The sequence below is a fragment of the Pilosibacter fragilis genome (genome assembly GCF_032490495.1).
Lineage (GTDB): Bacteria > Bacillota > Clostridia > Lachnospirales > Lachnospiraceae > Pilosibacter > Pilosibacter fragilis.
Map to the genome: position 1 here is coordinate 1 of NZ_JAVYJB010000010.1, position 57,671 is coordinate 57,671.

Sequence of the window (57,671 nt, forward strand, 5' to 3'; positions counted from 1 at the left end):
ATCATCTTCTATGTATTCCAGCCAATCTAATAATTCCTGCATATACCAACGCCCCTTTTCTTTTAATTTTACCAGAAAAGGGGCATGTTCACAATTTATTTACTCATGCGTTTTTCGTGAGCTTACAACTTCTATCTGAAACTCTTATCGAATTCCACGATCAGCTTCTACCCGGCGCACATTCTGCAAAAGAACCATATCCCCGGCATTACACTCTCTTATAATCCGGTGCCACCGCGCACCCGATTCCCATTCCGCCCGGTCCGATATGGCAGGATACGCCGAGGGACAGATTATCGTAGAGAAGCGGAACGCCCGGGAATGCCTCCTTGATCTCCTCGACCCATGCCGCATTCTCCTCGTCTGTTCCGCTGGAGGACGCCAGAAGGTGGAGGGCACCGTCATTTAACGCATCCTGAAAATTATCCCGGATCTCCGCCTGCATGGCCTCGATGGCCGCCTTCTTTGCTTTTACGATCCCGTGACATTTCTTAAAGGAGTCCAGCTTTCCTGTCTGCAACTTCAGGATCGGCTTGATATTAAACACAGATCCCAACGCCGCTGCCGCCGGTGTCACTCTTCCGCCTTTCTTTAAGCACTCCAGCGTCTGGAGCGCGATATAGATCATCATCCGGTCTCCCGCCCTTTCGAGGAGATCACGGATCTGTTCCGCCTCATATCCTTTTTCGATCATATCCAGCGTATCCAATACCATCTGATGGAGCGGAGCCGCAACCTGCCCGTCATCTACAACGAGGACACGCCCCTCATACGCTTCATCCTTCGCCAACATCATCGCCGTCTCGTAGGAACCGCTGAGACCGCTGCTGATCGGCATATAAAGGATCTTTTCAAACTGCTCCAGCGCCTTGTCCCAGATTTCCATCACTGCAGTCGGTGATGGCTGGGACGTCGTAATATCCGCTCCGGCCGCCAGCTTCTCAAAAAACAGTTCGCGGGACAGGGTCACGCTCTCGTAAAAACACTCCCCATCGATGTAAAACGGCATCGGCAGGACAAAAATTCCAAGTTTTTCCGCCTCTTCCTGGCTGATACTGCTGTGACTGTCTGTTACGATTCCAATCTTCTTCATATAGGTATTTCCTCTTTCATTCTCTGATCCGACGCAGCCGGATTCCTGTAAAATCAAATCATTTTTGTCTAAAATATTTTGAACATCTAAATATCGTAACATTTCCATTCTTTCCAGTCAATAGGGTGGACGCAAAAAATGACAGATTGTCACTATTGTAAATCGTAAACAAGTGAAAACACGCTTCGCGAGTTTCTCCTTGTTATCGCGACAGTCGCCAAGGTCTCGCGCAAGCGCGGACTTTGGCTCGTTGTTCGCGTAAATAAAAGGCGCTGTGTCACATCCTATTTTCCATGACACAGCGCTCAAAATTTTTCCTGTTATTTCCCTTGCAATTTTATTTAAACTGCATATTCATACAGCCGGGAATCTCTTCCTGCATATATGATACTTATTTGGTAACTGTTCAGTAGGTCTACGCACTTGCTGCGCTGACCGTAAGAAAACATAGGCTGGAAGGCAAAAATCCCATCAGCGAAGCTGATCTGGAATGGATTTTTGCACGTAACTATGAAGGTACTGAATAGTTACCTTATTTGTAATTTACGATCTTTCCGAAATCAGCCTTTAAGGACGCGCCGCCGACAAGTCCTCCGTCGATATCCGCCTGCGCAAAGAGCTCTGCAGCATTTCCAGCGTTTACAGATCCACCGTACTGGATGCGGATCGCTTCCTTTGTTGCCTCGTCGTAGATCTCGCCGATGCACGCACGGATCGCTCCGCAGACTTCCTCAGCCTGCTCTGTGGTAGCTGTCTTTCCGGTTCCGATCGCCCAGATCGGCTCGTAAGCGATCACAGCAGTCTTTGCCTGATCTGCTGTCACGTTCTGGAACGCGATCTTCACCTGTTTGCGGATCCAATCCAGAGTGATTCCCTGTTCTCTCTGAGTAAGAGTCTCACCGCAGCAGATGATCGGGGTCAGTCCATGCTCGAATGCCTTTAAGACTTTCTTATTGACAGTCTCATCTGTCTCAGCAAAGTACTCTCTTCTCTCGGAATGTCCGATGATCACATATTTTACGCCGGCATCTGTCAGCATGTTCGGGGAGATCTCGCCTGTGTATGCGCCCTTCTCCTCGAAATACATATTCTCAGCACCAACCTCAATGTTTGTTCCCTCGCATGCCTTTACGACAGGAATGATGTCGATAGCCGGTACGCAGAATACAACGTCCGCTTCCTCCGTCTTAACAAGCGGCTTTAATGTCTCAACGAGTGCCACTGCCTCGGACGGAGTCATGTTCATTTTCCAGTTTCCAGCGATAATTTTCTTTCTTGCCATGGTTCTCTACCCCCATATATACCAATTTTATATCACAAAATCCGGGACGGGATCGCCGTCCCGGATCTGGAATCTCGGACACTATAATATTTACAGCCAGGAAAGTAAATGCGTACATTTGCTCCCCACCGTGCATCTTCTTGTTTTTATTTCATAAAAACAAGAAGCCGGGGGCGTGCCCCCTATACCGGAACAGACCTGAAAGGGCTTGTGCAAGCGAGCTTGCAGCGCCCTTCCACGCCTGTTCCGGAGCACGGTGTACTGGTTTCATTCATTATTTGTCATCCGCTGCGGCAACGCCCGGAAGCTCTTTTCCTTCCAGGAACTCTAAGGATGCGCCGCCGCCTGTGGAGATATGGCTCATCTTGTCACCGAAGCCGAGCTGGTTGACTGCTGCCGCGGAATCACCGCCGCCGATGATCGTTGTAGCATCTGTCTCAGCAAGTGCTTTCGCAACCGCGATCGTACCTGCAGCGAGAGTCGGGTTCTCGAATACACCCATCGGTCCGTTCCATACAACCGTCTTTGCGTTCTTTACAGCTTCTGTGTAGAGCTTGCAGGTCTCCGGTCCGATATCAACGCCCTCTTTGTCTGCCGGGATCGCATCCACGGAAACGTACTCAACCTCAACCGGTGCATCGATCGGGTTCGGGAACTCAGCAACAACAGTTGTATCAACCGGAAGGAGAAGCTTCTTTCCAAGCTTTTCTGCCTTCTCCATCATCTCCTTGCAATAGTCGATCTTTGTATCGTCAACTAAGGACTTACCGATCTCCTTGCCCTGTGCCTTTAAGAAGGTATAAGCCATACCGCCGCCGATGATGAGGGTATCACACTTCTCAAGCAGGTTGGAGATCACATTTAACTTATCAGCAACCTTTGCGCCGCCGAGGATTGCTACGAACGGACGAACCGGATTCTCAACCGCGTTTCCAAGGAACGCGATCTCTTTCTCCATCAGGTATCCGACTACGTTGGAGCCGCCCTTTGCGGAGATGAATTTTGTAACACCTGCTACGGAAGCGTGTGCTCTGTGGGAGGAACCGAACGCGTCGCATACATAATCGTCTGCGAGATCCGCGAGCTCTTTGCTGAACTTCTCGCCGTTCTTTGTCTCCTCAGCGCCGCGGAAACGTGTATTCTGAATAAGGACTACGTCCCCTTCTTTCATAGCATCCACTGCCTTTGTTGCAGCTTCGCCGGTTACATTGTAATCAGAAACGAATACAACTTCCTTGCCAAGCTTTGCGGAAAGGCTCTTTGCAACCGGTGCAAGGGATTCTCCCTCGTTCGGTCCGTTTTTAACTTTTCCGAGGTGGGAGCAAAGAATTACCTTGCCGCCATCGTTGATCAGCTTCTGGATCGTCGGGAGAGCCGCGTTGATACGTGTCTCATCTGTGATCTCGCCGTTCTTAAGCGGTACATTGAAATCGCAGCGGACTAAAACTCTTTTACCTTTTACGTTGATATCATCAACTGTTTTCTTATTTAAAGACATGTCGGAATTCCTCCTTGATATTTTCTGACAGACATCTGCCTGTCTTCCGCCCCACGGCAGCCGCCGGAGTCTTTCGCGGGAGGCGGGCTTTCGCGCGAGTGCGCATCTTTGGCACGTCAGTGCCTTTTTATGCAACAGGGAATTCCTCGTAATTTCCTGTTACATAAAAAAGGGATCCGGTCCTCAACAGACCGGACCCCTCAGTGAGTCTAATTTGTCACAATTTCTGTGGACCGATTAAGCATTTAACAGTTTTCCGAAGTGCTTAATTGTACGAACCATCTGGCTTGTGTAGGAGTTCTCGTTGTCGTACCAGGATACAACCTGAACCTCAGATGTGTTCTCGTCGATCGGGAGAACCATTGTCTGTGTTGCATCGAAGAGAGAACCGTATCTCATACCAACGATATCGCTGGAAACGATCTCATCTGTGTTGTAGCCGAAGGACTCGTTGGAAGCTGCTTTCATTGCTGCGTTGATGGATTCCTTTGTCGGCTGGCCCTTAACAACAGCTGTTAAGATCGTTGTGGAACCTGTCGGTGTAGGAACACGCTGAGCAGAACCGATGAGCTTGCCGTTTAATTCCGGAATTACAAGGCCGATTGCCTTTGCAGCGCCTGTGCTGTTCGGAACAATGTTGATCGCTGCTGCACGGCTTCTTCTCTTATCGCCCTTTCTCTGCGGTCCGTCAAGTGTCATCTGGTCGCCTGTGTAAGCGTGGATCGTGCACATGATACCGGACTGGATCGGGTAAGAGTCGTTTAATGCCTTTGCCATCGGAGCGAGGCAGTTTGTTGTACAGGAAGCAGCGGAGATGATGTGGTCATCTTTGCTTAATGTCTCGTGGTTTACGTTGTAAACGATCGTCGGAAGATCGTTTCCTGCCGGAGCGGAAATGATAACGTGCTTAGCGCCTGCATCGATATGAGCCTGTGCTTTTGCTTTGGATGTGTAGAAGCCTGTGCACTCAAGAACAACGTCTACACCGATCTCGCCCCACGGAAGCTCAGCTGCGTTTGCTTTCGCGTAGATCTTGATCTCTTTGCCATCAACAGTGATAGAATCCTCACCGTAGGATACTGTATCCGCAAGAGCATATCTGCCCTGTGTGGAATCATATTTTAAAAGGTGTGCGAGCATCTCCGGAGAAGTTAAGTCGTTGATCGCAACGATCTCGAATCCTTCTGCGCCAAACATCTGTCTGAATGCAAGACGGCCAATACGGCCAAAACCATTAATCGCAACTTTAACTGCCATTTTTCTTTTCCTCCTAGAAAATGATGTGTGGTCGTTTCATAACCATTCAGCATGTCCGCACGTTTCACGGAACATAAAGGATACTCTGAAACGCCAAACAGTTATGATTGTTAAATATTAATCAACCTTGGTTTTATTGTACATAATTCTGCCAGAAATAGCAAGTCCTTTTTACAAACTTTTCCCAATATGAATCGAAGATTTTCTCCTTTTTTCGGCAAAAGCCGGGAATCCCTCTTTTTTTCGTCATCTTTCCTCTTGAAACTCCTTCTTTTTTTTTTTATACTAAGGCATAAATATCAATACCCTGTATTCCACTATGGAGGACACGTTTCATGATGCAGAAATTTCGAAAACTATCCCTGGAGAGCCAGTTGTTTTTCAGCTTTATGGCAGTGTCCGTCTGCCTGCTGCTCCTCTCCTTAAGTATAACCCTTTTTTCGACGATTACACGTCAGCGTCAGGAGATCGATAAAAACATCAGCGCCCTCGCCGCCTATGTCGCCTCCATGGACAATGTTGTCTCCATGCTGGAAAACGGTTATCCGGACGGATCCGCCAATGAAGCTCTGGATTCCCTGTCTGAAAATTTTCCCGATCTCAATGTTATAGCCATTTATAATACGACCGGGCTGCGGTTCTACCACACAAACCGGAAGGAGACGGGGGAAACCTTCGTCGGCGGCGAGGAGGAGGCAATATTAAAAGGAAGCCAGCCCTATATCACCATCGGCTACGGTACAAACGGTTCCCAGCGGCGGGCTTTCCATTCGATCCGGAACAGCGACGGAGCGATCATCGGATTCGTTATAGCGTCGGTCTTCAACACCTATATCTCAGAGCAGATCCACGAAGTCTTTCCTACCTATTTATTAGCAGCAATGATCATGCTGCTCGTCAGCATTCTTCTGGCTCACGGACTCGTCTCCCTTCTCCGGGATTCCCTGATGGGACATCATCCGACGGAGCTTCTCGACCTGTATCTGCGTCAGGATACCGTGCTGAATGCACTGGAGGAGGGGCTTGTCGCCACGGATTCCACCGGTTCCGTGGTCTACGCAAATCAGGCGGCAGAAAATCTCTTTCATGTCCTGCCTGAAAAACCGGAGGATCCGCCTTCTGTCTCCCCGGACGATGGGACTTCCGGACAGGAACGGACTGAACCTCTTATGGAAGGACGCACTTTCAGGGATTTCTTCCCGGAATCCCAGGCAGACCGGGTCCTCGCGTCCGGCACACCGTCCTACCACCGTGCCTGCACCTGTGAGAACCGAAGACTTCTGGTCAGTGAGATTCCGGCAGACACCCAGACGGAGCATCCGGTGATCCTCACGATCATCAATGACCAGACGGAGATGGAGACGGTCATGGACGAGCTCACCGGAGCAAAGGCGATGCTTGACACACTGCGCGCCTTCAACCACGAATTTTTAAATAAGCTCCACGTGATCCTGGGCTACCTCCAGACCGGTCAGACGGAGGAGGCCATCAACTTCATTATCAACAGCAACCTTGTCTCCAGCCAGTCGATCCGCCAGACTGCGGACTGTCTGCGCGTATCAAAGATCTGCGCCCTTGTGATCGGAAAAATGATGCATGCCGCGGAGCTCGGCATCCTGCTCACCGTCTCCCCGGACAGCCGCTGTCTGGAAAAGGATCTCCTTCTTCCGGTCGAAAACTATATCACGATCGTCGGAAATCTTCTCGAAAATGCCATCGAGGAGCTTTCCGCAGGCAGTCCTGAGATCCGGGAGATCACACTCGGGATCTACTGTGACCCGGGCTGCAATATCATCACCTGTGAGGACACCGGGCGCGGGATCCATCCGGATCTGATCGACAGGATCTATGAAAAGGGCGTCTCGTCCAAGGGCACAAACCGCGGGACCGGACTTTTCCTGATCAAACAGCTTGTAGACAGCGGGAACGGCGAGATCTCCATCGAGACAGAACCGGGAGAGGGCACCTGCTTTACCATCACATTTACGGAAAGGAAGCATACACCATGTATCATGTAATCATCATCGAGGACGATCCGATGGTCGCCTCCATCAATAAACAGTATGTCGAGGTCACTCCGGAATTCCGGGTGGACCGGATCTTTAAAAACGGGTCGGAGGCGCTCCCCTACCTGAAGACGAATCCCACTGACCTGATCATTCTCGATTACTATACTCCTGTCATGAACGGCGGTGAATTTCTCGATGCCCTCCACAATGCCGGCCTCACACCATCCGTCATTATGGTCACCTCCGCGAACGATACGGATATCGTCCGCTCCCTGTTAAATCGCGGGATCACCGACTATCTCGTGAAACCCTTCGAATATACGCGTTTTAAGACAGCTCTTGACCGTTTTACCGAGACAAAGAAGTATCTGGAGCACAGCCACGGGGGACTCGGCCAGCACGATATCGACCGTCTCTTTTCCGTGAATGACCAGAGGGCAGACGCAAAGCCGTCACTCGCAAAGGGATTGAACGAGACAACCCTTGCCATGATCCGGGAATATCTGCAGAACAACCGGAATGGCTTCTTTACCAGCGAGCAGATCGCCGAGCAGATCCACCTCTCCCGCATCACGATCCGCAGATACATGAACTATATGGTAGACACAGGCGAGATCATCAGCACGATCGATTACAAGACCGGCGGCCGCCCTTCGATCAAATATGGATTCGGGCAAAAATGATTTGCCCTCCGGCGGCAGTTACGATATTTACAAAACCTGTTACTTACTTACTTAAATTGACACCATGCACAAAATCTTTTATTCTTTTTATAAAGTTTTTACACATTTTCATCAATGTAAACGGGGTATAAACAGATGGAGCGCTTTTCTTTTCATCTGTGAGCTGTTTCCGGATTCCCGGGACAGGAAAAGAAGAGCGGAATGTGTAAGGCAAAAAAAGGATAGGAGGATATTTTATGGAAAATATCATCAGCTATTTCGGCACCTACACACCAGCTGCCGATGGCGCAATCGCAAATTTTAAATTTGAGTATTTATGTACTCTCGGCTTTGCAGCAATCGTAATCTTCCTCGGACGCGCAATCGTCGCACATTCCGCGGCATTAAGAAAATATGCGATTCCTGCTCCGGTTGTTTCCGGTATCATCTTTTCACTCCTGATTTCCGCGATCAAGATGACCGGCACAGTCAGTATCAGTTTTGACGCAAAGGTCATGAAAGACCTCTGTCAGAACCTCTTCTTCCTCTGCGTAGGCTTCGGCTTCAGCGCAAAGATGTTAAGACATGCAGGCGGAAAGCTCTGCGTCATGATCGCATTTGCTGCCTGCCTCCTGATCACCTGTCAGGATGTTCTCGGTGTTGCGATCGCTCACCTGATCAACTTAAATCCGCTCCTCGCTCTTCAGTGTTCTTCCTCAGCGATGTCCGGTGGTGTTGGTACCGCATCTGCCTTTGGTCCGATCTTCGAGGGCTGGGGTGCACAGGATGCTACAACGATCGGTGTTGCGGCAGGTACTCTTGGTAACGTTATGGGCTCCCTCATCGGTGGTCCGGTTGCGGCTTTCCTGATCGCAAAGCACGGTTTAAAGGCTGACCCGAACGATAAGCCGGAAGCAAAGGCAACCGGCAAGGCACCGGAGCTTGACAACACAAAGATGATCATGATGTTCGCAATGTGCTTACTTCTCGCAGCTCTCGGCATGCCGATTTACTGCTTACTCGACAATATCCCGATGATTGAGATGCCGAAATTCATCGGCTGCCTCTTCGCAGGTGCCATCGCAAGAAACGTCATGGAAGCTGCAAACATCAAGTTCTATGTTCCGGAGGTTGACGCCATCGAGCATATGTTCCTGGAGCTTTACCTTGCACTTGTTCTTATGACAACAGACTTCACAAAGCTTGCCCCGGTTGCAGGCCAGATGGGTATCATCCTCGTAGCACAGGCGATCCTCATGGCTCTGTTCGGTATCTTCGTTTCCTTCAACCTCTTTGGCCGTGACTACGGCGCAGCCGTTATGACAGCCGGCAACATCGGTTGGGGCTGCGGTTCCGGTCCGAACGCAGTAGCGAACGAAAAGGCTGTTATGGATCAGTACGGATGGCATAACATCGCATGGGTTCTTTACCCGTCCTTCGCTGTTATCATCGATGATATCTATAACCCGATCTTCCTTTCCATCTTTGGTGGCTTATTCAAAGGCTGATCGCAAGTCGTATCCCATATACAGTTTTTGATCTTGAAACATACCCCTCTTATATCCGCCCGGAGAGATTCCCACTCTTCCGGGCGGATTTTTTGCGCAAAGATACCGGCTGCGCGGGACGCTCAAAGATGTCAAGTCCTTTCCCGCTAATTTTCCGTATAGCTTTATATTCTCTCTGTATCCGTTTTTGTAAGTTTTTTACTGTATTTTTGTTACTTAAGTTACAATTATTGGTTAATACTTATTAAAATTGCATTTTATTTGAAAATATTTTATTCTTTTTTCATAAAGATTTTACCTTCCCAAACACCTCCGGCAGATTCCTCTGTGGGGAAATAAAACAGTTCCATTCACTGTTTTATTTTCGGGAGTCTATCGGAACACACCTACTAAAAAAGGATTGGAGGAACTCTTATGGAAAGTATCATCAGTTATTTCGGCACCTACAAACCGGCAGCCGACGGAGCAGTCGCCTCTTTCAAGTTTGAGTACCTGTGTACTCTCGGTTTCGCGGCCATCGTGATCTTCCTTGGCAGGGCCATCGTTGCCCGTTCTGAGGCGCTCAGAAAATACGCGATCCCGGCGCCTGTTATTTCCGGTCTGATCTTCTCGATCATCGTATCCTGCATCAAGGGTGCCGGAATCGTCGGAATCTCCTTCGACGCGACGATCATGAAGGATCTCTGCCAGAACTTATTCTTCCTCTGCGTAGGCTTCGGCTTCAGCGCGAAGATGTTAAAGCACGCAGGCGGAAAGCTCTGTATCCTCATCGCATTTGCAGCATGTCTTCTGATCACCTGTCAGGACCTCTTAGGATACGCACTGAGCCAGCTCATCGGAATGCACCCGCTCTTAGCGCTCCAGTGTTCTTCCGCGGCGATGTCCGGCGGTGTCGGCACCGCGTCTGCGTTCGGCCCGATCTTTGAGGAATGGGGCGCGCCGGATGCCACCGTTGTTGGTGTCGCGGCAGGTACCATGGGAAATATCATGGGTTCCCTGATCGGCGGTCCGGTTGCAGCCTTCCTGATCGCAAAGCACGGCTTAAAGTCTGATCCGAACGACAAACCGGAAGCACATGCAACCGGAAGAGTTCCGGAGCTTAACAACACGAAAATGATCATGATGTTCGCGATGTGTCTTCTTCTCGCAGCACTCGGAATGCCGATCTACTGCCTGCTCGATAACATCCCGATGATCGAGATGCCGAAATTCATCGGCTGCCTCTTCGCCGGTGCCATTGCGAGAAACGTCATGGAAGCAACCGGAATCAAGTTCTATGTACCGGAGGTTGACGCTATTGAACACATGTTCTTAGAGCTCTACCTTGCCCTCGTACTTATGACCACCGACTTCACGAAGCTTGCTCCCCTTGCAGGACAGATGGGCATCATCCTCGTAGCACAGGGCATCTTCATGGCACTCTTTGGAATCTTTGTATCCTTCAACCTCTTTGGACGCGATTACGGTGCAGCTGTCATGACAGCCGGAAACATCGGCTGGGGCTGCGGTTCCGGTTCCAACGCCGTCGCAAACGAGAAAGCGATCATGGACCAGTACGGCTGGCACACTATCGCCTGGGTTTTATATCCATCCTTTGCCGTTATCATCGACGATATCTACAACCCGATCTTCCTCTCCATCTTCGGAAGTCTGTTCCGGAGTTGACAGAGCCTTACAATATTTATTGGTTTCTCATTTGTATAACCCTCTTTTCCGGTCGGAGATCCCCCCTCTCCGACCGGTTTTTGTTTGTTTTTCTAAAATACATTGTATCTGCCACAGATTTTATGTTATACTCTAAAGATGTAAAGTTACAAAAGCTGTCCGGAGCTTTTTCCGGTTTTACAGCCTGAACACACAAGGAATAGGATATCTTCATGCATAAATTTTCACACATAATTTCTTTGTTCCTCCTCTGCACCGGTCTCGCGCTTGGCGGATGCGGAAAGGCTTCCGCGCCCCCGCAGGGCCAGACAGGGGCAGCATCAGATTCATTAAAAATCCTGACGATCGGAACTGCCGACAGCGGCGGGACCATGTACCCGGTCGGAAAAGCGATCTCCGGGGTCGTTGAGGATTCTGACTCCACCCTCAAACTGAATGTCAGCGCTTCCACGGGCTCCGCCGGGAATGTCCGTTCCCTCGAACAGGGAAGCATCGATCTCGGACTCGTCAGCGGTGATGTGGCCTTTGCCGCAGTAAACGGAAGCGGGGAATTCAAAGATGCCCCGTTTAAAGGACTCAAGGTCATCGCAGCCCTCTATCCAAGCATCTCGAACTGGATGGCCCGGGATGATTCCGGTATTTTTTACGTGCATGATCTGAAGGGGAATAAACTTGGGGTCGGTCCTCATGATTCCACCACGGAGCTCGCCGCAAAGGTTTCCCTGAGTGTTCTCGGTGTCACAGAACAGAATTCTACCCTTGTCAACTGCGGCCTCGGCTCGGGCGCTGAGGAGGTTAAAAACAGGACCCTCGACGCAATTCACGGGTTTACCGGTGTGCCAATTTCCGGACTCGCAAAGCTGGCGGACGCGGTTCCGTGCCATCTTTTAAAATACACGGATTCTGAGCTCCGCTCCATCATCCGCTCCAATCCATTCTATTATATGGAGGAGATCCCCGCCGGTACCTACAACGGTCAGGACGAGAATGTTGCGACCTTTGGGATCAAATGTCTCCTCTGCGTCAGCGAGAACATGAGCGACGATCTCGTCTATGAGATCACCTCGATCCTCTACGAGAACCGTGACCGCTTAAAGGATCTCCATCCCGCCCTCTCCTATGCCTCACAGACGGGATTCATGTACGAGGATCTTCCGATCGAGCTTCATCCGGGAGCTGAACGGTATTATGCGGAACAGGGACTGCTGCAGGAGCATAGCAGATAACTCTTTTCAGTATAAAAGTATAAACAGTCGAAAGCGCACCATCCGGGATATCGTCCCCGGATGATGCGCTTTTTGTTTAAAATCATCTTTGCCCCTTGTCATATAGTTTTTAATACTATATAATAGATGGATGAAAGGAGTTTCACCATGAGAACGAATGAAGAACGACTGAATGAGCTGCTTGCCCACCTGGACAGCCTCGACCACATTCATGTGGATGAGATCCCGCAGATCGACCTCTATATGGATCAGGTGACGACCTTTATGGAGAAGCACCTCGGTGAGTTAAAGCGCTACCCGGAAGACAAGGTTCTGACAAAGACTATGATCAACAACTATGCGAAAAACAACCTGCTTCCATCCCCGGTACGGAAAAAATATACCCAGGAACATATCCTGCTTCTGGTATTTATCTATTATTTTAAAAATCTGCTGAGCTTCACGGATATCGAGACGGTTCTTTCCTATATTACGGAGAACCATTTCGGCACATCGGAATCCTCCCTGGCAGAGATCTACACAAAGATCTTCTCCATGGAACATGATCAGATGGATCGGCTGAAGGATGATGTGAAAGAGAAATTTGAGAAGGCGAAAGAGACGTTTCCCCCTGCTGCGGAAGGTGCCGCGGACCCGGAGAACGAGGAATCGCTGCAGCTCTTCGCGTTTATCTGTGAGCTGGCGTTTGATGTGTTCCTGAAGAAGCAGATGATCGAACGGCTGGCGGATGAGCTTCGGGCCGAGAATCCGCCGAAGAAAAAGAAATAATTCAAAAAGACCTTCCTTCAGAAGCAATCCCCATTTTGCTTCTGTCAGAAGGCCTTTTTTTACATATTAAAAATACTTTCTCTTATTTCTCCGCGCCGTTCTCATCATCGAGTTTCTCGAATCCAAGGCGCTTGAATACCATATCGTATCCGTCACTTCCGTAATTTAAAGACCGGTTTACACGGCTGATCGTTGCGGTGGAAGCACCTGTGCTCTCCGCGATATCGAGATATGTCCGTTTTTCCCTCAGCATCTTCGCAACCTCATAACGCTGAGATAAGGACAATAGTTCATTCACCGTGCAGACGTCCTCGAAAAAGGCATAGCACTCTTCCGGCGTCTTCAATGTCAGAATCGCCTCAAAAAGGTGATCAACTGCGTCTGTCTTGATTTTCTTATTCATGTTTACTGTTACCCCTTCTGCTTCATATTTGCAGCAAGCTCAGAACAATATTTTTGCTGCATCTTTATGGATCATTTCGTTCAACGCACTAATCACAGTTTAGCACGTTAGATTCAAAAAGTCCAGTATTTCTGTGCAAAAAAGCAAAAAGAGTTATGGCTGCCATATCCCGTTGGAATATAAGCAGCCATTTTCTATGCCAACATAAATTTCTCCACAACCAGCCCAACACCGTCATCATTGTTGGACGCCGTGATATAATCCGCCGCACTCCGCACCGGCAGGACCGCATTTTCCATGGCAACACCGAGGCCCGCATACTTGATCATCGTGAGGTCATTGTAACCGTCCCCGCAGGCGATCATCTGCTCTTTCGTGAGTCCCAGGACTTCCAGCAGGCGCTCCAGACTCTGAGCCTTATCGATTCCCTTCGGCAGGACCTCAAGAAAGAACGGATCTGAGCGGTAAACGCTGAAATTTTTTCCCATGGCCGCCTTCACCTTCGGCTCCACCATCGCAAGGTAATCGCCGTCCTCCATCATAAGAAATTTCGGGACCTCAAAGTTTACATATTCCTTCATGTCCTCCGGCTTCCAGAGCTCCATCCCGTTGATCCGGCTCTCCAGCTTTCCGTACGGGGACTCCGGATTTGAGGAAATGATCCTGCTGCCCTCATATGTGACGATGTCCACCTGATGTTCCTCTGCAAGCCCGATGATCTTCTTATTGGCAGAAACCGGCAGAGATCTCGCAAACACGGTCTCCCCGGTCTTGCAGTTGATGATCCGTCCGCCGTTGAAGGAGAGAATATACCCGCTGTACTCGTCCAGGCGCAGCTCTTTCGCAAGCGGCATCACGCCCTGGGTCGGGCGTCCCGACGCGAGAACCACCTTTTTTCCGCGCTCCTGCGCCTTCATAAGTGCCGCCTTCGTCCGCGGTGTGACCACCTTGTCCCGGTTTGTCAGCGTGCCGTCCAGGTCCAGTACGATGATCTCGTATGGACCTGCCATATTTTTTTCTGTCTGCATTTATGACTCCTCTATGCGCAGGATGCGCTCGATTTTATTTTGTAAGATCCGTCTGTCTGATCTTCTCCCGCACTTTTAACAGGAAGGACGGGGACACCGACAGTTCATCGATTCCCATCTTCAAAAAATCTTCCGTGAGATCCGTCTCCGCGCCAAGTTCACCGCAGATTCCAACCATACAGCCGTACTTATGGCCACTCTCCGCCACAAAGCGGATCAGCCGCAGCACCGCCGGATGTTTCGGATCGTAGAATTCATCCAATTTCTCGTTTTGTCTGTCGATGGCTAACGTGTACTGGACAAGGTCATTGGTTCCGATACTGAAGAAATCCACCTCTTTTGCCAGATCCTCGCTGATGATCGCCGCCGCCGGGGTCTCGATCATGATGCCGATGGCCACATTGCCGAATGGAACGCCCTGTTCCTTTAGTTCATCACGGACAGAGGCCGCGATCTCCTTCGCCTTCTGGACTTCCCAAAGGGATGCGATCATTGGGAACATGATGGAAATCTTTCCGAATGCGCTGGCGCGATAGATCGCCCGAAGCTGGGTGCGGAAGATTTCTGGTCTTGTGAGGCAGATCCGGATCGCGCGGTAGCCCATCGCCGGGTTTTCTTCCTTCTTCAATTTAAAGTAGTCCGCCTGCTTGTCGGCGCCGATGTCCAGAGTGCGGATAATGACCTCTTTTCCCGCCATCATCTCCGCCACCTGACGGTATGCTGCAAACTGCTCTTCCTCCGTCGGGTATGTCTTCTTCTCAAGATATAAAAACTCACTCCGGAACAGGCCGATGCCCGCCGCGTTGCTCTTTAAGACCTCCGCAACATCGGAAACATCCCCGATATTGGCGTAGAGCTTCACCTTCGTTCCGTCCAGGGTGACATCCTCTTTGTCCTTTAATTCCTGCAGCAGGCGCTCTTTTTCTTCCTCCGCCTGCTTCTTCTTCTCCATGGCAGCCAGCATCTCCTCGTCCGGATCCACATAGAGCATTCCCGTCTCGCCGTCGATGACCGCCATCTTTCCGTCCCAAGCTTCCTTGACATCCACGGACACAAGAGCCGGGATGTTCATGCTGCGGGCCAGGATCGCCGTGTGGGAGTTCGGGGAACCCTGCTCGGTGATAAATCCAAGCAGCATGTTCTTTTCCAACTGTACTGTCTCACTGGGGGCCAGGTCCTCCGCCATCAGGATCACTGGCTGGGTTAGGAAGCCCGACTCCACCGCGTCACCGGAGAGTATCTTTACAAGGCGGTTCGTGATATCCTTCACATCCGCCGCCCGTGCGCGGAAATATTCATCCGACATATCCGCGAAGAGACGATAAAAGTTGTCACCGGTCACCGCCGCCGCGTACTCCGCATTCGTCTTCTGGTTTCTTATAATGTTCAGCACAGAATCACGGTAGTCCGCGTCCTCCAGCATCATCATATGGACCTCAAACACCGCCGCCCCCGTCTCTCCTACCTGTTCGCAGGCTTTCTCATGGAGTGTCTTTAATTCGTCCTCCGCGCACGCCACAGCCATCTCGTACCGTTTTACCTCCGCCTCGGTATCCTCCACCGTCCGGCGCTTTACCTGGCTTTCCGTCTTTCTGTGGTAGAGGATCGGCCCGATCGCTACCTTATTTAAGATTGATTTTCCTTTTATGATCTCCATACTCATATATCCGCCTTACAGTTTTGCCTGAAAAAAGTCCTGTACCGCCTCTGCCGCCTCTTTTTCGTCCGGACCGACGGTCTCCACGGTGATCGTCTGACCGTGACGGATCCCGAGGGCCATCACCGCCATGAGCCTTTCGGCATCTGCCTGTTTTGTCTCTGTCTTTATCGTGATCTTCGACTGGAATTCCTTTGCAAGCTTCGCAAGCTCTCCCGCCGGTCTCGCGTGAATTCCGATCTCGTCTGTAATTGTATACTGAAATGTCTCCATAATCAACCCACTTCCTATTTTTCTTTATTATGCAGCTCTAAAAAAGGTTCCCCGCTCCGGATCTTTCCGCGCTTTAAAATATGAACTTCCAGGCAGTCCGGAAGATCTGTGAAAAGAACCGGGGATGCCAAAGATGGAACTTTATCTTTAATTTCCTGAATATCTGCCTTCAAAAGCTTATCCCCGGTCCGTACATGATCCCCATCGTGCACAAAAGCCTCAAAGCTATCTCCTGATAACGATACTATATCGATTCCAACATGGATCAACATCTCATGTCCACCATCAGTCTGGAATCCGATTGCATGCTTTGTCGGGAATACAAATGTTACTGTCCCATCCGCCGGTGCGTACACATATTCATCATCCGGAATTACCGCCGCACCGTCTCCCATCATTTTTCCGGCAAATGCTTCATCCGGGACTTCCGAAAGCGGGATTACGGTTCCTGTCATGGGACTTTTTATAAGTTCATGACTATCACCTTCCTCACTTTCATCCCCGTACTTTTCCAGATACTCTTCCAGATCCGATTTGATGACCGACACCTGCGGACCATAGATGATCTGAACACCTTTTCCTTTTCTAATGACACCTGACGCCCCGGTCGCTTTTAATACGGACTCGTCTACTTTTTTCTCATCCTTTACGGTGCACCGAAGTCTCGTCGCACAGCAGTCCACATCCGTGATATTGTCCGGCCCGCCAAGCCCCTTAAGGATCTCCCCGGAACGTGTTCCCGTCTTCCCCGCAGATTTTTCCCTGCCGGCCTGTCCGGGACCAGTTCCTTTTCTCTCTTCCTTCCTCTGCTCCACATCGCTTCTCGTATAGAGCTTCGCCGCAGCCCCCACTTCCCGCCCCGGCGTCTTATAGTCAAGTTTCCGGATCAGAACCAGGAACACCGCACAGTACATGAGAAAATAGAAGACTCCGACCACAACGATCCAGAGCCACCCGGTCTTTTTGTTTCCTTGAAGGATTCCAAACAGAAACAGATCGATGAGCCCACCGGAGAATGTCATTCCGACTCCAACGTCGAGCATGTGCATCAGCATGTACGCCAGTCCTGCGAACACGCAGTGGATCCCGTAGAGAAGCGGCGCGGTAAAGAGGAATGTAAACTCCAGCGGCTCTGTGATCCCCGTGAGCATGGAGGTCAGTGCTGCAGAGAGGAGAAGTCCCGAGACCTCCTTTTTCTTTTCCGGCAGCGCCGCCTGGTACATGGCCAGGGCCGCTCCCGGAAGTCCGAAGATCATAAGCGGGAACTTTCCTGCCATAAATCTTGTGGCTTCCACGGAAAATCTTGTCGTTTTGGGATCCGCAAGCTCCGCAAAGAAAATGTTCTGAGCACCTTCCACGATTTTTCCGCCGATCTCCATGGTGCCGCCCACTGCGGTCTGCCAGAACGGGATATAAAACACATGGTGCAGGCCGAAGGGGATCAGGGCACGCTCCATAAAGCCGTAAAACCATGTTCCAGGATACCCGGAGCGGAGCACGAAGCCGCCGACTCCTGAGATCGCCGCCTGGACCGGCGGCCAGATAAAGTACATGAGAATGCCCACGAGGACATAGAACAGAGCGCTCACGATGGGGACGAATCTTGTCCCGCCGAAGAAGGACAGCACCTGTGGGAGCTCGATCCTGTAATACCGGTTGTGGAGCCATGCGGTCCCAAGTCCCACCAGGATTCCGCCGAACACCCCCATCTGCAGGGACTGGATCCCCGCCACCATGGCACCGGCCCCCTCTTTTAAGGCATCCGTCCCACCGTTTACCGCGATCATCGCACCGATGGCCGCATGCATGACGAGAAAGGAGATGACCGCCGCCAGCGCAGCCACTTCCTTCTCCTTTTTTGCCATGCCGATGGCGATGCCCATGGCAAACAGGATCGGAAGGTTCGCGAACACGATATCCCCCGCCTGACTCATCACCGTGAACAATGCGTTCCAGAAGGTTCCCGGTCCCATGATCCGCGTGAGCCCGTACGTTTCAAGCATCGTGGTATTCGAGAAGGAACCGCCGATGCCAAGCAATAGTCCCGCCACGGGCAGCAGTGCGATCGGCAGCATAAACGACCTCCCGATCCTCTGCAGGACGCCAAAGACCTGATCTTTCATGAATCTCACCCTTTCGTTTCTTTATTAAGAAAAAAGTTCCGGAAAGTGGTACCGGAACTTTCTTACCTGGGTTATTATGGGGAGATTTCTGAAATTCTATCCATGTTTCCCGCCTTTAGTCAGTCGTTGGAGCTTCACTCTCCTCCGGCTGTTCTAAATTTTCTGTTCGTTCTGAGCTCTCTGGAATTCCGGGGTCCTTCATATTATAGACTCTCGTCCACTCTTTCGTCCCTTCCACCTTCACCGTCTCACTCTGGTTCATCCGCAGGAATTTCACAATCTCGTAGCAGTTGATCCAGATCTCGTTATTTCCTTCTTTCTGTGACTCATCAAAAATGAGCTGGATCCCGAAGTGAAGGTGCGGTGTCGTGATATTGTTTGTATTCTCCGTGGTGCTGTACCCGGTCCTGCCGAGATATCCGATCACATCGCCCGCCGTCACGATACTGCCCTCTTTTAAATTCGACTGATACGGGTAGTTCTGGCGCAGATGGGCGTAATAGTAATACCTCTTTTTATCAAAACTCCGTATTCCGATCCGCCAGCCGCCGTACTGGTTCCAGCCCAGAGCCTCCACATACCCGGATTCCACCGCGATCACCGGCGTCCCCACCTGTCCCATCATGTCATGGCCCAGGTGCTTCCTCTTAAATCCGTAGGACCGGGACGCGCCGAAATCGTCAAAATCGCTGTAGGGAAAGTTTTTCGCGATCGGTGAGAACACCTTCAGACCATATTTTCTGAGCCAGACCTTATTATTGCCGCTCTCCTGCTCAAAATACCCCACCATGCCATCCAGGACCGCCCCATATGCCTCCCGGTAATAAGCATAATACTTCATGTCCTTTGTGATTTCCTCCATTGCCGCCCCGGACTTCAGTTTCTCCACCACCGCGTCCAGATCCGCCTGCCGGAACCGCTCAAAATCTCCGCCATATTTCGCCCCGAGATATGCCAGCAGCTCCACCCAATTAAAATGCACCTCTTCCTGCACCGTCCCCATGTCCAGCCGGAACGCCTTCTCCATCACGTCCGCCGGAACATTAAATTCCACCCAGTGGATATATTTTTTCTTTTGGCTGTCCCCCGCTTCCCCGGCTTTTTCAGGCTCCCCAGCCCGACTGCCTTCACCGCTCTTCTCCATCACCGCATATGTATTCTCCGCCGCCGCTTTTCTGCTCTGAACGCACAGGGAAACCGTCAAAATAAAAAGGATCACCAGCTGTGCCCCGATCACTGCTGCCGATCCCGAATGCTCTTTTTTCCTCATGGCACACTCTCCTTCCCACATACATCCCAGTGTATGCGGACAGGCAGAGAATTATGCCATGAAACCTATATCTCCCCACGGCGGATCTTCAAAACTTCCTCCACCGCAAGCTTCACATACTCCCCCATAGAAATATCCCTGCAGCCCACGACAAAGTGCTGGCAGCGGTTTACGGGGATCAGAACTTTTTTGGCTGGGCTCTGACCGATAGCGACGGCCATTTTGGGCGTAACCTCACCCATGAGGGAATCGGCAATGACGATTCCCATGGGGCCGACGATAATGTCGGCGGTGCGGCTTGTGACTACCGCCGGGTTTTCCCCTGTGGCGCCGGCATCCGCCCCCGCCTTCAGCATTGCTGCTGTGGCAATGCTGTTCGTTCCGATCGCCAGGATCTCATCTTCCGGGCAAAGCTTCTTTAACTGTTCCACCAGGCCTTTGCCCATCTTTCCGCCCTGACCGTCTATTACCATGATCGTCATGTGTTTCTTGTTCTCCTTTGTCTGAATGATAGCATTGACTCACCGCGCTCAATCCGGAGCGCCTTCTAATTCCTTCAGCTTCTCATATAAAAACGTATTCACAGGAAGAGAAAATCCCTCTTTCTTTGCGATCTTAAGCATCGTTCCCGCGAACAGGTCCACCTCTGTCGGGCGTCCTGCCAGAACATCCTGGCACATGGAGGTATGTCCCTCCGGGTTTAAGGTCGCAAGAAGCTCCAGCCAGTAATCGATGTCCGCCTCCGTAAGATCAATGTCCTGGGTGTCCGCCACACGGAGAACCTCCCGCATGGCCTCGATCATCATGGTACGCGCCTCTCCCTCTTTCTGGATCAGGCTGTATGGCGCACCGTAGACCGCTGTCACCTGATTCACACCGGTGTTTAACATGAGCTTGTTCCACTGTTCCCGAAGAATATCATCCGGAACCTTGTAGGCCAGCACCGTCCGGTCAAAAAGCTCCGTCACCGCCTTCAGCTTCTCATCATGGCTCCTGTCCTTATTTCCGATGGTGATATAACCCATATTTTTGTAGGTGACCTCATTTCCGTCCTTTCCTGCGTCCATGCCCTGCACGCAGGCGTAGAGCACATGATCCGCGCCGTAGGCTTTCTCGATCATCTCCTCGCTGGAAATTCCATTGAGTACCGACAAGAACAGGGTATGCTCCCCGACAAACGGCTTCACGGTCTCAAGCGCGCTCTCCATTCCCATGAACTTCACCGCAAAGATAATGAGATCCGCCGTCACCGCCTCCGCCGGAGACCGGTAGGAAAATCCACAGGCTTCCCCGTTGCAGACCATATCCGCGCTCCGGTAGCGGTTTACGCGCCCCTCATCCGCGATAAAAAAGACATTCTCATTTCCCATCCGTTTTTTCAGATAATTTCCGTACATGACGCCGAGAGCGCCCTGTCCGACAATTCCGATCTTTTTGATCTCCATAACTTAAAACTTCCTTCCTCCGCCGCCATGGCTGCTTCCTCCATAGCTGTGGGTGGATGATCTTCCGCCGCCGGAAAAGCTTCCTCCGCCTGACCCCGGTCTGTTATTCTTTTGTGTCTGGATCACCTGCTGGGTGATATAGGATGTCAGCAATGCATCTGCCAGGACATTCCCCATGGTGAACCGGCTGTCTCTCCGGTAAGAGAGTTTAAAGTTTGCGGCCATCCGCTTATCTTCCCCGTGAAGACCGTAGCTTCGAAGTACCGATGCCACCGCAGTACCCCCGCAGACCGCCGCCACGCCGAGGGCGATCAGGATCTCATACCATTCGATATGGTGATAACGGCTGATCTTTCCCGTCTCCGTGTCATAGTTGTACTGATCTCTTGAAATCCCGTTGGAATAGCACTTTTCCGTATCCGTCAGAAACGCCGCCGCTGCCCCGTAGTAATCGGCATCTGCCGCGTAATTATAAACATCGTCCAGAACATCATTGATGCGGCTGTCCGTCATGTAACGGATCATCTGTCCGTTTGTAGATATGTAGAGTTCCCTGTTATCCATATCGATGAGAAACAGGATTCCCGAGTGGTCGGAACCGGTTCCGAAACCGCCTTCCATGTAAAATCCGTCCGCGAACACCTGGGCGGAGTCGGAATTCTCCTCGGTGGTGACGATGACTGCTTCCATCTTCATCGTATCTGAAAGGACCTGTGCCTGCCCGGAAAGCTGTTTCTCTTCCTCATCTGTAAACAGATCTGCCATGTCATAGACATCCGCGTAGCTCTCCGTTCCCTCTGCTATCTGATAAGCGTCCTCACCGGATGCAGCAAGGGCTGTTCCCGTCAAAAAAACTCCAAGAGCACCTGCTGCTAAGGCTGTTTTCACTAACGTCTTTGCCGCATGAGAAACTTTTTCCACTATGCCTGACTTTCTTCTGCTCTCCAGGCTGTTTCCCGTTATTTTTCCATTTATCTGCTTTGTTTTCATTACAGGAACCACCCCCCGATCATCAGAATCGCCGCAACCGGCACAAAAATCTCCAGGAACAGTTTCACAAGTTTTCCCTTCGCCACCGGGAGCTTTCCGCAGATCTTCCCTGTCTGCCCGTTCATGGCAAAGTAGTAGAGCTCGTCTTTTCCCGCCTTATCCCGGTAGGTCAGGATCCACACCGGAAGCAGGGCGTAGTGCCATCTCGCGTCCCGGATATTTGTGTCGCTCTGGTCCACCCGCACTGCGGAATACTGCCCCATAACATCAGCTTTCAGCTGCTCCACCGTGTACTGTTTTACCTCGCTCTCCACCTCCGGGGTCAGGGACTCTTTCTCCATGTCCCGCTTCTCCGCCTGAAAACCGGAGAGGTATCCCATATCAAAGGGCTGGAGTTTTTCCATGTCAAAAGGCAGGACGCCTTCCACGAGAGCGCTGTTATTCTTCTTAAGCGCGTTTCTCGTGACATTCTTTACATCAAGCTGTCCCGCGCGCTCCATCCGGTATTTTTTATGCTCCGTGTAGCGGATATTTCCCGTCACCCAGGTCCGGTTCTTCTCGCCTTCCGCCTGGATCCTTCCGTCGACCCTGCAGCTGTACATCAGGTACGGGAAGTACACACCAGAAAACTTCTCGATCTGGTCCTTCGAGAAGAAGTCGTCCGGGATATATTTTTTCTTCTTGATCCAGTCAAGGAATATCCCCGTTGCTTTCTTCTTGTCCATGGCAAAGGGGATCACATAGTCCGGCAGGAATTCGCCGGAAAGCTTTCCTGAAAGCACTACCGGGTTGTGACAGTAGTAACAGAATGTTGCCGCCGTCGTTGCGTCCGTCACGACCTCCGCGCCGCAGCTCGGGCAGATATAGACCAGGGCATCCTCGTTCTGATTCGTGCTGCCCGCGTTATTATTCTGTGCTGTATCTGCCGCACTGCTTTCCTCCTGCGTGCCGCTGGTCTCCGTAGATTTTAACGCCGCGGCTTCCATCTCTTCTTTCGTAAATTCCGACATGCAGAACTCACAGCAGAACTTCTGCTTCTTCGGATCAAAGACCACCGAGCCGCCGCAGTTGGGGCATTTATAACTTACAAGTGCCATTTTCTTTCCCCCTGTATCTGGCTTAAGCTTCCCATCTGCCCTAAAAGGCAGCCAGGAAGCTTACATTTTTTACTGTCTCGGTTTTCCGCAGTTCGCACAGAAGTTTCCTTTATTTTCCTGTCCGCAGGAGCAGGTCCAAACGGCATCCGGGCGTTTCTTTCCGCAGTTGGAGCAGAAATTGCCTGTATTCTCCTGTCCGCAGCTGCAGGTCCAGGATCCGCTCTCCTCCGGTTTCTTCTTTCCGCAGTTGGAGCAGAAGTTTCCGGTATTTCCTTCCTGTCCGCAGGAACAGGTCCATCCGGATAACGGTGCCATCTTCGCCGGACCGCCGGATGCCTGCTGTGCCTGGTCTGCCATAGCAGGATTTCCCTGCTGTCCCTGTCCGGCTGCCATGTTAAACAACCCCTGGGTGTTGAATCCGCCGTTCTGGGCTGCCATATTCATTCCCGCAAATGCCATCATCGGTCCTGTGGAGGTATTCTTTGCCGCGCTCTGCATCGACTCAGCCTGTGCGCTGACTAAATGCGCCGCCGCCATTCCCGGGTTTCTGAATGTGGCATTTCTCTGGAGTTCCTTGATCATCGCCTCATCTTCCTCAGAGGCCTTCACGGAGCTCACACCGATCTTGCTCACAGTAATTCCGTATACATCGTCCCAGCTGTCGGAGAGGATCTCGCGGAGCGCGTTCGCAAGCTCCACCGTATGACCCGGAAGCGCACTGTAGCGGACTCCCATCCCGGAGATTTTCGCGAAGGCCGGCTGCAGAGCTGTCAGAAGCTCGCTGCGGAGCTGGGAATCGATCTTATCTCTCGTGTAATCTTCCTCGATATTTCCACAGATGTTCTTATAGAAGAGGATCGGATCCACCATTCTGTAGGAATATTCGCCGTGGCAGCGGATCGCGATGTCCACGTCGAGGCCGATATTCTGGTCTACAACACGGAACGGGACTGCGTTCGCTGTGCCGTACTTGTTTCCGACGATCTCCTTCGTGTTGAAGAAGTAGACTCTCTGGTCCCTCGCCGTGTCGCCGCCCATGGTGAAACGCTTTCCAAACTGCTTAAAGCTGTCCCCGATGCTCTTTCCAAGGTTTCCGTAGAAAATACTCGGCTCTGCGGAGGTATCATAAACGAACTCACCGGCCTCCGCACATACCTCGACGATAGCGCCCTGGTCAACGATCATCATGCACTGTCCCTCGTTGACTGCGATGATGGAGCCGTTGGAGATCAGGTTGTCGCTGCCCTTTGTGTTATAGCTTCTCTTTGATTTCCGGTTCTCACCTTTCTTTACAAGAACGTCCGCCTCCATGGACGGGCAGTAAAAATACTCGCGCCACTGGTCTTCCAGCACACTCTTTAACGCGCCGGCACCAACTTTTAAAATACCCATATCCCGTTTCCTCCTTTTATCACTCACCGGTCGGATTCCTGGACAGCGGTTTTCGCCGCCTATACCCGCCGGTCCGGATTTTTCTGAAAATTATCCGATCCTATGATCTTTCAAGAACCTGATCTCCGCTGCATACCCCGGAAACTCATTCGGCGTCTCCAGGCAGAACGGCAGATTCCTCAGCGCCGGATGGTTGATCACCCGCACAATTGCCTCCGCGCCAATTTCACCTTCCCCGATCCGGGCGTGGCGGTCCTTCCCGGCTCCCCGGACATTCATGCTGTCATTTAAATGGACCGCTTTCAGGCGTTCAAGCCCCACAACACGGTCAAATTCCGCCAGCACTCCGTCGAGATCATTCACGATGTCATATCCGGCATCCCATACATGACAGGTATCCATACATACACCCATCTTATCAGAAAGTTCAACTCTGTCAAGAATTTCCCGAAGTTCCTCAAAACTTCTTCCGACCTCGCTGCCCTTTCCCGCCATGGTCTCCAGGAGCACCGTGGTGTGAAGCTCCGGCTTCAGGATCTCATTCAACATCTCCGCGATATAGGTGATTCCAACCTCCACACCCTGCTTCACATGGCTTCCCGGATGGAAATTGTAGAGGTTTCCGGGAACCGCCTCCATGCGCTCCAAGTCATCCGCCATGGTCCGCTTCGCGAAATCCCGGATCTTTTCATCCGCTGAGCAGCCGTTCAGTGTGTATGGCGCATGGGCCACCAGAGTCCCCAGCCCCAGCTCCTCTTTTAGTTTCAGGAACGCTGCGATGTCCTCATGGTCTAACGGCTTCGCGCTTCCGCCCCTGGGATTTCTTGTAAAAAACTGAAACGTCGTCGCGCCGATCTTTTCCGCGTCCTTTCCCATGGCAAGGAATCCCTTCGCCGAGGAAAGATGGCATCCGATATAAAACATTGTCTATGACCTCCGTCCTGTTCCTGTGGGCTTTCCAAAGGAACCTGTTTTTTTCGATCTCTCCGGCTTTAAGAAAAATACCGCTCCCCAGGTAAAAAGCACAGAGAGCACCGCCTGGATCACCAGACTGCAGAATACCCAGTGGTTTGTGATAAAATTTCCGCCGTTGTCACCGAGGAGATGTGTGATCGTAAAGTTTCCGCCGCCACCTGCCACCTGATTCTCCAAAAGCTCCGCGAACATGATTGCCGGATTCAGGAGAAGAAGGTATACCGACGCTCCGGAGCTCGCCTTCGGGATCGTCTCCCCGGAATTGAGCGCCATCGTGCTGATCTCTGTCTCGGAGATATTGAGGAGGAACACATTCAGCATGTATGTTCCAACGACAACAACTAACATGATCCCGTAAGTGATCACATTGGAGAATGTGGACCGCTTCATGAGGGAGGACGCGAAGATTCCGAGGCTTCCACAGTACAGCGCCCCCACCACATAGCTCACAAGAAGGATCATGAGATCCCCTGAGCTGATACTTCCATAGATAAAGGTCAGCATCAGGATCGGCAGACTCGATACCACTAAGATCATAAGCTGGGAGAATGCGGACATGAGCTTCCCGACAACGATCTCCACAGGACGGATCTTCGTGGTAAACATGAGTTCCAATGTGTGCCGCTCCCGCTCCCCGCTGATGCTGGCGGAGGTCAGAGCAGGCATGATAAACATCAGAAGCATAAATTCCAGCGCTGCCACAAAGGCGTAGAGCTGGAGAAAATTTTCATAGCGCACCGAGCCGCTGACCTTCACCTGGGCGATGCTCTGGTACATGTTTAAGAGTGCCACCACAGCCAGGATCCCGTTGAAGATCATGATGATGAGCGGAATCCGGAAGCTTCTCGAACGTACCAGCATTTCCCTCTTATAGACCGGATTATTCTTCACTCGTCATCACCACCTTTTCCATATCATGATCCGTGATCTGCATGAAGATGCTCTCAAGGTCACCAGGCTCTCTCCAGAATCCGCAGATTCCAATATTGTGGGCCACAAGTTTTGCAAGCAGCATCGCCTCAGCGTCTTTTCCGCCGTGGAATCCCACGACGATATCGTTTCCCTCCACCGTGATGGTCTGGACCTCCGGCTCCGTTCGGAGAAACTTCACCGCTTCCCAGACATTCTCCACAACCTGGATCCGGATCGGGTTAGAGTCATTCACCTTCTTTAAGATCTCCCCCATGTTTCCCGATAGGACGACCTTTCCGGCATCGATGATCCCGATATCCGTACACATCTGGGCCAGCTCTGAGAGGATGTGGGAGCTGACCACGATGGTTTTTCCCTCAGCGCAGAGTTCCTTTAAAAGCTCCTTAAACTCGATCCTGGCTCTCGGATCCATGCCGGACGTGGGCTCGTCTAAAACAAGGAGCTTCGGATCGTGGATCATGGCCCGCGCCAGGCAGAGTCTCTGTTTCATTCCCCTGGACAGGCTGTCCACAAAGAATTCCTCTTTTCCCGCGAGTTTTACCTGTTCCAGAAGCTTTGTGCACCGCTCTCTCGCCACAAGGCCGGAGAGTCCGTAGCAGGAGGCGAAAAAGTCCATGTATTCCCAGACTTTTAAGTTGTCGTAAAGTCCGAATTCATCCGGCACATAGCCGAACTCATTTTTCACCTGCCCGCTGTAGAGGAACGCGTCCTTTCCGCCGATCATGACGGTTCCCTCATCTGCTTTCAGGAGTCCCGTGATAATGCGGATCGCCGTGGTCTTTCCGGCTCCGTTCGGTCCGACAAAGCCATAGAGCGCCCCCTCCTCCACTTCCATATCAAGCCCGGAGAGAGCCTCAAAATTTCCGAATTTTTTTTTCAGTCCCTGTATCTTCAACATCAGCTTTCCCTCCCCGTCACCATCAGGAGTGGAAGTGTCTGGCTCACTCCGATTTCCGCATTGCTTCCGGCTGTGTAGCGGACCGTGATCTTTCCGTCGGCAGCGATATAATCTGCCAGCTCTTCCCTTGAGAAATCCTGTTTCCGGATATCCACCGGGTCATAGCTTCCTGTCTTTTCGTTGTAAAAACTCGTCTCCCCGGAGAATGGGCGGATATAGGAATACTGGTTGCCCTGGAAAAAGTCGTCGGACACCGGAAGAAATGAGAATTTCTCGATCACAATGTCCGTTCCCGGGTCATATTCCACCACCACCGGGTCTGTCCCGTAGAGGATCATGGAATTTCCATAATTTGCCCCTATACCGGAGGTCACGGATGGTTCCCGGATCTGACCGCAGCGGTAGACCTCGCCATCTGTTCCCATGGCGCAGTCGATCTTCTGGGTGTAGAAGGTCCTTCCGTCCCAGTTTTTTCCGAAGAGATCGTCGTTTCCCTCATAACCTTCCGGGAGGAACGCGCCGAAGCGCACCTCGCCATTGTAGGACGAGTAGTAACGATCCGTAAAGTATCCGCTGAGGTTGGATTTCTGGACATTTTTAATGTACTCCTCATCGGAGTCTTCCTGACGGTCCGGCGTTCCGGTCAGGGTGTCCGAAAGCATCCATGTCATGCCCAACGGCCATACCTTTAACGGCTCCCGGTTGAATTCCAGATACTGTCCCGGTTCCATGTTTCCAATGATCAGCACCTGGCCATAGAGATAGACTGCCGCGTTCTCAAGCGTCACAGGGAGCTTGTTCTCCACATGCCCCGTGATTGTCCCGTCCGACACAGCAAAGTCCGCCTCCACATTTCCAGCCCCCAGGTCTTTCTGCCGCTCCAGAAGGAAAAATCTGGAATCGAAGGCCTTGGACTTCCGACTCCAAAGCACGGTCTGGTCTGCCTCTTTCCGGATCCCGATGGATGCCTGGCGCTTTTTCGGGTAGTCTTCCAGCTGGTTCATGTCGTAGCGGGCGCTCCTCGTAAGGGGTGTGACCCTGTAATCCGTCGGAAGATCCACGGTAAATCCGCTGCTGTCCGGAGTCCGGACGTTTAAGAAGGTCATCTCCTCCGCGCTGTCCCCGGATGCGTCCAGGATCGTCGCTGTCGTGCAGAATTCACTGGTGAATCTCGTCTTAAAACCCATTCCCCAGATCACGACACAGGAGGCTGCGGAAAAAACAAGCACTGCAGTCCCGTAGTACCGGTTGATCCCACGCTTCTTTAAAAGAATATACAGCCCGGGTCCCACGATCACCAGATATCCCACAACGATGATCCCGTAGACCGCAAGATTGGGGATCCGTTCCCCGTTTCCCCCGCTGACAAGATTGTAGGCGTTCCAGTAATCAGCATCGCCGCCCTGGGAATAATAATAGATCGTATTCAGTTCATCCTCGTTAAAGATCTCACTGAGAAAATACGACGCGAAGGACGGGTTCTTTTTCGCAAAGCCGGAGAGATCCGACAGGCTTACCCCGTAGACACCGATGGTCCCCTTTCCGTACTTCATGGTCTTAAGAAGCGGCGTTCCATCCGTCACCATCCGCTCTTTGGCCCCGGAGATCACAGGTTCCGTGTAGGTCACGCGGACTTCCGAGTCCTCAGGACTGTTTTTCGTGTATTCCGTTCCCATGCCGACCAAGAGAACCTCCGGATCCCTTAAGCTGACCTTCGGCTCTGCCTCTCCCAGGATATCCAGGGTCTTATCCCTGTCTCTTCCCGTTCCGATAAGCAGTGTTCCGCCATTTTCCACCCATGTGAGGACGGCTTCTTTCTGGACATCATTCAGTGTCCGGCAGTCATATCCGTTTATGAGGAGCACATTAAACATGGAAAATCCCCGGGAATCTTCCGGGAAGTCTTCCCCTGGGATCTCAACGACCCGTGTGGTGAGCATTCCATAATTCAGCCCAATCCCGTCAATCCATGAGAGACTTCCTGACTTGTTCTCCAGGACACCTGCAAACAGACGGTTTTCGTCCTTAGAAACGTCAAATTCCATGGAGGTCTCCCCCATGGTCTTCTTCTTCCCGTCTTTTAATGTCAGGTGGATCGTCCCGCTCTTCTGTCCTAAGGGGACATAGAACTCCATCGTCTTCGTCTCCGCCGGTCCCACCTCTACTTGGTACGAATACTCGTATTCCTCCGTGCCTTCATCGTTATCACTCTCCAAAGTAGAGACAGTAAGTGTGCCGGAAAACGGTGCCTCCGTCTGGCCGTAGATGCTGACCTTTATGGGCACAAAGCTTCCGGGCTTCGCATTTCTTCCGTAAACTGCCGTGATGTCCACCGCCACCGGCACAGAATTCTGCGAGCTGGACTCCATGTTTGTGCTGAAGCTGTCCTGGTCCTGGGCAAAGGCCGGGAATGCCCCCGCGGACAGGACCAGGGCCGCAAGACAGCCAAACAGCAGCTGTTTCTTTTTATTTCTCATACATTCTTCCTATCATTGATCAACGGGTATCCCTGTTCAGTATTTTCGTTACAGTTCAGCCATGCGCTGATTTGAATGAGAAAGTGTGTTGCAAGCTTGCTTGCATAAGCACTTTTTCATCCAAATCAGCATATGGTGGAACCACCAGGCTTCTTGTTTTCATGAATATGAAAACAAGAAGATGTAATGGCTGAACTGTAACGTATTTTCAGCTGTTTTTCTGCCGTCAGAGCAGGAACTATGCGTTTTTGCTGAACAGCTGTTATCTCTCTTTACTGGATCATACCAAAATTTTCTTTATTCACATCAAAATCCACCTTCAGCTTCACCGTGAACACCGTTCCGTTCAGGTCGCTGGCCACGGAGATCGTTCCGCCGTGCATGTCCACGATATTCTTTGCGATGGCAAGACCAAGCCCCGTTCCGCCTGTCTTTGAGGACCTCGACTGCTCTACCCGGTAGAACTTGTTGAAGATCAACGGCAGTTCCTCCGCCGGGATCACATAGCCATAGTTCGTGACAGACACCGTGACGATATCGTCCTTCGCGAATACCTGGATCAGGACCTTCTTTCCCTCGGCACCGTACTTGATGGCGTTGTTGATCAGATTATCAAAAAGTCTCGCCAGAAGGTTTCCGTCCGCCGTGATGATCTGGGACGGGACATTGCTCTTGAGCTCATAAGTCAGGTCCTTGTCCGCGAAGCTCGGATAAAATTCCTCCAAAAGCTGCCCTAAGAGCTTTACGATATCCACCTTTCCAACATTCATGGATATCTTTCCGTAATTCATCTTCGTGAATCCGAACAGGTCCTCAATGAGTTTTTCCAGACGCTTTGCCTTCACATAGGCGATATCGATATACTTTTTCTGCATATCCAGGCTGATGGCCGGTCCGGAAGACAGGAGTTCCAGATAACCGATAATGGAAGTCAACGGTGTCCTTAAGTCGTGGGCCACGTTCGTGATCAGCTCATTCTTCGTCCGCTCCGACTCTCGTTCCTTATCCATGAGCTTCCGGATATCCGCTTCCATCCGGTTCAGGTTCGATGCCATGGCGGAGAACTCGTTGTCCCCCACCACCTCGATCTGGGTGTTTAAGTCACCCTCGGAGATATTCTGGATCGCCACCGCGATCTTCCCTATATACTTCATATTTTTCTTCTCGATCATGAGAAACGCCAGCGCAAAGATCCCGATTCCAACGATCACATAGAGGATCGTGGTGATCGTACCCATCTTAAAGATCTGCAGGATCAACAGATTCGCGTATCTGGTCTGGTCCAGGTACGCCAGAAGGAAGTTCATATTCATGATGAGGAACGCGTCCACCAGACATGCGATCAGGGCACTGTAACAGATGTTCACCGCGATCTGCCTGTAAAAGCTTCTGCTCCAATCATTTTTCAATTTTGTATCCTACCCCCCAGACCGTTGTGATGATCTTATCCTGTCTCGTGTCCTCTTTCATTTTTCCGCGGAGTCTCCGGATATGTACCATGACGGTGTTGTTTGCCTCGTATACTTTCTCGTTCCATACCTTCTCAAAGATCTCGTCGGTGCTGAACACCCGGCCGGGATTCGATGCCAGAAGGTACAGGATATCGAACTCGATGGGCGTCAGCTTGATCTCCTCTCCGTAGACAACGACCTTGTGGTTATCTTTATTGATGGAGAGGCCACGGATCGAGATCTCGTTCTTTGCCGCTTTTCCGGTGCTGCTGTTAGGGTTTAACTGGGTGTAGCGGCGGAGCTGGGATTTCACGCGGGCCGTGAGCTCCAGCGGGTTGAACGGCTTTACCACATAATCGTCCGCGCCGGTTCCCAGACCCAGGATCTTGTCGAGATCCGTGGATTTTGCGCTCAGCATGATGATCGGAATGTTGTTGGTCTCGCGGATCTTCCTGCACATCTCAAGACCGTCCATTCCCGGCATCATAATGTCTAAGAGTACCAGATGGATCTCCTCCTGATCCAGGATCTCCAGCCCCTCTTTCGCGTTATTTGCCTTAAATACTTTATATCCATCGCTGACCAGATAGATCTCTACAAGGTCCGCGATCTCTTTTTCATCATCCACTACCAGGATATTGATCTGCTCCATGATTTTTCCTCCTTTTAGACTTATTCCTAATACCCCTATCGTATCATATTTCGACCTTTTTTTCCTTACTTTTTTCTGAAAACTAATGAGTAATTGTTACAATTTTTTCCGTTCTCTGGAAGGTTTCCGAAAAACAGCGAACTTTGCTCAATAAATGCCATGTCTCATGTATACGCGCATTTAGGCTCATTATCTGTGTATAAAAGAGGCAGCAGAACTACTCTAAAAAGAATATGTCCCACTGCCTCATTTTAGATTTCATGTAACTGTTCAGTAGGTCTGCGCACTTGCTGCGCTGACCGTAAGAAAACAATTCTGTTTTCTCCCAACAGTACTCTTACAGCCCTAACTCCTCAAACACGCCCTTCAGGATGATCTTCACAGAACCATCCTCCAGCACCTTGTGAAGTCCGCTGTATTTCAGAAGGTCGAAGTATCCCATGGATCCGCCCGCTGCGCAGAGCTTATAATAATCTGCCCAGGCTGCCTTCCGGTCTTCCTTCATCTTTGTGTAGAACTCAAAGGCGCCCATCTGTGCCATCGCGTAATCTACATAGTAGAACGGATACAGGAAGATATGCTGCTGTTTGATCCAGAATGCTCCACTCTCGAGGAACTCATTTCCTGCATAATTTCTCCAGGGCATGTAGATCTTCTCCAGACCGCTCCAGACTGCTCTCCGCTCCATTGTGGTCATTTCCGGATTTTCAAATACCTTATGCTGATATTCGTCTACGCAGAGCATATACGGGATCTTCATAAGAGCGTCTGCCAGATGCTCTTTGCGGTATTCCTCCGCCTTATCTCCAAAGAAATTCTCCATCCACGGATAAGTCCAGAGTTCCATGCTCATGGAATGGATCTCATTGATCTCACTGGTGGAATGACATAATTCCGGGGTCTTCTGGTATTTTGCCGCTGTAAATCCTGCAAACGCGTGACCGGCCTCATGGGTCAGAACATTGACATCTGCGTCGGTTCCGTTAAAGTTTGAAAAAATAAACGGTGCATGATACTGCGGAAGTATCGTACAGTATCCGCCGGCGCGTTTTCCGTGCTTGGAGTCCAGATCGAAAAGCTCGTACTCCATCATGAAATCAAAGAACTCTCCGCTCTCCTTGGAAAGCTCACGGTACATCTTCTGGGCTTCGCCGACAAGATATTCCTTATCTCCGATCGGAACCGGATTTCCGGACGGAGAAGCGATGGATTCGTCATAATAATAGAGTGTATCGATCCCAAGAGCTTCCTTCTGACGCTCGTACAGCTTTGCCGCTGCCGGAACCACGACCTCGCGGACCTGTTTCCGGAATACCTCCAGCTCCTTTTCCGTATAGTCAAAACGACGGCGGCGCAGATATCCCATCGGAATAAAGCTCTTAAATCCAAGCTTCTTTGCCATACCGGCACGGACCTTTACAAGACCGTCATAAACCTCCTCTAACGTCGGTGCAATTCCCTCATAGAGCTTTGCCCATGCCTCAAACGCCTCTTTTCTCTCCGCACGGTCTGTGCTCTGCATGATCTTTAAGAGTCCGTAGTTTCCGATCTGCTCTCCCTTAAATTCCACGGTAGCAGCTGCCTGCGTTTTCATAAAGCGGCTGACAAGCTCCGCCTCTTTCACCTGATCATCCACAATGGATTCGTCAGAAAGCTGTTTCTGGGCCTCCATGTTCTGGATCAGGATCGCGCCGAATTCTTTTTCCATCTCAGCCTTAAACGGAGATGCCACGATCACCTCGCCCATCTCTTTTTTCAGGATTTCATATTTCGGCATCTGGCTGTTGAAATATACCATCTCCGCCTCATAGAATTCATCTAAAAGATTGATCGTATTCCGAATATGGGCGACAGTCTTTGATGTCTCAAGCTCCGTGTCGGCTTCCACATAATCCATATAGGCATTCCGAAATTCCTCGTAGTTCTTTGCTTCCTTCAACACTGCGATATCCCCCGATACGCGCGCGAAGATTTTTTCCATGTCCGGACGGACATACTGAAGCTCTGCAAATTTTTTCATGATAAGTAACCCCTTTCCCCAAGTTTCTCATCCCGTTCCCTGCTGCCCGCAGGGGCGGGTGCCTAACTAAAGACTACCCCGTTCTTTTTTAAGAACTTCTTTACATTCTCATCCCACTCGTTCTCTAACGTCCTGTCCAAGGTAAACTGCTTCATGGACGTCCCCGTAACGCAGATCATCTCGTGGTTCTCATACTGGATATTGATGTAAAGCCCGCCGACCTGATCCGGATAGATTCCCGGGACTTTCCCGGCCACGAACCGGTCCCTGGCGGATGGAGGCATTTGAAATACAATGCGGAAGCTCTCCGGAAGCCGTTTTCCCTTGATTAAGGAGTAGCAGACCGGCTTTAAGGTCTTCCACGAAGAGTACTCTTCGATCCTGTTTTCTTCCAGTTCCTCTTCGGAAAAATAGCCCTGACGGACCTTTCCGTCGATCGTGAACTGGTTGTAGGTCACGATCTCCGCTTCCCGCACCAGAAATTTATCAAAGATCTCCCCGATGAAAAGCCCTGCCGTAAACGCTTTCTGCTCTTCGATCTTTAATGCAACCATTATTTACCTCCGCATGTTATTTCCCTGATTATGTCTGGAACTTTTCACCTGTTCCATATCTGTCCTGCTTAAAATAGTTACTGTTCACGCTTTGCGCAAACAGTAACTGATTTTGCCGATGCTTCGCATTCCGAATCGGCAAAATCCACTACCACCACTGTATTGTACGGAATTTTCAGTTCAGAAAATTCCTACCCGTGTACAGTAACTTAAAATATACTCTTATGTCATTACAGCTGTGCGGACCTGGTGAATATTTTTAAGCTGTTAACTGTCTGTACCTTTACATATTGTTTCAAATATCTCGAAAAAGTCCGCCGATGTCCTCTCTCCATCTGTTATCGAGAGATTCTTCCACAGGCTGTCATCCTTCGCGAGATGGACCTTCGCCGCGTACTCCGAGTAGGTCTCGTAAAACACCTCATTCCTCTTCTCCCGGACCATCTCTTCCTTCCGGACCTTTGTGGCAGCTTCATCGTAGTCGTTGACGCAGCGCAGGATATAATATTTTCCATCCGCCTCGATCACATCGCTGATCTCCCCTGTGGCCAGGGCGTAAGCAGCCTTTTCGTAAGCCTCCGGTCTCAAGCCTCTGGAGATTTTCTTCTCGATCTCCTGATCCTCGGAGACCTCCTTTGCAACGGTCATAAAGTCGGTTCCTTCCATCTGGACTTTCTTTAACGCCTCATCCGCCTTGTCCTTATCGGAGAGCACGATCTCATCCACGGTGATGACCTTCGCCTCGCTGTCGCTGACTTCCAGGTTGACGCTGCCCGTCAGCGTCTCCACCAGTTTTTCGGTCTTCCAGTAGTCTTCATATAAAGATTCTACCACATCTTTGTCGATTTCGGAACTCTCCCCGGCGTTTTTCAGTTCTTTCATGTACTGAGCCGCTGCCTGTTTTGCCAGTTCCCGCTCTTTTCCGGAGAGCGTGACTTTTTCCTCGTCCGCCATGCGGCTCATGGTCTTTAATTCCTTTAAGAAATCATGGATCTGGGACAGCAATGTCTCCTCGAAGGTAGTTCCAGACTCGTCCACCACCGTATCCCAGATCTTGTCTGTATATAATTCTTCATAACGGAGCCGCTCCGTGGTGACGATCACCATGGTCTCGGCTTTCCCGTACTCTCTTTCACTTTTTCTGCCAGAAAGCAGCGTTTCCTTCACGCCGCATCCGCAGACGACTGCTGCCGCGAGGACGACCGCCGCAAGCGTCCGTCCCCATCGGTTCCATTTTCCCATATTTCTGTCTCCACTTCTACACAGCGCCAAGTTCTTTCAATTTCTGGTACACTAAATGCACCGGAAGTCCCATCACATTCGCGTAGGATCCCTTTAATCCCTCAATATATCTCGCAAAAAATCCCTGGACCGCATAAGATCCCGCCTTGTCCATGGGCTCCTCGGAATCCGCGTACTCACGGATCTCCGCCTCTGTCATCGTGGACACGTTCACGTCCGTCTCATCGTAGAAAGAAACAACGGTATCTTCCTCTCCCGCAGTTCCTTTTTTCACGATGCACACGCCCGTATAGACCTGATGGCTGCGTCCCGCGAGTCTTTTTATCATCTCATATGCCTCTTCATGGCTCTTCGGTTTTCCGAGGATCTTTCCATCTGCCGCAACGACCGTATCAGATCCTAAGACTACCGCGCCTTCCGGCATATCTTCCGCAACATCAACGGCTTTCTGCTCCGCAAGGCTCATAACTACCACCGAGGGCTCATCCGATGTGATCTTCTCCTCCACGTGGCTCACGATGATCTCCGGGACGATTCCGATCTGCAGAAGCAGTTCTTTCCGTCTTGGGGAACCGGATGCCAGGATGATTCTCTTCTTTTCCATCTTGTTTTTCTTTCCTTTATGTCTTTCCTGCACGGACAGTTTTATACTCAAACTATCGCATTTTTCTATTTTATAGAAGAAAGAGGCGGTCTGACATAAGATCCAGCCGCCTCATCCTGTCCTAATCACTGATTTTTCCAGTAATTAGAAGCTTAATTTTTCCTCAAAATAGCTCTTTAACTCTGCGATCGGGATACGAACCTGCTCCATGGTATCTCTGTCACGAACGGTTACAGCTCCGTCTGTCTCAGAATCAAAGTCATAGGTTACGCAGAATGGCGTACCGATCTCATCCTGTCTTCTATAACGTTTACCGATATTTCCTCTGTCATCGAACTCACAGTTATAGTACTTGGAAAGCTCTGCATATACCTTCTCTGCACCCTCGTTTAACTTCTTGGATAACGGAAGGATACCAACCTTCACCGGTGCAATCGCCGGATGGAAGTGCATAACGGTACGCACATCTCCGCCCTCTAATTCTTCTTCGTCGTATGCGGAGCAGAGGAATGCAAGTGTCACACGGTCTGCACCAAGAGACGGCTCGATTACATACGGAATGTATTTCTCATTTACTTCATCATCAAAGTAAGACATATCCTGACCGGATACATTCTGATGCTGCGTCAGGTCATAATCGGTTCTGTCTGCGATTCCCCAAAGCTCTCCCCAGCCGAACGGGAATAAGAACTCAAGGTCTGTGGTTGCCTTACTGTAGAAGCAAAGCTCTTCCGGAGAATGGTCGCGGGCGCGCATCTCGTCCGGCTTGATGCCGAGATCCTGCAGCCACTTGATACAGTACTGTTTCCAGTATGCGAACCAGTCAAGGTCTGTACCCGGTTTGCAGAAGAACTCTAACTCCATCTGCTCGAACTCTCTGGTACGGAATGTGAAGTTACCCGGTGTAATCTCGTTACGGAAGGACTTACCGATCTGTCCGATACCGAACGGAACTTTCTTTCTGGATGTTCTCTGTACGTTCTTGAAGTTTACGAAGATACCCTGTGCTGTCTCCGGTCTCAAGTAAACCGTGTTCTTTGCATCCTCGGTAACGCCCTGGAATGTCTTGAACATTAAGTTGAACTGACGGATATCAGTAAAGTCATGCTTTCCGCAGCTTGGACACGGGATCTGGTTATCATCGATATACTTCTTCATCTGCTCCTGGCTCCAGCCGTCGATCGGAGTCTCCGGCTCAACGCCTTTCTCTGCCATGTAGTCCTCGATGAGCTTGTCGGCACGGAAACGCTCTTTACATGCCTTACAGTCCATTAACGGATCGGAGAAACCGCCGATATGTCCGGATGCTACCCATGTCTGGGAGTTCATTAAGATCGCGCAGTCAACACCTACGTTGTACGGATTCTCCTGAACGAATTTCTTCCACCATGCGCGCTTTACGTTATTCTTAAGCTCTACGCCCAGATTGCCGTAATCCCATGTGTTTGCAAGACCTCCGTAAATCTCGGAACCCGGATATACAAAGCCTCTGGATTTCGCAAGTGCTACAATTTTTTCCATTGTCTTTTCCATTGTGACTCTCCTCTTGATCTCTTTCTGTCCGTGCTGGTCTGCGCGGCAGAGTAATTCTTCTATTGTAACTGTCCAGCCCTTCAAACAGTGTTTTCTTACGGCCGGCGCAGGAAAACGCGCAGACCAGCTGAACAGTTTTTCACTATTTAAATATAATATAGGACGTCTCACCTTCCGGTGTCTCGGCCATACTTCCGTTAAGGGTCACACCCTCAGACACATACCGGACCTGTCCGTCTGTCTGGATCTTTGCGCTGCCCTTCACACATACCACATAGAGCTTTTTCTGTTTTGTTATATCCACAGCGGAGACCTCGGTATTCTCGTCTCCCGCCTTGTAGAACGTGGATCCGACGATATAGCCCTTTTCCACCCCATCCGGAACGGAAACGACATCCAGGCTCTCAATCCGGATCCCACTCTCAGTATCCGGATATTCCTCCGCGAAGCGAAGATATTCCTCCGCATCCGGAAATGTGATGAGAAGCTTTGCGGTTCCGTCTTTCACGGTGCATTCCGCGATCTCAGCCTTTTTTTCGCTGCTTCCGGACTGATTTCCACTCTCAAACACGCCCAGCATTTCTTCTGCGTAAGCTTTTAATTCATCAGCACTGTAGTAATCATTCTCGTAGGACTCCACATCCGCGCTTGTGACGGTGCCTTCCTTTGTGACATAAAGGCTGGACTCCGTCGGGGCAAATGCGGTCGTTCCGTTTCCTCCGCCGCAGCCATTTAAGGCAAGCGAAAGAAGGAGAATGGCTGCTGCCGTCTGTCCTTTTTTCATGAATTCCTCCTTATCCCTAAAAATCCGTAACGCTCCAGTACCTTCATCGTTACGCACGGATATTCCGGTATCTCCGACTGTACGAATAAGCCGCACAGATGTCCGCTATTTTTAAGGATTACCCTATTTATATACAAGAACATCCAAAATGTCAAGTGAATGGAAGGTTTTATCTACGAATCGCCGCTTATTTTCCGCTACGCACTTCGTAAATTCTTCCAGAACTTTCTCTGTAACCGTAAAGGTATAGAGCTTTTCCACCGGCGACGCAAGGACGTACTCCCATGTATAGATCGTGGAATCTTCCAGTCTTCCCAGAGGCTTTTCCATATACTCACCGTTGATCTCCATGAGTTTCAGTTCGAAGACTGCCCGCACAAGGCGATTGGGGATCGCGCTTTTCAAGAGCGCCCTGAGGGACTGATAGAGAAGCTTTAAGGTCTCCACTGCCTCCAGATTTTCTCTCCCGTAGTAGTCCGCAAACTCCAGAAAATAGGAGCCGTAACACGCCGCCTCCATATCCTCCGTGATCTCCCGGAAGTAGTTCTGTACATCCACAGAGACGAGAGAGTAGGCATCCCGGCCCTCATAGAGGGCAAACGTGCCGAATACAAAAGGCGCGGATGCCGCCATCAGCGTGCTTCCCGGTCTTCTTGCGCCTCTGGCGAAAGCCGTGATCTTTCCCCGTTCACAGGTCAGGATCACAAGTCTTCTGTCGTATTCGCCCGCCGGGGCGGATTTGATGACCATCCCGGTCAGAATCACCTGTTCTCTCATATCTTAAATGTCTTTCGAATTATAACCGTAGTTCTTCATGTAGAGCTCGGAATCTCTCCATTCCTTGCGGACCTTGACCCAGAGCTTTAAGTTGACCTTCGTGTCCATAAGGTTTTCGATCTCGATCCTGGCGGAGGTACCGATGCGTTTTAACATCTGGCCGCCTTTTCCGATGACGATTCCCTTATGGGACTCACGTTCGCAGATGATCGTCGCGTCGATATCAAACATGCCGTTATCGCGCTCTGTCATGCGCTCGATGGTGACTGCGATTCCGTGGGGGATCTCGTCAGACATCATGCGGAGTGCCTTCTCGCGGATCAGCTCCGCGGCGATCTGGCGCATCGGCTGGTCTGTGACAGTGTCCTCATCGTAATACTGCGGTCCTTCCGGCAGATACTGGAAGATCGTGTGAATCAGGGTATCCGTGTTTGTCTTCTTCATCGCGGATACCGGGATCACCTCTTTAAAGTGATACGCGTCCTTATAGGTCTCGATAGTCTTTAAGATGTCCTCTTTCTTCACCGTATCGATTTTGTTGATGACGAGGATCACCGGCGTCTTTACCGTCTGCAGCACCTTTAAGATATGCTGCTCGCCGGAACCGATGTAGGTTCCCGGCTCCACGAGCCATAAGATCACATCCACTTCGCGCAGCGTGTGCTCCGCTACATTCACCATGTACTCACCAAGCTTGTTTTTTGCCTTGTGGATACCAGGTGTGTCCAGGAAGATGATCTGACCGTGCTCATCTGTATACACGGTCTGGATCCTGTTTCTCGTGGTCTGCGGTTTTTCCGATGTGATCGCGATCTTCTGTCCGATCAGGTGGTTCATCAGCGTGGACTTACCAACGTTCGGGCGTCCGATCAATGTCACAAAACCAGATTTATATCCCTTTTTCATGAAATCTCCTTAATTCTTTTATATGTATCTCTCCCATACCGAATTGCTCCCGCATCTACGCTTCGCTCCGGTCGGTGCTGGACATGTGCCACCGGCACATAGCACCTTCAAAAGCATTCGTAATCCGCTCATTTTTCTTCGAAAAATGGCTACTTACTCATGCTTTTGGCGGGCCAAAAGGTCAAAACTTCTCCTGCAGGCAAGCCTGCGTCGAAGTTCCGGCCTTTTTTCCCTTGGTATTATGCAAACAGCGGCTTGATCTCCTTAAATATCTCGCTGTCTGCCTTGATCTTATCCTCATTTCCGACCACGCATACCGCGCCAGTCTCAAGGATCGCCTTCGTGATCGGTGCAAGGGCGCGGATGTCTTCCACAGTCGCGTTTAAGATCTCCTCGCGCTCCTTCTTCAGCATCTCGTCCGTCACTCCGGAATACCATGCGGAGAGTCCGCGGCTTCCCTGTAAGGACGGAGTCAGCGGTGTGTCGATATCGCTGATGGTTCCGATGACATATTTTGTCATGGTGCGCTCATCCGCCTCGAAGTTCTCCAGATAAGCCGGAATGCCGAGATAGATATCATCGCTCTTCTTCACTTCCGGATCGCGATAAGAGACAAAATATCCCTCGCCGGAACGTCCAATGCCGCTCATACAGCCGTAAGCGCCGCCCTTCACGCGGATGTTGATCCAGAGGTAATCGTAGCTCAGCATCACCTTCAGGATCCGAAGCGCGCCTGTGTAGGAATATCCGCTTCCCGTGAAGGTTCCACAGTGTGCCACATAGTTGACCTTTGAGGAGGAAGTGAATCCCTCGTTTAAATTCTCCTTCGGTGCCGTAAACGGATAGATTTTTCCGCTGCCCGCCGGAAGCTTCTCAGAGAGCTTCTTCATAGCATTCCCGAGGTAAGAGAATCCCTCGTCGTCCGCCGTGTAGCTGACGGTCATGTTCTCCCTTGTAAAAAGAGCTTCCATCACACGCTTCAGACCTGCGATGATCTCGCTCTTCTTCTCGTCAAAGTTCTTCGCACAGTCCTCCAGGAACTTAAAGTATCCAATCCCGCCTGTCATATCGTTATAGTAGGAGGTGTCAGAGAAGTAGGATGTGGCTCTCGCGACTGCCGCCGTGTGGCCAGATCCCATGAGTTTCATCTGGGACTTTGATTTTCCCTCGCTTAGGATCTCGTTTAACCGCTTCTCATCATCGAGAACAGAGCGGTTAAGGATCTCCTCCAGGATCTCGAAGCCGAAGTCAAGCTTCTCGTAGAGCACTCTCGCGCTGCAGACAAAGACACCTGTGAAGCTTCCTGCCTTTGTGAGATCCGGGTAAGATGTCACGGAGAAGGAAATTCCACCGCTGTTTAAAAAGATCTCGCTGCTTAAATCGCTGTAGCTGTAATTTTTCGTATCCACATATCCAAGGACAGATTTTAAGAGTCCGAGATACGGCAGATCCTCCATCGGAATCCGGTCCGTGTTGAAGAGGACCTTCAGATAACCGATCCCTGATGTGAACATGTTGTGGCGGACCACTGTGATGCCGTCCAGCTTCGTCTCCTCGAAGATCAGTTTCGCCGGTTCCCTTCCGATCCCCTCTCTCGTGAGCATCGGGATCTTCTCGAGATCTTCCTTCGGTGACGGGGTATCCTGGTATTCCTTTAATTCCTTCGTCTGGCGTACCAGAGTCTCGATCTCCTCTTTGGAGAGACTGTCCTTATATTCTTTTAACTTTTTCGCCGTCTGCTCCTCGATCCGTGCGGCGAGGTTCTTCTTCGGGCTCGCGATCACAACAGCCTCGTACGGGTTGTCAAGAAGGTATGTCCTGATCAGTCCCTCAAAATATCCGCTGTCCGCGCCTTTCTTCAACGCCGCGAAGGTGTCCTCATACTCTAAGTGCATCATCGGATCGCCGCCGTAGAGCCAGCTGTCCAGGCACTGGAGACCGTACATGAGTCCCTTCGGCGTGGAGCCATAATCCGCCTCGCGGTACTGGAATTCATAGTTGTTGATTCCGGCTTTCAGGCACTTTTTGTCGATGCCGCCGTCCGCGAGCTTCTTTAACTCCGCCTTTACGATCTTTACGAACTCGTCCTTCTGCTCTCTCTCCGCGTTCTTCGCGATCACGGAGAAATACGGCTGTAAGATCCCATACTCGTAGCCGCCCATGATGTCATCGCCAATCCCGGCATCCAGAAGCGCTTTCTTAAGCGGCGCGCCCGGGGCATCTAAGAGCACATACTCCAGGATCTGGAATGCCACGTACTCCTTCGGGGAGAGTTCATTTCCCGCCTGGGTATTGATGGAAAGGTAGGTCGCGTGGTCAAGGCTCTCGGACTCGGATACGGAGTAGAAGATCTCCCTCTCGATGGGTTCCTTGAATTTCTTCTGGATCTGGATCTCAGAATCGATCTCTTTTCTGTCGTACTTTCCGAGGTACTCCTCATCCAGCCATCTTAATTTCTCCGTCATGTCCATATCGCCGTAGAGGTAGATATAGCTGTTGGACGGATGATAATATTTATGATAGAACGCGAGGTAATCCTCGTAGTTCAGCTTTACAATGTCTTCCGGATCTCCGCCGGACTCCACGCCGTAGCAGGTATCCGGGAACATTGCCGTATGGATATAGCTGTCCAGGACACTCTCCGGGGAGGAGAACACGCCCTTCATCTCGTTGTATACAACGCCGTTGTAGGTGAGCTCGCCTTCCGGATCTTCCAGCTCGTAGTGCCAGCCTTCCTGCATGAAGATTTTCTTCTCTTTTCCGATATTCGGGTGGAAGACCGCGTCCATGTAAACGTCCATGAGGTTCTGGAAATCAGTGTCGTTACAGCTTGCGATCGGATAAACGGTCTTATCCGGGTAAGTCATGGCGTTTAAAAAGGTGTTTAAGGATCCCTTGACGAGCTCCACAAATGGATCCTTCACCGGGAATTTATCAGATCCGCAGAGCACGGTATGCTCGATGATATGCGGAACGCCGGTGCTGTCTGACGGCGGCGTCCGGAAACCGATGCAGAATACTTTATTATTGTCCTCGTTGCTCATGAGGAAAATATTTGCGCCTGTTTTTTTATGCTCTAAGATCATACCGTCGGAATTCAGTTCCGGGATATGTTTTACCTGCCGAAGCCGGTACGCGTCAAGGGCTTTGACTGATTCAATCTGGCTCTCCATATCTGAATGTCCTTTCTGTTGTGCTTTAGGCTATAGTTGTAACCGGATCGCTCCGCACTTCGTGCTTCCACGTCTGCGCTCCGCTCCGGTCGGTGCTGATCATGTGCCACCGGCACATAGCACCCTCAAAAACATTCGTAATCCGCTCATTTTTTCTGCGAAAAAATGGCTGCTTACTCATGTTTTTGGCGGGTCTCAAGGTCATGCCCTCTCCTGCAGGCAAGCTTGCGTCGGATTCCTGACCTTGATGCCCTTATTTACATATTTCCCACAAATTTATCTTTTAATATCGCAAAACACTCTCTGACACAAAAATGTGCAAAAAGCACCGGATCCGACTTCGCGGAAATTCCGCTGACATTCGGGATTCCGACGTGTCTTGCGATTCCTTTTGCCCGGAGTTCGTGGAAATTGCTGGTGAGGATGCCCACGCGGATCGTGATTTCCTCATCCGGCGGAAGAAGGTAACCGTATTCCGCCATGGCCGCGCGCAGCGTTGCCCGGCGGAGACGTTCTCTTTCCGTAATCAGAATCTTACTGTATACCATATTTTCGTAAGTGCTGCGGGACGATTCCTCTAAGAGGAGCTGGTAATCCGGCACCCCACGGCTCTTCATATATCGGTACATAGCGGATGCCTCTGTCACATCCTCATCATCGCCCTGTCCGCCGGAAAGAACGAACACCGTGTTCGGATGATAGGCCGCGTACTCCACCGCCTTATCCAGGCGCCGCTCCAGGGTGCGGCTGATCTTGTTTCCGCGCACCTGGGCGCCGAGGACGATCACGTAGTTCACACTCTCCTTCTGGAAGGAGATAGCGCTGAAACCCATCATGAGTTCCACCACGACAAAAATAAAGGCGATGGCTGAAAAAAACGTGATCACCGCCACTTCCAGCTGCACCGGAATCTTGTCGCGGAATCTCGGGTAAAACTTCATCACCGCGGCCGCGGCAAAAAATCCCAGCGCCAGTATGATCCAGATCGCCGAGAACGAAGTTCCCGCGCCGGAGTAGATCACGATCACGCCGTAATAAATGAGGCATAATATTCCAATGATGCAAAAAACTACTGCCACAATTATGCCTCCTTTCCAGTCTTTCACATTATTATCTGCAATTCTGTCAACTCTGAAAATGTTTCCCTCCACCCCCGCAGGATCCCAGCCAGTTCTGCGTGCTAGTTCTGCGTGCTGTGAACATTTTTGCTCGGGAAATCGCCATCTGGTAATCTCTTACTCTGCCTCTTTCTTACGCAGAATATCGTACTGCTCCACTTCCCCCTCCAGGTCGATATAGAGGACCTGTTTCGGATGCGGTGCACTCTCCTGGCTCTCGCCCTCCTCGGTGTAGATGCCGCGGACAAGGGCGGAAATATTTCTTCCGTCCGGTTTCATGATCTCGATGGTCTCACCGACGGAGAACTTATTCTTCTGCTCGATCTTCGCGAATCCTCTCGCATCGCGCTCTTCCGCAGTTCCGAGATAGATATAGTTCTTTACATACGTGTTGCTGTCGTAGATCTGGGTCTCGGACGTCGGTTTTCCAAAGTAAAAACCTGTGGTAAACTCACGGTAAGTGCACTTTCCGATCTCTTCCTTGTACCACTCCATGTTCGCTTTATATTTCTCCGGATTCTCCAGATAGTCATCGATGGCTTTGCGGTAGGTCCTGGCAACTGTTGCCACATAAAGCGCCGTCTTCATGCGGCCTTCGATCTTAAAACTGTCGATTCCGGCGTCGATCATCTCCGGCACATGCTCGATCATGCAGAGATCCTTGGAGTTGAAAATATAGGTTCCTCGCTCATTCTCGTATACCGGCATATACTCGCCCGGTCTCGTCTCCTCCACAACGGAGTATTTCCAGCGGCACGGATGGGTACAGGCACCCTGGTTCGCGTCGCGGCCCGTAAAGAAGTTGCTGAGCAGGCATCTTCCGGAGTAGGAAATGCACATCGCGCCGTGGATGAAGCTCTCGATCTCCATGTCTTCCGGGATATGCTCCCGGATCTCCTTGATCTCCTTTAAAGATAACTCTCTGGCGGAAACCACACGCTTTGCGCCGAGCTCATGCCAGAAGAGATATGTTCCATAGTTTGTATTGTTCGCCTGGGTGCTGATATGGATCTCCATATCCGGGAGTACCCGCTTTGCGATGGTGAAAACACCCGGGTCTGAGATAATGAGAGCGTCCGGACGGATCGTCTTTAACTCCTCAAAATACTCCTCAACACCTGCAAGGTCGTCGTTGTGCGCGAGAATATTCGCTGTGATATACACCTTTACGCCGTGGTCATGGGCAAATTTGATGCCCTCCATGATCTCTTCGTTCGTAAAGTTTTTCGCCTTGGCGCGGAGGCCGAATGCCTCACCGCCGAGATATACAGCATCAGCGCCGTAGATAACGGCTGTCTTTAAGACATCAAGGCTTCCTGCCGGAATCAGAAGTTCTGTTTTTCTCATAATTCATCCTTTCCAAATGTTCAACCGGTCTGCACACCCGCTGCGCTGACCGCATGAAACAAGTCCGCCTCTATTTTGCCGGACCGCTTCCTTTTTTCACACTGAGCGCGACCCCGTCGCCCACCGGCAGGATCGAAGTCTCGAATTCATCCATATGTTTTAACGTATATAAATACTCCCGCATCCGCTCGTGGATCGTCCGGTCACGGCGCTCCACCGCGTAACGCGATTCCATGATCGTTCCGTCCTGGAGGACATTGTCAGACATTAAAAGTCCGCCATCCCGCAGAAGGCGCAGGATATCCGGCAGCCAGTTGATGTACTGGCCCTTTGCCGCGTCCATGAAGATAAAATCAAAGGAGCCGGAAAGACCCGCAAGGATTTCCCCGGCATCGCCCTCCAGCAGCGTGATTTTTTCTTCCATCCCAGCAAGGCGGAAGTTTTCCTTCGCCTCCGGGATCCTCTTTTCATATTTTTCAATGGTCGTGATCCGGCACTCTTTTGGCATCACCGATGCCATCAAAAGTGCCGAGTATCCGACCGCAGTTCCAACTTCAAGGATCCTGTTCGGAGCCACCAGCGTCACCATCGTCTTTAAGAGCGATGCTGTCTCCCTGCGGATGATCGGAACCCTGTTCTTCACAGCATTCTCAGCGATCGTCTCAATAAGCGGTCCGTCTCCCTGGGCCAGGGAATTTATATAAGTCGTAAGTCTGTTCTCCGTGATCATGATTTTGTGTCTTCCTTCGCGGTATCGTCCGGATTTTCCTTTAAAATATTGATCAGCTCCTTGGAATCCTTCGAGGTGTTTAACTCGTAGGTTCCCGCGTTCACTTCATATCCATAGCATTTTGCCTGGATCGTAAATGTGCGGGCATCGCGGATCAGACCGGCTTTCTTTAAGATCTTTCCGACCTCTTCCACCGACTCATCCCCGTCCAGTTTGATACTCTTTTCTGTTCCAGGCTCTGCTTCCATTGCCGGCGCGTAGAAGATCCCATGTCCGAAGGAGTAGGCGCTTCTCGCCCCCGTAACAATGAGTACCGCAGCGAGACCGTACAGGATGATCCTTCCGGATGTGCTGATGACAAACAGGCTGATTTTGTTGATTTCTCTCGTTATCTTGCTCATATCATTTCCCTTGCAGGTAGCTCCGCCGTGTATCTTCTTGTTTTCATGTGCATGAAAACAAGAAGTCGGGGGCGTTCCCCCCTATACTGAGCTGTGCCAAAAATTGCTTATGCAAGCAAGCTTGCAACACAATTTTCAGCCCAGCTCGGTGCACGGCTAACTGGGTTCATTTAAACTTCCATGATGATCGGAAGGATCATCGGGTTTCTCTTGATTCGTTTCCATAAGAAGTCGCTTAAGCTGTCACGGATGATGTTCTTGATCTTGCCCCAATCAGACACGTGACGCTCTAAGCAGTCTGCCACAGCCTGATCCACGATTGCCTGAGCCTCTTCCATCAGATCCTCGGATTCACGCACATAGACAAATCCTCGGGATACGATATCCGGTCCGGAGAGCAGCATATTGGAATGCTTCTCCAGCGTCAGGACAACGATGATGATGCCGTTCTGGGCAAGATTCTGACGATCGCGGAGTACAATGTTTCCGACATCTCCGACGCCGAGTCCGTCAACGAGAACACCGCCGGACTGTACATGATCGATAACGTCCGCTCCGCTCTCACCGATCTCAAGCACGTCTCCTGTGTGGAGCATCACAACATTCTCCTTCGGGATTCCAAGAGAGATCGCAAGCTCCTTCTGTGCCATTCTGTGGCGGTATTCGCCGTGGATCGGGATCGCAAATTTCGGGCGTACTAACGCGTAGATCAGCTTGATCTCCTCCTGGCAGGCGTGTCCGGATACATGGGTATCCTGAGAGATGACCTTCGCGCCCTTCATAGAGAGCTCGTTGATCACTCTGGAAACAGCCTTCTCATTTCCCGGAATCGGTGTGGAGCTTAAAACGACCACATCGCGCGGAGTGATGGAGACCTTTCGGTGCATGGAGGATGCCATTCTGGAAAGGGCTGCCATGGACTCACCCTGGCTTCCTGTTGTAATGAGGACGGTATCCTCCTCCTTATAATTCTTTAACTGTTCAATATCCACGAGCGTTCCATCCGGGATATTGATATATCCGAGCTCCTGGGCAGTTCCGATGACGTTGACCATGCTGCGGCCTTCCACAACGACTTTTCTGCCGTACTTGCATGCGGAGTTGATGACCTGCTGGACACGGTCCACGTTGGAAGCGAATGTCGCAACAATGATACGGTTCTGCTGATGCTCCGCAAAGATCGCATCAAAGGTCTTTCCGACGGTTCTCTCGGACATGGTAAATCCAGGACGAATCGCGTTTGTGGAGTCGCAGAGAAGGGCAAGAACACCTTTCTTTCCGAGCTCTGCCAATCTCTGGAGGTCTGTCACATCGCCGAATACCGGAGTGTAGTCGATCTTGAAATCACCGGTATTTAAGATGATTCCCGCAGGTGTGAATACCGCAAGGGCAGCCGCGTCCTCAATGGAGTGGTTCATCTTGATAAATTCTACGCGGAAACAGCCGAGATTGATGGACTGTCCGTGCTTTACGACCTTGCGCTTTACGCTGCGCAGCATGTTGTTCTCTTCGAGTTTATGGTCAATTAAGCCCATGGTCAGCTTTGTCGCATAGACCGGCGCGTTCACCATTTTTAACACGTACGGAAGCGCTCCGATATGGTCCTCATGACCGTGGGTAATAACGAATCCTTTTACTTTCTCATAATTATCTTTTAGATAGGTCACATCCGGAATGACAAGATCGATTCCAAGCATGTCATCACTGGGGAATGCAAGTCCGCAGTCCATAATGATGATGCTGTCGCCGTACTCGATGGCTGTCATGTTCATTCCGATCTGTTCCAGTCCCCCGAGAGGGATAATTTTGACTTTGCAGTCTGCTGTATCATTCTTCACGTTCTTCACGATTCATAACCTCTTTCTTATTTTCATTCTTCGTCCTGCATTCACTGCAAAGTCCATAGAGCTTTACCTCGTGGTTTGTCACGAGAAAGCCCAGTTTCTCCATAACCTCCTCTTCCAGACTGTCCAAAAGGTCTGATTCCAGGGAATACACCTTTCCGCAGCCGGTACAGATGGCATGGTGGTGGCGGTGTCCCGACGCGCTTTCTTCACCGTTCAGCTCATACCGGGTAAAACCGTCATCAAATGTGACTTTGTCGATTACATGCAGGTCTAAAAGGACCTGTACGGTCCTGTATATCGTAGCCAGTCCGATCTCCGGGCTGTTTACTTTCGCTAAATCATAAATTTCTTCCGCAGTCAGATGTTCCGCTGGATGGGACGCAATAATATCAAGTACCATCATACGCTGATTTGTTACTTTGAGTCCTGCCTTGCGCAGCAGTCCTTTTACCGTTTCGTCGTTCATTTTCATTGTCCCCCAACATCTGTCCTCCGAAAACCTTCCTGCTGCCAGCGTTCTGCGCAGACAGCAACCGGTCCTGCATTCGATCAGTTTCTTTTCCAAGCACCAGGACCCGCCTATTTCCCGTCATCCAGACGGGCAAGTTTCCTGACTGTCAATACGATTGTTTGTCTGTATCTGTGTATTGAATGTTTGTTTTCTGCTTTTTGTACGTGCTCTACTGTTTCTCGAGATCCACGTCGTCAAGAAGCTCCGCGAAGATCTTCATGAGACCTTCCAGCTCGTCCTCATCTTCCACGAACTCATAGAGAGCATCAGACTCGTCTGCGCCGGACATATCCTTTAAGATATAGCAGTCGCCTTCCTCGTCGTCATCTTCCGCGTCTGTGACAAGAAGATAGTTTGCCCCGTTTAATTTTGTCTCCTCCACAACATAGAATTCCAGTGTCTGGTCATCGTCGACCAATGTGATTTTTCTCTCTTCCATACATATTCTCCTGTCTCTGAAAAATGTGTAACTTTTCAAGACCTTCACTTACAGAACCTTCCACCGGCAGCTTCTTCCGGATGCACGGCAGCGGTTACATGTACAGTAACGAAAAGTTCTCAGGTATCGTTTCGTATTATTCTTTTTCCTTCGTTTTCAGGCAGTCCAGATAACCCTGTAAGATCAGCCCCGCAGCGACTTTATCGATCACCGCTTTTCTGTTCTCGCGGCGCACTCCGCTCTCCATCAGGATCTGTTCCGCAGCAACGGTCGTGAGACGTTCATCCCAGTAATGCACCGGAAGTCCGGTACGGCGCTCCAGCATTTCTCCGAAAGCTTTCGTCTTTTCGACGCGCTCTCCTTCTGTATTGTTCATATTTTTCGGAAGTCCCAGCACGATCTCCGTGATCTCGTACTCCGCGATCAGCTCCTCGATCCGGGCGCATGTCTTGCGCAGTTTATTCTCGTCCTTGCGCTCGATGGTCTCGACACCCTGTGCCGTCAGAAGAAGTCCGTCGCTGACTGCGACTCCCACGGTCTTTGAACCGAAATCCAGTCCGAGTATTCTCATAACGTATATTATCCTATCTGTTTTTCCTCATAGCAAAACCAGCCGGTGATTCCCGGCTGTCTGCATATTCTTTCTTATCTTTCCCGGAAACTAGCGGAGTCTCGTATCGATATAATTCTCCATCAGTTCTTCCAGGATCTCATCACGTTCCACCTTCATGATCAGGCTTCTTGCGCTCTTGTAGCTTGTAATGTAGGTCGGATCACCAGACATGATATAGCCGACGATCTGGTTGATCGGGTTGTATCCCTTTTCCGTGAGCGCCTCGTAAACCTCACGGAGGACCTCACCAACCTCCAGTTTTTTATCTTCCTGTACCGCTTTAAAATATTGTGTATTACTGATATCGCCCATAAATATCCCCACGTCCTTCGACGGCTGTCCCGCGCTTTTCGCGCAAAGCCACCCCTTTTGTTGCTATCCTTATTCTACTCTACTTTCATATTTTGTGCAATATAAAACTTACTCGCCCAATTTAACGCTGTTTTTCATTTTCAGCCAGAAAAATCGGGACTTTCAACACTGTTTCACGGCATTTTGGGTGCCAAAAATACTTATTTTTCGTTCAGAAGCAGAATCTCCTCTGTCAGAAAATCTCCAAGAATGCCCGAAACGAACGTATTTTTCAGCGCTTTCGGATCACGTCCGTCGAGACGGATCGCTGCCTTTACATATTCCTTTGTATACCCGGTCATGTAAATCTCGTCATTGATGGTCACCGGTTCCTCCAGAAGGATCTCCTGTTCTGTTCCCGCGAAGGAACTTCTGTACTCCCCGGACATCTTCTTCTCGAGTTTTAAGAGAACGGCGCTGCGCTCTTTCTTCACCGGCTCCGGCACCTGGTCAGGCATCCGGTCCGCGCGGGTTCCGGCACGTCTGGAATACGGGAACACATGCATCTCGTAAAAGTGAACTTTTTCGAGGAATCTCCTTGTTGTCTCAAAGTCCGCATCCGTCTCTGCCGGAAATCCGACGATAACATCCGTCGTGATCGCCGGATTCCTGAAGTGTTTTCTTAAGATCTCACAGCGGTCCGCATATTCCTCGCAGGTGTAATGGCGGTTCATGCGCTTCAGGGTATCGTCGCATCCGCTCTGCAGGGACAGGTGGAAATGCGGACAGATCTTCGGAAGCCTGGAAAGCTCCGACGCGAACTCTTCTGTGATGACACGGGGCTCTAAGGAACCAAAACGGATCCGCTCGATTCCGTCGATCTCATGAAGTCTCTTAATCAGTGTCAGAAAGTCGATTCCCTCATCCTTGAAATCGATGCCGTAGGAGGTCAGGTGGATTCCGGTGAGAACGATCTCCTTGTAACCTTCCTCTGCCAGGATCTTTACTTCCTCCTCCACATCCTCCGGCCGGCGGCTTCTGACGCGGCCTCTCGTATACGGAATGATGCAGTAGCTGCAGAACTGGTTGCAGCCGTCCTGAACCTTGATGAAGGCGCGGGTGTGCTCCGCCTGTTTGTTGATGTGAAGTTTCTCGTACTCGTTGGATCCCGCAAGGTCCGTGATGGACTCCCGGATCTCTTTTCCGGCAAACCATGCCTCCAGAAGCGGGACAAGGTCCGCCTTGCGGTTGTTTCCGATGATCAGATCAACAGCGGCATCCTCTCTCAGTTTGTCCGCCGCCGCCTGGACATAGCATCCTGCCGCAACTACCACCGCGTCCGGATTCTTCGCCTTCGCGCGGTGCAGCATCTGGCGGGATTTTTTATCTGCAACATTTGTCACGGAACAGGTGTTGATGACATAGACATCCGCTTTCTCCTCAAAGCTCACGATCTCATAGCCTGCAGCCTCCAGAAGCTGTTCCATGGCCTCTGTTTCGTATGCATTTACTTTGCAGCCAAGATTATGCAGCGCTGCTTTTCTCATATTCAATCTCCTTGTAATTACTGGGGTGATTTCTCTGCCATGCCATGTTTCCGTCCTCAAAATTTCAGAATCATATCATGTGCAAAGCTTGTTTTTTATTCAAGATACCTCTTGACTTTTCATGCATGTCCATTTAGTATGAAGATAGGTTTTTTTATTACCAGAATCAAAAAATATTCGAATATTGGGAGGAACACTGACATGAAAACCGTTAAAATTTCTTTAAACTCCATCGATAAAGTGAAATCTTTTGTAAATGACCTTACCAAGTTTGATACCGATTTCGACCTTGTTTCCGGCAGATACGTCATCGACGCAAAATCCATCATGGGTATCTTCAGTCTGGACCTTTCCAAGCCGATCGATTTAAATATCCACGATGGCGGAAATACAGAAGAGATCCTTACTGTACTTGCTCCGTATATCATTGAAGCATAAGAAAGTGTTTTTAAAAACTGCCGGAAACTAAATTCCGGCAGTTTTTTACGCGTGCAACGAGCCAAAGTCCATGCTTGCATGAGACCTTGGCGTTGCTAAGCGCCGGTGGCGCTTGTTTAGCAACGACCGAAACGGAGTGTAGATGCCGCGATAACTTGAGAAGCTCGCAAAGCGTGCTTCTCATAGTTTCCTTTTCCGCCAGTTTTTTCCGCACCGCATAACATCATTTTCCATGCTGCGGCACATTTCAGTCCAACTGGGAATCCCAAACCGCATTTTAGATGCAGCGGATCACCTCTCTTGTCTCCAGAGCTGTCTTCATCAGCTCGTCGATCTTTTCATCCAGCTTTTTCTCTGAATTTTTGATCTTTTTTAAGCTCGGCTTTGTAACCGGATGCTTTGCAACGAAGATCGTGCAGCAGTCCTCGTACGGAAGAACAGATGTCTCGTAGGTGCCGATCTTTAAGGAGATATCAACGATATCCTGCTTATCGAAGGCGATGAGCGGTCTCATGACCGGAAGCTCGCAGACTTCATTTGTGACAGCCAAGGACTGCATCGTCTGGGATGCGACCTGACCGATGCTCTCGCCGGTGACAAGTGCCAGACAATCATTCTCCTTCGCGATCGTCTCTGCGATCTTCATCATATAACGGCGCATGATGATCGTAAGCTCGTCATGCGGGCACTGATCGTAGATATAGAGCTGGATATCGGTAAAGTTGATGATATTCAAGCGGATCGGGCCTGTGTATTTCGCAACAAGCTTTGCGAGATCAACGACCTTCTGCTTTGCGCGCTCGCTCGTGTATGGCGGTGCATGGAAATAGGTCGCGTCGATGGTCACGCCGCGCTTTGCGATCATCCAGCCTGCAACCGGGCTGTCGATTCCGCCGGATAATAATAACATGGCGCGTCCCGCTGTTCCAATCGGCATTCCGCCCGGTCCCGGAATCGTCTCGGAGAAGATATTGATCTTATGGCGCACCTCCACACGGAGCAGCACATCCGGTGTGTGGACATTGACCTTTGTCTCCGGGAACGCGTTTAAGATCACCTCACCGAGGTCACGGTTGATCTGGTCGGAAACTACCGGATACTGCTTGTTTGCACGTCTTGCAACGACCTTAAAGGTAAAATTCTTATTCTCATAGGCATCATCAATATATTTTACGACCTGTGCCTTCAGATCCTCATAACCGTTGTCTTCGATCTGAACCATCGGGCAGATACCGACGATTCCGAATACATGCTGAAGAGCATCGATCACTTCATCGTAATCAAAGTCCTCGCTGGCCTCCGCATAGATTCTTCCCGCCTCCTTTGTGACCTCGAATTTTCCTTCCAGATTCTTTAAGCGGTGGTGGATCTGTTTTACAAGGGCATCCTCAAAGAGGTAACGATTTTTTCCCTTTACGCCGATCTCTGCGTACTTGATTAAAAATGATCTGTATTTCACGGAATATCCTCCATAGGATCCTGAATGTTTCACAGCCGGCATTTTTTTAACCTTTGCCGCTTTTCAGGACATTTTCTTAGTGACTGACCGGGAATTCTTCGTTTTTCCCGTCAAAGGTTGTATATGATCTTTATGCCCTCCGATATCTTCTGAGCATCGGCACAAGTTCATTCAGTACTTCCAGACAGTAATCCACTTCCTCCTCGGTATTAAATGCACCGAAGGAGAAGCGAAGCGTGGAATCCAGCAGGGAATCCTTCACGCCGATCCCCTTTAGGGTTCCTGACACACCCGGATGGTTGGAGGAGCATGCGGAGCCGGAAGAAACATAGATTCCCTTATCCTCCAGCGCATGGAGCAGAACCTCTGCTCTTACACCTTCAAAGCCTGCCGCAACGATCTGCGGAGCGCTGTCCCGTCCGGTAAGACCATGGACTGTAACGCCGTCCATCGTCTGAAGACCTTTTATCATATGGTCCTTGATCGCATAGAGCTTATCGATCTTTGCATCATGATCTGTATAAACCATCTTTGCTGCAAGTCCGAGACCTGCACATCCCGGAACATTCTCCGTACCGGAACGCATGCCTTTCTGCTGCCCGCCTCCGTAGATGATCGGTTTGATCTTTACCTTCTCATCAATATAGAGGAAGCCGGTTCCCTTCGGACCGTGGATCTTATGCCCGCTGGCAGATAAAAGATCGATCCCCTGTTTCTTCGGTCGGATCACATATTTTCCGTAAGCCTGGATCGCGTCCACATGGAAGTAAACGGACGGCTTTTTCTCTTTGATGATCTTCGCGATCTCCTCAATAGGCTCTACGGCGCCGATCTCGTTATTCACATACATAATTGAAACCAGGATCGTATCATCGCAGATCGCTTCCCGGAGCGCGTCTAAGGATACATGTCCGTTATGATCTACCGGAAGATAGGTCACACGGAATCCAAGCTCCTCGAGAAACGCTGTCGTATTGTAGATCGACGCATGTTCCACGCAGGAGGTGATAATGTGGTTTCCGGCGCGTTTATTTGCAAGCGCTGTTCCGATCAGCGCCAGATTGTTGGACTCGGTTCCGCCGGAAGTGAAGAGAATCTCCTTATCCTTCACTTTTAAAGTCTTCGCGATCTCCTCACGGGCAGTCTTAATGTAATTTTCTGCCTCTACCCCCTTCATATGTCTCGAAGAGGTATTTCCGTAATCGATCGTCATTGTTTTTGCGACGATATCGCGCACTTCGTCAAAAGCGCGCGTGGTCGCGGAGTTATCAAAATAAACTTCTCTCTTTTCCATGAGTTTTATTTACTCCCAGTCTGGACCGGCAAAACATTCTCCACATTCATATACCGGTCTTCTTTTGCTTTTTTAATTTACCATTTATTCCAGTAGCAGCCCCACAGCCGCCATCACAAACATTCCGGCTGTCTCTGTTCTGAGAATTCTCTTTCCAAGCGTCACCGGCTTCACCCCAGACTGCATCGCAAGTTCCACTTCCCCGTCGGAAAATCCACCCTCCGGTCCGATAAAAACAGACAGACTCTGCCCCGGTTTTAAGCTTCCGATCAGTTCTCTCGTGAGTGCCATTCCGCCTGCTCCCGGAAGACTCTCGGAATCTTCGTATGGAATGATCGCCAGATCATCCAGCGCTGCCGCCTCAATGGCCGCCTTAAATTTCATGACATTTCCGACTTCCGGAACGATCATGCGCTTTGACTGTTTCGCCGCACTCTCGGAGATCCCGTACCAGCGTTTTCTCTTCGCTTCCTCTTTTTTCGCGTCAAGCTTCACCACCGCGCGGTCTGTGTCCACCGGAACGATCTTTGTGACACCAAGTTCTACACATTTCTGGATGATAAACTCCATTTTGTCTGCTTTCGGAAGTCCCTGATACAAGGTCACTTTTACCGGAAGCTCCGTATCGTCCACTTCCTCCGGCAGGATCTTCGCAAGGACTTTATCCGGGAAAAGTTCCGTGATCTCGCAGAGGCAATTTGTGCCCTTACCGTCACTTAACAGGAGCTTTTCACCCGGTTTCATCCGCAGTACGTTCTTAATGTGATTCACATCGGGACCGGTGATCACGGCCTCCGACTCTGTAAAAAATTCTGTTTCCGTAAAAAAATGGTACACTATTTCTTCCTCGCTGTGAAGGATACCCATTCGCCCTGTCTTGTCACTTCGATGATCTCGAAGGCTTCGTTCGCCTCAAGTGCTTCGCGGACAGCCTGTTCCTTCATATCAATAATACCGGAGCTGATGAAGATTCCGCCTTTCTTTAAGTGGAACGGGACCTGTTTCTGGATCATGATGATAATGTCGGCAAGAATGTTTGCCACAACAATGTCGTAGCACTCATATCCCGCCGCATCCTGTGTCGCCTTATCGTCGATGATATTTCCCTGGATCACACCGAACTTCTCCTCCGGGATATCGTTGGCTGCAAGATTTTCATGAACTGCGGTGATGGCGTTCTCATCGAGATCCGTTCCAAATACATACTCTGCACCAAGCTTTAACGCGGCGATTCCGAGAATTCCGCTTCCTGTTCCGAGGTCAAGGACCTTCACGCCCGGCTTTACATACTTTTCGAGCTGGCGGATACAGAGCTGTGTCGTCTCATGTTTTCCGGTTCCAAACGCAGTTCCCGGATCGATCTGGATCAGGAGCTTGTCTTTATGTTCTTCCGGGATCTCCTCCCACGTCGGCTTGATCAGGATATGATCAACCGTAAACGGTTTGAAGTACTGTTTCCAGTTGTTGATCCAGTCCTTATCGTCCGTCTCAGACTCTGTGATCTTCGCGGTACCGATATTCACGAACTGGCGGATCTCCTCGAGTCCCTCACGGACAGCCTTCAACTTTTCTTCCGTATCCTCGTCCTCGTCTAAATAGAAGCTAACTCTCGCGGTACCGTCATCCGGCGGAAGCTCCGGGAGAATATCGATGAACATTCCCTTCGTCTCGCTTTCGGTAAGCGGTACATTATCCTCGATCTCCATTCCCTCGATTCCGATATCATCAAACATGCTTCCGAGATAATCCACTGCGTCCGTGGTCGTCTCAAGCGTAAATTTCTTCCATTTCATATATCATTTCTCCTTCTATGTTCTTTTGCCTGTCCAGGATCAGAACTTCCCGCTGCTCTTTCACGTTCTTCGCCCATCATTCCGATCTTTGATTCCAGACTCACCGCACATATGCCCGCATCCAACATGGACGCAGACGAAATCACATGATATCATAACATAGTTTTCCGGGGTTTGCAAGGTGGGAAAATGCGGAAACAGAACAGGGCAGAGCGTTC

The 57,671-nt window shown here is 50.6% G+C and carries 52 protein-coding genes; 8 read left to right on the forward strand and 44 right to left on the reverse strand.

Features of this window, described 5'->3' with window-relative positions; genetic code table 11:
• The coding region (locus ABCW45_RS10565) for a hypothetical protein (protein WP_343220812.1) at positions 1-224 on the forward strand (224 nt) is incomplete at its 5' end.
• Here ABCW45_RS10565 and ABCW45_RS10570 read toward each other — a convergent pair.
• The 4 genes from ABCW45_RS10570 to gap all read right to left on the reverse strand — a co-directional run bounded on the left by ABCW45_RS10570 (position 209) and on the right by gap (position 5,130).
• A complete protein-coding gene (locus ABCW45_RS10570; RefSeq protein WP_343220813.1) occupies positions 209-1,093 on the reverse strand; it encodes a DegV family protein in 885 nt (294 codons plus the stop codon). The genes ABCW45_RS10565 and ABCW45_RS10570 overlap by 16 nt on opposite strands.
• A 532-nt stretch (positions 1,094-1,625) precedes the next feature.
• Positions 1,626-2,375: a triose-phosphate isomerase gene (tpiA, locus tag ABCW45_RS10575; RefSeq protein WP_118599375.1), complete on the reverse strand. Its 750-nt coding sequence runs from the start codon at positions 2,373-2,375 to the stop codon at positions 1,626-1,628.
• A 274-nt stretch (positions 2,376-2,649) separates the two neighbouring features.
• A complete protein-coding gene (locus tag ABCW45_RS10580) occupies positions 2,650-3,873 on the reverse strand; it encodes a phosphoglycerate kinase (protein WP_343220814.1) in 1,224 nt (407 codons plus the stop codon).
• A 237-nt stretch (positions 3,874-4,110) separates the two neighbouring features.
• Positions 4,111-5,130: a type I glyceraldehyde-3-phosphate dehydrogenase gene (gene gap, locus ABCW45_RS10585; protein WP_015554972.1), complete on the reverse strand. Its 1,020-nt coding sequence runs from the start codon at positions 5,128-5,130 to the stop codon at positions 4,111-4,113.
• Between the two features lie 335 nt (positions 5,131-5,465).
• Between gap and ABCW45_RS10590 the strand changes: the two genes are divergently transcribed.
• The 6 genes from ABCW45_RS10590 (at position 5,466) to ABCW45_RS10615 (ending at position 12,968) form a co-directional block, all read left to right on the forward strand.
• Positions 5,466-7,148: a sensor histidine kinase gene (locus ABCW45_RS10590; RefSeq protein WP_117503024.1), complete on the forward strand. Its 1,683-nt coding sequence runs from the start codon at positions 5,466-5,468 to the stop codon at positions 7,146-7,148.
• Positions 7,136-7,822, forward strand: coding sequence for a response regulator (locus ABCW45_RS10595; RefSeq protein WP_015554974.1), 687 nt, complete (start codon positions 7,136-7,138; stop codon positions 7,820-7,822). Before ABCW45_RS10590 ends, ABCW45_RS10595 begins: the two co-directional genes overlap by 13 nt.
• A 236-nt stretch (positions 7,823-8,058) precedes the next feature.
• Positions 8,059-9,309: a sodium/glutamate symporter gene (locus ABCW45_RS10600; protein WP_015554975.1), complete on the forward strand. Its 1,251-nt coding sequence runs from the start codon at positions 8,059-8,061 to the stop codon at positions 9,307-9,309.
• 414 nt (positions 9,310-9,723) lie between these two features.
• On the forward strand, positions 9,724-10,974 hold the full coding sequence (locus ABCW45_RS10605; protein ID WP_120041016.1) for a sodium/glutamate symporter: 1,251 nt from the start codon (positions 9,724-9,726) through the stop codon (positions 10,972-10,974).
• A 212-nt stretch (positions 10,975-11,186) separates the two neighbouring features.
• Positions 11,187-12,200, forward strand: coding sequence for a TAXI family TRAP transporter solute-binding subunit (locus ABCW45_RS10610; protein ID WP_015554978.1), 1,014 nt, complete (start codon positions 11,187-11,189; stop codon positions 12,198-12,200).
• Positions 12,201-12,347: 147 nt separating this feature from the next.
• Positions 12,348-12,968: a DUF1836 domain-containing protein gene (locus tag ABCW45_RS10615; RefSeq protein WP_215703921.1), complete on the forward strand. Its 621-nt coding sequence runs from the start codon at positions 12,348-12,350 to the stop codon at positions 12,966-12,968.
• 82 nt (positions 12,969-13,050) lie between these two features.
• Here ABCW45_RS10615 and ABCW45_RS10620 read toward each other — a convergent pair whose 3' ends face one another.
• The 36 genes from ABCW45_RS10620 to mtaB form a co-directional block, all read right to left on the reverse strand.
• Positions 13,051-13,371 (reverse strand): YerC/YecD family TrpR-related protein, encoded by a 321-nt coding sequence (locus tag ABCW45_RS10620; protein ID WP_021905286.1) that lies wholly within the window; start codon positions 13,369-13,371, stop codon positions 13,051-13,053.
• A gap of 194 nt (positions 13,372-13,565) precedes the next feature.
• Positions 13,566-14,399 (reverse strand): Cof-type HAD-IIB family hydrolase, encoded by an 834-nt coding sequence (locus ABCW45_RS10625; protein ID WP_117512741.1) that lies wholly within the window; start codon positions 14,397-14,399, stop codon positions 13,566-13,568.
• A gap of 34 nt (positions 14,400-14,433) precedes the next feature.
• The gene (gene ptsP / locus ABCW45_RS10630; RefSeq protein ID WP_117503025.1) at positions 14,434-16,056 is read right to left on the reverse strand and encodes a phosphoenolpyruvate--protein phosphotransferase; all 1,623 of its coding nucleotides are present in this window, start codon (positions 16,054-16,056) and stop codon (positions 14,434-14,436) included.
• A 15-nt stretch (positions 16,057-16,071) separates the two neighbouring features.
• Positions 16,072-16,329 carry an HPr family phosphocarrier protein gene (locus ABCW45_RS10635; RefSeq protein WP_117503026.1) on the reverse strand — a complete coding sequence of 86 codons (258 nt, stop codon included), beginning with the start codon at positions 16,327-16,329 and terminating at the stop codon, positions 16,072-16,074.
• A 14-nt stretch (positions 16,330-16,343) separates the two neighbouring features.
• Positions 16,344-18,452 (reverse strand): PTS sugar transporter subunit IIABC, encoded by a 2,109-nt coding sequence (locus tag ABCW45_RS10640; RefSeq protein ID WP_343220815.1) that lies wholly within the window; start codon positions 18,450-18,452, stop codon positions 16,344-16,346.
• A gap of 115 nt (positions 18,453-18,567) precedes the next feature.
• The gene (locus tag ABCW45_RS10645) at positions 18,568-19,722 is read right to left on the reverse strand and encodes a M23 family metallopeptidase (RefSeq protein ID WP_343220816.1); all 1,155 of its coding nucleotides are present in this window, start codon (positions 19,720-19,722) and stop codon (positions 18,568-18,570) included.
• A 65-nt stretch (positions 19,723-19,787) separates the two neighbouring features.
• On the reverse strand, positions 19,788-20,204 hold the full coding sequence (locus tag ABCW45_RS10650; RefSeq protein ID WP_343220817.1) for a DUF3842 family protein: 417 nt from the start codon (positions 20,202-20,204) through the stop codon (positions 19,788-19,790).
• 48 nt (positions 20,205-20,252) lie between these two features.
• Positions 20,253-21,167, reverse strand: coding sequence for a ketopantoate reductase family protein (locus tag ABCW45_RS10655; protein WP_343220818.1), 915 nt, complete (start codon positions 21,165-21,167; stop codon positions 20,253-20,255).
• A 3-nt stretch (positions 21,168-21,170) separates the two neighbouring features.
• Positions 21,171-22,157: a TPM domain-containing protein gene (locus ABCW45_RS10660; protein ID WP_343220819.1), complete on the reverse strand. Its 987-nt coding sequence runs from the start codon at positions 22,155-22,157 to the stop codon at positions 21,171-21,173.
• On the reverse strand, positions 22,157-23,254 hold the full coding sequence (locus ABCW45_RS10665; protein WP_343220820.1) for a TFIIB-type zinc ribbon-containing protein: 1,098 nt from the start codon (positions 23,252-23,254) through the stop codon (positions 22,157-22,159). Before ABCW45_RS10665 ends, ABCW45_RS10660 begins: the two co-directional genes overlap by 1 nt.
• 69 nt (positions 23,255-23,323) lie before the next feature.
• The gene (locus ABCW45_RS10670; RefSeq protein WP_117470610.1) at positions 23,324-24,646 is read right to left on the reverse strand and encodes an SPFH domain-containing protein; all 1,323 of its coding nucleotides are present in this window, start codon (positions 24,644-24,646) and stop codon (positions 23,324-23,326) included.
• Between the two features lie 90 nt (positions 24,647-24,736).
• Positions 24,737-25,570, reverse strand: coding sequence for a deoxyribonuclease IV (locus ABCW45_RS10675; protein WP_343220821.1), 834 nt, complete (start codon positions 25,568-25,570; stop codon positions 24,737-24,739).
• A 3-nt stretch (positions 25,571-25,573) separates the two neighbouring features.
• Positions 25,574-26,512, reverse strand: a complete 939-nt coding sequence (locus ABCW45_RS10680; RefSeq protein WP_117470609.1) for an ABC transporter permease — start codon at positions 26,510-26,512, stop codon at positions 25,574-25,576.
• On the reverse strand, positions 26,502-27,452 hold the full coding sequence (locus ABCW45_RS10685; RefSeq protein ID WP_015554992.1) for an ABC transporter ATP-binding protein: 951 nt from the start codon (positions 27,450-27,452) through the stop codon (positions 26,502-26,504). Before ABCW45_RS10685 ends, ABCW45_RS10680 begins: the two co-directional genes overlap by 11 nt.
• Positions 27,452-29,929 carry a hypothetical protein gene (locus tag ABCW45_RS10690; RefSeq protein ID WP_117470608.1) on the reverse strand — a complete coding sequence of 826 codons (2,478 nt, stop codon included), beginning with the start codon at positions 29,927-29,929 and terminating at the stop codon, positions 27,452-27,454. The genes ABCW45_RS10685 and ABCW45_RS10690 overlap by 1 nt, the downstream gene beginning before the upstream one ends.
• A 272-nt stretch (positions 29,930-30,201) precedes the next feature.
• Positions 30,202-31,338 (reverse strand): sensor histidine kinase, encoded by a 1,137-nt coding sequence (locus ABCW45_RS10695; protein ID WP_117470607.1) that lies wholly within the window; start codon positions 31,336-31,338, stop codon positions 30,202-30,204.
• Positions 31,328-32,032 (reverse strand): response regulator transcription factor, encoded by a 705-nt coding sequence (locus ABCW45_RS10700; RefSeq protein ID WP_015554994.1) that lies wholly within the window; start codon positions 32,030-32,032, stop codon positions 31,328-31,330. The genes ABCW45_RS10695 and ABCW45_RS10700 overlap by 11 nt, the downstream gene beginning before the upstream one ends.
• Before the next feature lie 337 nt (positions 32,033-32,369).
• Complete coding sequence (locus ABCW45_RS10705) at positions 32,370-34,052, reverse strand: M3 family oligoendopeptidase (protein WP_343220822.1); 1,683 nt, start codon at positions 34,050-34,052, stop codon at positions 32,370-32,372.
• 62 nt (positions 34,053-34,114) lie between these two features.
• Positions 34,115-34,606, reverse strand: a complete 492-nt coding sequence (locus tag ABCW45_RS10710; protein WP_021905303.1) for a DUF5721 family protein — start codon at positions 34,604-34,606, stop codon at positions 34,115-34,117.
• Positions 34,607-34,873: 267 nt separating this feature from the next.
• Positions 34,874-35,848, reverse strand: a complete 975-nt coding sequence (locus tag ABCW45_RS10715) for a peptidylprolyl isomerase (protein WP_343220823.1) — start codon at positions 35,846-35,848, stop codon at positions 34,874-34,876.
• A 16-nt stretch (positions 35,849-35,864) separates the two neighbouring features.
• On the reverse strand, positions 35,865-36,452 hold the full coding sequence (locus tag ABCW45_RS10720; protein WP_165860005.1) for a Maf family protein: 588 nt from the start codon (positions 36,450-36,452) through the stop codon (positions 35,865-35,867).
• A gap of 144 nt (positions 36,453-36,596) precedes the next feature.
• Complete coding sequence (locus tag ABCW45_RS10725; protein ID WP_117470602.1) at positions 36,597-37,985, reverse strand: glycine--tRNA ligase; 1,389 nt, start codon at positions 37,983-37,985, stop codon at positions 36,597-36,599.
• A 142-nt stretch (positions 37,986-38,127) separates the two neighbouring features.
• A complete protein-coding gene (locus tag ABCW45_RS10730) occupies positions 38,128-38,769 on the reverse strand; it encodes a hypothetical protein (protein ID WP_117470601.1) in 642 nt (213 codons plus the stop codon).
• 123 nt (positions 38,770-38,892) lie between these two features.
• On the reverse strand, positions 38,893-39,546 hold the full coding sequence (gene recO / locus ABCW45_RS10735; RefSeq protein WP_015555001.1) for a DNA repair protein RecO: 654 nt from the start codon (positions 39,544-39,546) through the stop codon (positions 38,893-38,895).
• Between the two features lie 3 nt (positions 39,547-39,549).
• Positions 39,550-40,452: a GTPase Era gene (era, locus tag ABCW45_RS10740; RefSeq protein ID WP_015555002.1), complete on the reverse strand. Its 903-nt coding sequence runs from the start codon at positions 40,450-40,452 to the stop codon at positions 39,550-39,552.
• A gap of 239 nt (positions 40,453-40,691) precedes the next feature.
• Entirely contained in the window at positions 40,692-43,625 is a 2,934-nt protein-coding gene (locus tag ABCW45_RS10745) for an insulinase family protein (protein WP_343220824.1), read from the reverse strand.
• A 257-nt stretch (positions 43,626-43,882) separates the two neighbouring features.
• Positions 43,883-44,704, reverse strand: coding sequence for a YdcF family protein (locus tag ABCW45_RS10750; RefSeq protein WP_343220825.1), 822 nt, complete (start codon positions 44,702-44,704; stop codon positions 43,883-43,885).
• A 156-nt stretch (positions 44,705-44,860) separates the two neighbouring features.
• Positions 44,861-46,090: a peptidase U32 family protein gene (locus ABCW45_RS10755; RefSeq protein WP_343220826.1), complete on the reverse strand. Its 1,230-nt coding sequence runs from the start codon at positions 46,088-46,090 to the stop codon at positions 44,861-44,863.
• Positions 46,091-46,160: 70 nt separating this feature from the next.
• Complete coding sequence (locus ABCW45_RS10760) at positions 46,161-46,820, reverse strand: O-methyltransferase (RefSeq protein WP_117470599.1); 660 nt, start codon at positions 46,818-46,820, stop codon at positions 46,161-46,163.
• Positions 46,817-47,221, reverse strand: coding sequence for an endolytic transglycosylase MltG (locus tag ABCW45_RS10765; protein WP_015555007.1), 405 nt, complete (start codon positions 47,219-47,221; stop codon positions 46,817-46,819). Before ABCW45_RS10765 ends, ABCW45_RS10760 begins: the two co-directional genes overlap by 4 nt.
• Positions 47,222-47,391: 170 nt before the next feature.
• A complete protein-coding gene (locus ABCW45_RS10770) occupies positions 47,392-49,059 on the reverse strand; it encodes a ribonuclease J (RefSeq protein WP_117470657.1) in 1,668 nt (555 codons plus the stop codon).
• Positions 49,049-49,534: a Fur family transcriptional regulator gene (locus tag ABCW45_RS10775; RefSeq protein WP_181968271.1), complete on the reverse strand. Its 486-nt coding sequence runs from the start codon at positions 49,532-49,534 to the stop codon at positions 49,049-49,051. Before ABCW45_RS10775 ends, ABCW45_RS10770 begins: the two co-directional genes overlap by 11 nt.
• A 214-nt stretch (positions 49,535-49,748) precedes the next feature.
• Positions 49,749-50,018 carry a DUF1292 domain-containing protein gene (locus tag ABCW45_RS10780; protein ID WP_015555009.1) on the reverse strand — a complete coding sequence of 90 codons (270 nt, stop codon included), beginning with the start codon at positions 50,016-50,018 and terminating at the stop codon, positions 49,749-49,751.
• A gap of 136 nt (positions 50,019-50,154) precedes the next feature.
• Positions 50,155-50,589 (reverse strand): Holliday junction resolvase RuvX, encoded by a 435-nt coding sequence (gene ruvX / locus ABCW45_RS10785; protein WP_117484173.1) that lies wholly within the window; start codon positions 50,587-50,589, stop codon positions 50,155-50,157.
• Positions 50,590-50,679: 90 nt separating this feature from the next.
• Positions 50,680-50,943 (reverse strand): IreB family regulatory phosphoprotein, encoded by a 264-nt coding sequence (locus ABCW45_RS10790; protein WP_021905317.1) that lies wholly within the window; start codon positions 50,941-50,943, stop codon positions 50,680-50,682.
• 200 nt (positions 50,944-51,143) lie between these two features.
• Positions 51,144-52,469 carry a tRNA (N(6)-L-threonylcarbamoyladenosine(37)-C(2))-methylthiotransferase MtaB gene (gene mtaB / locus ABCW45_RS10795; RefSeq protein ID WP_343220827.1) on the reverse strand — a complete coding sequence of 442 codons (1,326 nt, stop codon included), beginning with the start codon at positions 52,467-52,469 and terminating at the stop codon, positions 51,144-51,146.
• Between the two features lie 201 nt (positions 52,470-52,670).
• Between mtaB and ABCW45_RS10800 the strand changes: the two genes are divergently transcribed.
• Positions 52,671-52,907 carry an HPr family phosphocarrier protein gene (locus tag ABCW45_RS10800; RefSeq protein WP_015555013.1) on the forward strand — a complete coding sequence of 79 codons (237 nt, stop codon included), beginning with the start codon at positions 52,671-52,673 and terminating at the stop codon, positions 52,905-52,907.
• A gap of 277 nt (positions 52,908-53,184) precedes the next feature.
• On the opposite strand, the gene thiI is transcribed toward ABCW45_RS10800, so the two are convergent.
• The 4 genes from thiI to prmA form a co-directional block, all read right to left on the reverse strand.
• Positions 53,185-54,366, reverse strand: coding sequence for a tRNA uracil 4-sulfurtransferase ThiI (gene thiI / locus ABCW45_RS10805; RefSeq protein ID WP_343220828.1), 1,182 nt, complete (start codon positions 54,364-54,366; stop codon positions 53,185-53,187).
• Positions 54,367-54,496: 130 nt separating this feature from the next.
• Positions 54,497-55,660 carry a cysteine desulfurase family protein gene (locus tag ABCW45_RS10810; RefSeq protein WP_343220829.1) on the reverse strand — a complete coding sequence of 388 codons (1,164 nt, stop codon included), beginning with the start codon at positions 55,658-55,660 and terminating at the stop codon, positions 54,497-54,499.
• Positions 55,661-55,744: 84 nt separating this feature from the next.
• Positions 55,745-56,497 (reverse strand): 16S rRNA (uracil(1498)-N(3))-methyltransferase, encoded by a 753-nt coding sequence (locus ABCW45_RS10815; protein WP_343220830.1) that lies wholly within the window; start codon positions 56,495-56,497, stop codon positions 55,745-55,747.
• Positions 56,497-57,453 carry a 50S ribosomal protein L11 methyltransferase gene (prmA, locus tag ABCW45_RS10820; protein WP_117552015.1) on the reverse strand — a complete coding sequence of 319 codons (957 nt, stop codon included), beginning with the start codon at positions 57,451-57,453 and terminating at the stop codon, positions 56,497-56,499. The genes ABCW45_RS10815 and prmA overlap by 1 nt, the downstream gene beginning before the upstream one ends.
• Between the last annotated feature and the right edge of the window lie 218 nt (positions 57,454-57,671).

Bases quoted from the DNA above. Each gene is read 5' to 3' on its own strand.
- ABCW45_RS10635 (WP_117503026.1), bottom strand. From the start codon at position 16,329: ATGGAGACATTTCAGTATACAATTACAGACGAGATCGGAATTCACGCG.
- ABCW45_RS10665 (WP_343220820.1), bottom strand. From the start codon at position 23,254: ATGGCACTTGTAAGTTATAAATGCCCCAACTGCGGCGGCTCGGTGGTC.
- ABCW45_RS10700 (WP_015554994.1), bottom strand. From the start codon at position 32,032: ATGGAGCAGATCAATATCCTGGTAGTGGATGATGAAAAAGAGATCGCG.
- ABCW45_RS10780 (WP_015555009.1), bottom strand. From the start codon at position 50,018: ATGGAAGAGAGAAAAATCACATTGGTCGACGATGACCAGACACTGGAA.
- era (WP_015555002.1), bottom strand. From the start codon at position 40,452: ATGAAAAAGGGATATAAATCTGGTTTTGTGACATTGATCGGACGCCCG.
- gap (WP_015554972.1), bottom strand. From the start codon at position 5,130: ATGGCAGTTAAAGTTGCGATTAATGGTTTTGGCCGTATTGGCCGTCTT.
- ABCW45_RS10755 (WP_343220826.1), bottom strand. From the start codon at position 46,090: ATGAGAAAAACAGAACTTCTGATTCCGGCAGGAAGCCTTGATGTCTTA.
- ABCW45_RS10670 (WP_117470610.1), bottom strand. From the start codon at position 24,646: ATGGGTATTTTAAAAGTTGGTGCCGGCGCGTTAAAGAGTGTGCTGGAA.
- ABCW45_RS10580 (WP_343220814.1), bottom strand. From the start codon at position 3,873: ATGTCTTTAAATAAGAAAACAGTTGATGATATCAACGTAAAAGGTAAA.
- ABCW45_RS10760 (WP_117470599.1), bottom strand. From the start codon at position 46,820: ATGATCACGGAGAACAGACTTACGACTTATATAAATTCCCTGGCCCAG.
- ptsP (WP_117503025.1), bottom strand. From the start codon at position 16,056: ATGGAGATCATAAAAGGAAAATCAATCTTAAATAAGGTAGCGATCGGG.
- ABCW45_RS10645 (WP_343220816.1), bottom strand. From the start codon at position 19,722: ATGAGGAAAAAAGAGCATTCGGGATCGGCAGCAGTGATCGGGGCACAG.
- ABCW45_RS10660 (WP_343220819.1), bottom strand. From the start codon at position 22,157: ATGAAAACAAAGCAGATAAATGGAAAAATAACGGGAAACAGCCTGGAG.
- ABCW45_RS10610 (WP_015554978.1), top strand. From the start codon at position 11,187: ATGCATAAATTTTCACACATAATTTCTTTGTTCCTCCTCTGCACCGGT.
- ABCW45_RS10625 (WP_117512741.1), bottom strand. From the start codon at position 14,399: ATGCAGACAGAAAAAAATATGGCAGGTCCATACGAGATCATCGTACTG.
- recO (WP_015555001.1), bottom strand. From the start codon at position 39,546: ATGAGAGAACAGGTGATTCTGACCGGGATGGTCATCAAATCCGCCCCG.
- prmA (WP_117552015.1), bottom strand. From the start codon at position 57,453: ATGAAATGGAAGAAATTTACGCTTGAGACGACCACGGACGCAGTGGAT.
- ABCW45_RS10640 (WP_343220815.1), bottom strand. From the start codon at position 18,452: ATGAAAGATCAGGTCTTTGGCGTCCTGCAGAGGATCGGGAGGTCGTTT.
- ruvX (WP_117484173.1), bottom strand. From the start codon at position 50,589: ATGAGAATACTCGGACTGGATTTCGGTTCAAAGACCGTGGGAGTCGCA.
- ABCW45_RS10655 (WP_343220818.1), bottom strand. From the start codon at position 21,167: ATGGAGATCAAAAAGATCGGAATTGTCGGACAGGGCGCTCTCGGCGTC.
- ABCW45_RS10790 (WP_021905317.1), bottom strand. From the start codon at position 50,943: ATGGGCGATATCAGTAATACACAATATTTTAAAGCGGTACAGGAAGAT.
- ABCW45_RS10620 (WP_021905286.1), bottom strand. From the start codon at position 13,371: ATGAATAAGAAAATCAAGACAGACGCAGTTGATCACCTTTTTGAGGCG.
- ABCW45_RS10810 (WP_343220829.1), bottom strand. From the start codon at position 55,660: ATGGAAAAGAGAGAAGTTTATTTTGATAACTCCGCGACCACGCGCGCT.
- ABCW45_RS10745 (WP_343220824.1), bottom strand. From the start codon at position 43,625: ATGGAGAGCCAGATTGAATCAGTCAAAGCCCTTGACGCGTACCGGCTT.
- ABCW45_RS10800 (WP_015555013.1), top strand. From the start codon at position 52,671: ATGAAAACCGTTAAAATTTCTTTAAACTCCATCGATAAAGTGAAATCT.
- ABCW45_RS10675 (WP_343220821.1), bottom strand. From the start codon at position 25,570: ATGTTTTATATCGGATGCCATCTTTCCTCGGCGAAGGGATTCCTTGCC.
- tpiA (WP_118599375.1), bottom strand. From the start codon at position 2,375: ATGGCAAGAAAGAAAATTATCGCTGGAAACTGGAAAATGAACATGACT.
- ABCW45_RS10765 (WP_015555007.1), bottom strand. From the start codon at position 47,221: ATGAGCAAGATAACGAGAGAAATCAACAAAATCAGCCTGTTTGTCATC.
- ABCW45_RS10650 (WP_343220817.1), bottom strand. From the start codon at position 20,204: ATGACGATCATGGTAATAGACGGTCAGGGCGGAAAGATGGGCAAAGGC.
- ABCW45_RS10705 (WP_343220822.1), bottom strand. From the start codon at position 34,052: ATGAAAAAATTTGCAGAGCTTCAGTATGTCCGTCCGGACATGGAAAAA.
- ABCW45_RS10690 (WP_117470608.1), bottom strand. From the start codon at position 29,929: ATGAGAAATAAAAAGAAACAGCTGCTGTTTGGCTGTCTTGCGGCCCTG.
- ABCW45_RS10605 (WP_120041016.1), top strand. From the start codon at position 9,724: ATGGAAAGTATCATCAGTTATTTCGGCACCTACAAACCGGCAGCCGAC.
- ABCW45_RS10715 (WP_343220823.1), bottom strand. From the start codon at position 35,848: ATGGGAAAATGGAACCGATGGGGACGGACGCTTGCGGCGGTCGTCCTC.
- ABCW45_RS10615 (WP_215703921.1), top strand. From the start codon at position 12,348: ATGAGAACGAATGAAGAACGACTGAATGAGCTGCTTGCCCACCTGGAC.
- ABCW45_RS10570 (WP_343220813.1), bottom strand. From the start codon at position 1,093: ATGAAGAAGATTGGAATCGTAACAGACAGTCACAGCAGTATCAGCCAG.
- ABCW45_RS10720 (WP_165860005.1), bottom strand. From the start codon at position 36,452: ATGGAAAAGAAGAGAATCATCCTGGCATCCGGTTCCCCAAGACGGAAA.
- ABCW45_RS10685 (WP_015554992.1), bottom strand. From the start codon at position 27,452: ATGTTGAAGATACAGGGACTGAAAAAAAAATTCGGAAATTTTGAGGCT.
- ABCW45_RS10590 (WP_117503024.1), top strand. From the start codon at position 5,466: ATGATGCAGAAATTTCGAAAACTATCCCTGGAGAGCCAGTTGTTTTTC.
- ABCW45_RS10725 (WP_117470602.1), bottom strand. From the start codon at position 37,985: ATGGAAAAGACAATGGAAAAAATTGTAGCACTTGCGAAATCCAGAGGC.
- mtaB (WP_343220827.1), bottom strand. From the start codon at position 52,469: ATGAGAAAAGCAGCGCTGCATAATCTTGGCTGCAAAGTAAATGCATAC.
- ABCW45_RS10595 (WP_015554974.1), top strand. From the start codon at position 7,136: ATGTATCATGTAATCATCATCGAGGACGATCCGATGGTCGCCTCCATC.
- ABCW45_RS10710 (WP_021905303.1), bottom strand. From the start codon at position 34,606: ATGGTTGCATTAAAGATCGAAGAGCAGAAAGCGTTTACGGCAGGGCTT.
- ABCW45_RS10600 (WP_015554975.1), top strand. From the start codon at position 8,059: ATGGAAAATATCATCAGCTATTTCGGCACCTACACACCAGCTGCCGAT.
- ABCW45_RS10730 (WP_117470601.1), bottom strand. From the start codon at position 38,769: ATGAAAAAAGGACAGACGGCAGCAGCCATTCTCCTTCTTTCGCTTGCC.
- ABCW45_RS10775 (WP_181968271.1), bottom strand. From the start codon at position 49,534: ATGAACGACGAAACGGTAAAAGGACTGCTGCGCAAGGCAGGACTCAAA.